Raw genomic sequence first — 44972 nt, 5'->3', positions numbered from 1 at the left:
ATCTAATATTTTAGAAGATATCGTCTCTGCGAGTGCCCACACAGATTGTCTGATAATTTGTTAAAGAGCAGTGCAACTGTCGCTGCCGTTTCCGGTCTTCTGCGTTGTTGCGAGGAGGCGTATATTACGTTATTCCTCTGAAGAGTCAAGAGTTTTTTCAAACTTTTTTCTTTTCTCTTCGCTGTCCTTCGTGGCTGTTGTCAGCTCATCGTCGGTCAGTGGATGCGCATTATAGGGAGTTCTCGGATTAGCGCAAGTATTTATTTCAACTTTTTTTCTGTTCGCTTTTTTTTTCAACAAAATGAAGAAAAACGCTCTAATTTTATGCTGATAGCGTAAAATCCGAACAGCTTTCTCTAGCTGACTCACGTAAGATAGAAGACAAATTATGGTATAGGTAACCTTTATTATGCAATTTAGCGAACAACGTTCAGCTTCTCAAAAGAATCTTTCTTATATAGTTGCTGAAAAATTAGGTAAACAAATTCTTTCTGGTCACTATGAACCTGAATCTTTGTTACCAGGAGAAATAGAATTAGCAGAATTACTCTCCGTCAGCAGGACTGTTATTAGAGAAGCAATAAAAATGCTTGCTGCTAAAGGAATGCTTTTACCTAGACCAAGAATCGGTACTCGTGTCACTCCAATGCAAAATTGGAATCTATTAGATAATGATCTTCTTAATTGGTGGATAGACAGTGGTGAATTTAATAAAGTCAGCCATTATTTCCATCATGTCCGTTTAGCAATAGAACCTCAAGCCTGTTATTTAGCCGCATTTAATGCAACCGAAAGCCAAAAACAGTCTCTTGCTTTATTTGGTAGAGAAATGCAGTTGCTTGATGAGAATTTTGATAGACAACATTGGCTAGATATCGATACTCAATTTCACTATCTCATTTATCAAGCAAGTGGCAATCCGTTCTTTGCTTCTTTTGGCTCATTATTTCTTTCTGCTTATAAAAAGTATTTTGACCTTATTGTGGGTAATGAAACGGTTCAACCGGAAACACATAATCAAATTGTTCAGGCAATTATTGATAAGGATGGAAATAAGGCGCGTGATCTCTGTTTAATCTTATTAACGAGTGATTGAATAGTTTTAATACAAATTTTATAGGTTTTCTGTTTATAATGAAGCGATAATCAAAATATAGAACAAAGACGGTATATGCTTCATGTTGAAATCCGCCAAAAATATGTCTGGGTTGCCTTGGATTGCTGCAATGGCTTTCTTTATGCAGGCTCTCGATGCAACCATTCTTAATACGGCATTACCAGACATAGCAAAAAGCCTTAATCATTCTCCTCTCGCGATGCAATCAGCTGTTATCAGCTATACATTAACTGTTGCATTATTAATCCCCGTCAGTGGATGGTTAGCCGATAGATTCGGAACACGTAAAATTTTTATTATTGCGGTTTCTTTATTTTCTGGTGGCTCTTTATTATGTGCACTTTCTCCTAACCTCACTTTTCTTGTTATTTCACGAATTATACAAGGTATAGGTGGTGCAATGATGATGCCGGTTGCACGCCTTGCGTTATTAAGAGCTTATCCACGCAGCGAATTACTGCCCATTCTCAACTTTGTCACAATGCCAGGATTAGTAGGTCCCATAGCAGGACCTCTTTTAGGAGGGGTATTGGTGACTTATGCCTCTTGGCATTGGATATTCATTATAAATATTCCTATTGGACTATTAGGTATTTTCTATGCCATCAAACATATGCCTAATTTCACCATGCCAAAACGCAAGTTTGATTTACTTGGCTTTATTTTCTTTGGTTTTGGCTTAGTCATGCTTTCTGTCAGTCTTGATCTTTTTGGTGATAAAAATATCTCTCGCTATATTCCTATTGCCATTATTTTAGGTGGATTTTCGTTACTAGGGTTATACGTCAATCATGCAAGACGCCACCAACAACCACTAATCCCTCTCAATATATTTAAAACACGAACATTCTCTGTCGGTATTGCAGGAAATATTGCAACAAGATTAGGAACAGGGTGTATTCCTTTCTTAATGCCACTTATGTTGCAAGTGGGTTTTGGTTACCCGGCAATAATTTCCGGTATGATGATGGCACCAATGGCTTTAGGTTCTATTTTAGCAAAATCATTTGTCACAAAGATCTTAGTGAAATTTAGCTATCGTCGAACACTCTTTGCTATCACAATTATTATTGGTTTGATGATAGCTCAGTTCTCACTTCAATCACCGGATATGTCTATTTACTATCTTGTCATTCCACTCTTTTTATTAGGAGTGGTCATGTCTATACAATTTACATCAATGAATACAATTTCATTGGCTGATTTAACAGACAACAATGCAAGCTCAGGAAATAGTGTTTTGGCTGTCACCCAACAATTGGCAATTAGTTTTGGTATTGCAGTGAGTGCATCTATTTTAGGATATTTTGATACAGAGAATGTGGGTACTACGGTTGATAACTTCCATTATACTTTTATTACTGTTGGTATCATTACATTGCTGTCTTCCTTTGTATTCTTACTCCTTGATAAACATGATGGCGATAACCTAACTAATAAAAAGAAAAAAGCCTAATAGCTTTATTCAAACTAAAAAAGAGAGCTTATGCTCTCTTTTTCTTTATATATAGAAGAAACACGCTACAAGGATGAAGCTAAAAAAGCATCCACTTCATGACGCCATGGTACTGATGGTTGAGCTCCTGCTCGGGTAACGGCAATGGCTGCCGCCGCATGAGCAAACTTAATTGCTGGCATCATAGATTGCCCCTCTAATAAAGCGGTGATTAATGCACCATTAAATGTATCACCAGCCGCAATGGTATCTACCGCTTTCACTTTAAATGCAGGAACAATACAACCTTTACTATTTGGTTCGCTTACCCAAACACCACGGCTTCCTAATGTAATAAGAACCGTTTTAATACCTTTATTATGTAGAACATCCGCTGCTTGTTGAGCGCTTTCATCATCTATAACTTTAATTCCAGTCAGATATTCAGTCTCTGTTTCGTTTGGAGTAATAATATCGACAAGAGATAACAGCTCATCAGGTAATGCTTGAGCTGGTGCTGGATTTAATATTACTTGCACATTTTCTTGTTTAGCTATTTCAGCGGCTTTCAAAACAGAATCAAGAGGCGATTCTAATTGCATTAACAGCGCATCAGCCTCTTTTATTATATTCCCATGGCGCTGAACATAACTTGTATCTAATCGTCCATTAGCACCTGCATGAATACCAATAACATTCTCACCTTGCTGATTAACAAAAATCAGCGCAACACCCGTTGCTACATCATCAATTAACTCAATGCTATTAGTATCAATGTTATCTGTTATTAATTGAGCTTTAGCTTTTTTACCAATATCGTCATTTCCTAAACAAGCAAGAAATGAAATATTCGCACCACAACGCCCAGCGGCAACCGCCTGATTAGCACCTTTACCGCCAAAGACCATTTGAAATTGGTTACCTGAAATAGTTTCACCAGGAAGCGGAAAATGGGCAACATTAAGAATATGATCAGCATTAACACTACCTAAAATCACAAGTTTCTTCGCTTCCATGATTTTTCCTTACTCTCAGTAATAAATTCTAGATGTATTGCATAAATGACATTCAATATTTTAAACCGATCATCTCAGCAACATTAATGAAAAAACGTGATCACCATCGAAACGTTTCGCTAGTAAAACAAAAAAGAACCAAAAATAAGCAGTAGGAAGCTGAATCGATTTTTGTTATAAACAATTTGTGTGCTAATAGAATGTTTGACTATATGTCAGCAATCCTTTTCTGATATTTTCAGGGTGATGACGAAAATAAGTACCCATTATTAGGAGTGTTTATGCAACTTGCAGAGCGGATTTCACAACTTAGCCAATATCTTGAAACTGGGCTTTATGAGCGACAGTCAGCTATCCGTCTTTGTCTACTTGCAGCACTAAGTGGTGAAAGTGTTTTCTTACTTGGTCCTCCTGGTATTGCTAAAAGTTTAATAGCCAGAAGAATGAAAGAAGCCTTTAAAGAGGCTAAAGCTTTTGAATACTTAATGACGCGTTTTTCAACCCCTGAAGAAATTTTTGGCCCTTTATCTATTCAAGCTTTAAAAGATGAAGGTAAATATCAGCGTTTGGTTGAAGGATATTTACCTGATGCTGAAGTTGTTTTTCTTGATGAAATATGGAAAGCAGGGCCTGCTATTCTTAATACGTTATTAACGGCGATTAATGAGCGTAAATTTAGAAATGGAGAAGCTGAGGTTGCTATTCCAATGCGTTTATTAGTATCCGCCTCTAATGAACTACCTGATTCAGACAGTAGTCTTGAAGCACTATATGACCGAATGCTTATTCGTATTTGGTTAACCAAAGTACAAGATAAGAAAAACTTTCGTGCATTACTAATTAATAAAGAAGTAGGCTCTTTTCATATTCCAGAACATATTCAAATTACCGCAGAAGAGTTCTCACGTTGGCAATCAGAATTAGAAAAGATCACTTTAGATGACCACTTATTTGATTTAATTTATCAACTTCGTGAGTCTTTAGATAAAAGTGATGCAGCACCTTATGTTTCAGATAGACGCTGGAAAAAAGCGGTACGCCTTTTACAAGCCAGTGCCTTTTTTAATGGTCGTAGTGCTATTTCACCGTTAGATCTTATTTTATTAAAAGATTGCCTGTGGCATGACCAAGCATCATTTGCGTTATTAGATAAACTATTACAAAGCCTTTTAACAGAGCAAGCCTACCACCAGCTAGAGTTAATTAGAAAAACAGAAAGTTTATGGGCTGAGTGGATGCAATCAACAAGAAGTAAACAAGATCAACAGGCCTTTCGTTTTGAAAAACAAAGTGGAATGTTTGGGCGAAATGCACATTTTAGCCTATCAGAAAAAATGCAGGCTGATAAATTCACGTTGTTTTTACACATCCCTCTGCATATCCATAGTATTCAAGTTAACTTTATTACTATCGAGCAAAAAGCATTAGAAAACTTTTTAGCTAAAGGGGATGAATTATTAGCGCGTTTAAATGGTATTGGTTTCCCACAATCAATTAATGCGCAAATACGCCAAGATGGTGTATTAGAAATTTTAGATGTGAGTCGTCGAACAACATCTCTTTATCAGCAAAAAGAGACAGCGCCTGCTGCTCCTATTGAAGATAACAAAGAGTGGCTAGATAAATTAAAAGATCTGACTCAAGAAATTTATGGTGAGCAGGAAAAATTTAATCATCATCAACCAAATTTATTTATTGATAATGATTGGCTTATTTCCATCGAGCAAAGTTTTGTTCAGCTTAATGAAAAATTATCGCAATTAAAAAGCCAAATAAAGTAATGATATTATGCTGACACTTTCAACATTAGATATGCTTTTAGCCATAAATGAAGGGCAGCTTATTGAGGAAGTTATTATTGCTGTACTTGCATCGCCTCAATTAGCGGTATTTTTTGAAAAACACCCAAGACTCAAAAAAGCCTTACTTAAAGATATCCACCAATGGAAAAAAAGCTTACAGCAAAGAGTAAAAGAAACCTTAGTACCTACCATGATTGCTGATGAATTTGCCCTTTATCAACAAACACAGTCATTAGGTAACGCCATATTTAATCAGCAAGTAGAGCAAATACTGGCTGAATTAAACAAGCTAGATTCCTCTTTTATTGAAGAAGCATCGCAGCTGATCAAAACCAATAAGCCTTTTTCACCAGCTCAACAAGCTTTGTTTATTCAACATTGGCGGATAAGTTTAATTTTCCAAGTCACTGCATTACACAAAGCCCTATTTGACCAAGAGCAAGAGCAACTCCTTGCTGAATTACAAGAACGTTTAGCGTTAAGTGGAAGCTTAAGTAATACATTCTCAGAAAATGAGCGTGCAGCAGGGCGTTTATGGGATATGAGCAAAGGCGTTTTAACAAAAACACCTTTCGATGAGAAAATTATTCAACGTTATAGCGACTTTCTCGATCAACAACCTGAGTTACATAAACTCGCAAGTTTGCTTGGGCGTAGCAAAACAGCCAAATCACTTCCTGAAGAGAGTGTGATTTTTGAACCTGTGACTATTGTTGAGAAAGCACCCGATACAACACCTGAGCAAGTCAATGGAATAGGGCTCAGTGATGATATCTTGCGCTTACTTCCTGCTGAACTCGCTTTGTTAGGTATTAATGAAATCGAATATGAGTTTTATAGAAAGCTGGTAGAAAAAAAACTCAATACTTATCGGTTGCAAGGAGACAATTGGCAAGAGCGTACTGTATTGCGTCCAGTAACTCATCATCATGATGAAGAAAGACCGAGAGGACCTTTTATTGTATGTATTGATACATCAGGTTCGATGGGAGGATTTAACGAGCAATGTGCTAAAGCTTTTGGGCTAGCATTGATGAAAATAGCACTAGCAGATAATCGTTCATGCCATGTAATGTTATTTTCAACTGAAACTGTACATTATCAGTTGTCATCGTCTAATGGCCTGCAAGATCTTATCAAGTTTTTGAATCAGTCATTTAGAGGGGGGACGGACTTAAGTGCTTGTTTAGATAATGTCGCAGAAAAACTCAATAGCCCAGCATGGAAAGATGCTGATGCTGTTGTTATTTCTGACTTTGTCGCCCAAAGGTTACCCGAAAACCTAATCAACAAAATCAAAAAAAGCCAACAGCAACAGCACAATCGCTTCCATGCGGTTACCCTATCCAATTACGGTAAACCCAGCATCATGAAAATCTTTGACCATATATGGCGTTTTGATACTGGATTAAAAAGTCGTTTACTTCGACGCTGGCGCCAATAATTACAACATATCGGCGAAAGCTAAACGGGTGTCTTTTTCCCACACGCCGCATTGTACTTGTCCAATGTGCTCTTTTTGTAACAGTAGCATCACTAAACGAGATTGGCCGATACCGCCACCGATAGTTTGTGGCATATCACCATGCATTAATGCTTTGTGCCAATCCAACTCAAGACGCTTAGTATCATCTGTTAATGTTAACTGACGCATTAATGTTTCAGGATCGACACGGATACCCATTGATGACAATTCGAATGCATCTTGTAGAACAGGGTTCCAGACAAGAATGTCACCGTTTAAACCTTCAAATCCATCTTCGTTTGGTGTCGTCCAGTCATCATAATCAGGTGCTCTCACATCATGAGATTCACCACTAGAAAGCTTACCGCCAATACCAATTAAGAAAACAGCGCCATATTCTTTTGCAATCGCTTTTTCACGGCCTTTAGCATCAAGGTCAGGATAACGACGCAGTAACTCTTCAGTGTGGATAAATTGAATTTGATCTGGCAGGAACGGTACCAGACCAAATTCTTCGCTGACGGCTTTTTCAGTTTCTTTTATTGCCTGATAAATTTTACCCACTGTCTGTTTAAGATAAGGAACTGTACGCTCTTTATCTTCCATCACTTTTTCCCAATCCCACTGATCAACATAAACTGAGTGGATTTGAGTTAAGCGATCTTCGTCTGGTCGCAAAGCTTTCATATGAGTATAAAGACCTTGCCCAGAACTAAATCCAAAACGACCTAATGTTTTACGTTTCCATTTAGCTAATGAATGGACAACCTCAAAAGTAGAATCTGGTAAAGATTTGACTTTAACTTGTACAGCCTTCTCATGACCAGATAAGTTATCTTGAGTTCCATCACCAAGGCGACTTAAGATCGGTCCTTGAACTTCAATCAGTCCTAATTCTTTTTCCAGCAGTCGTGAAAAATAAGATTTAACAAAGCTAATTTGCTGTTGAGTCTGGATGAATGATTTTTCCATTTTTGTATCCCTAGTGGTGATGTCGTGTTTCGCTGATATAGATTAAGCAACAAAATGGGTACTAAATTCAATATACTTCATTAAAAATAGCCTTGCTTGTTTTAAATCGTTAAAAATAACGCTATAAAAATGTATTATCGTTAAAAACAGAGGGAATTTATGGACAATATTTATCAGATCGATAATCTCGATCGTGACATACTTCACGCATTAATGGCGAATGCGAGAACACCTTACGCTGAATTGGCCAAAAAATTCGAAGTTAGCCCAGGCACAATTCATGTTCGAGTTGAGAAAATGAAGCAGGCGGGAATTATTACAGGAACTCGAGTTGATATTAGTGAAAAGCAACTCGGTTTTGATGTCTGCTGCTTTATTGGCATTATTCTTAAGAGCGCAAAAGACTATCACACTGCATTAGATAAACTAGATAAGTTAGATGAAGTTGTAGAGGTGTACTACACAACAGGGCAATACAGTATTTTTACGAAGGTTATGTGTAAAAGTATAGAAGCCTTACAAGACGTACTTATCAACAAAATCCAGACAATCGATGAAATTCAGTCAACAGAAACCCTGATCTCTCTGCAAAACCCGATAATAAGGACGATCAAGCCATAAGGGTAAATTCTTATTTTTTTTTATAACCACATTATCCACAGGTAGATCCCAAGTGATTCACAGCGTACAATAGCGCGTCTTGAATATAAGGAGATCATTAATGAAAAAAGTCACTCTTATTAGTGGCAGTACCATGGGTAGTGCTGAATATGTCGCAGAACACCTTGCAGAGATCTTATCTGATGAAGGATTTGAGACAGATCTGCACCATGGACCTTCTCTTAATGATCTTCCAAATGAAGGGATCTGGCTGGTGGTCACATCAACGCATGGTGCGGGTGATATTCCTGACAACCTACTGCCTTTTGCTAATGAGATATCTGCTGATTCCGTTGATCTTAGTAATGTCACCTTTGGTGCGATCGGCATAGGAAGTAGTGAATATGACACTTTCTGCGGTGCGATCAGAACATTGGATCAAAAATTGGTGGAAAAAGGGGCAACTCGCCTTGGCGATCGTCTCGAAATTGATATTCAAAAGTACGACATTCCGGAAGATCCAGCAGAAGAATGGATAGCATCTTGGAAAAATTTACTTTAATTTGCACAAAAAAGCAGCAAACGAATGTGGATAACTCTGCTTAAAAGCAGGGGTTAACCCGTAGTTATCCATTGTATAAGGCTATATCAAGAAATGACCTGTGTATAAGTCGTCATTTTGATCCCAGCTTATCAGCAGATAGATCACGGATCATTCACAGTATATGATCCTTTACACTTTTATGATCTTTAAATAGAAAATCCACTTATCCACAGAGGATCGCTTCCCTAATAAAAGATCTAATAAAGAGATCTTTAAATAAAAAGATCTTTAAATAATTACCTGCGGATCTGCTCGCTTGTATCTGTCAAAAAGTTGAGTAGAATTCGTTTTCCCAATGCAACACATTCAGCATTCGTAACATTTAAGGTTCACACATGTTTTATCCAGAACACTTTGACGTCATTGTCATCGGTGGTGGTCACGCCGGTACAGAAGCCGCTATGGCTGCAGCTCGTATGGGGCGTCAAACCCTATTACTGACCCACAATATTGATACTTTGGGCCAAATGTCTTGTAACCCAGCTATTGGTGGGATTGGTAAAGGGCATCTGGTAAAAGAGATCGATGCCATGGGTGGATTAATGGCAACCGCTATTGACCATGCAGGGATCCAATTCAGAACCCTTAACGCAAGTAAGGGCCCAGCTGTAAGAGCAACAAGAGCACAAGCTGACCGTGTTCTTTATCGCCAAGCTGTTCGTACTACTCTTGAAAATCAACCTAATTTAATGATCTTCCAACAACCTGTTGAAGATCTCATTGTTGAAAACGACCAAGTGACAGGTGCTGTCACTCGCATGGGCTTAAAATTCCGAGCTAAATCTGTTGTTTTAACCGTTGGTACTTTCCTTGATGGAAAAATCCATATTGGTTTAGAAAATTACAGTGGTGGTCGTGCTGGTGATCCTCCATCAGTTTCGTTATCACACCGACTACGCGAATTACCTCTACGTGTAGGTCGTTTAAAAACAGGTACACCACCCCGTATTGATGCGAGAACTATCGATTTCAGCCAATTAGCTGTTCAATTGGGTGATACTCCAATGCCTGTTTTCTCGTTTTTAGGTAATGTGGATCAGCATCCTGAACAAATGCCTTGCCATATCACATACACAAACGAAAAAACGCACGATGTTATTCGTAATAACCTCGATCGTAGCCCAATGTATGCCGGTGTCATCGAAGGAATAGGGCCTCGTTATTGCCCATCTATTGAAGATAAAGTGATGAGATTTGCTGATCGTAACTCACATCAAATCTTTTTAGAGCCAGAAGGTTTAACAAGTAACGAAATTTACCCAAATGGGATTTCAACGAGCTTACCTTTTGATGTTCAAATGCAAATCGTAAATTCCATGAAAGGTATGGAAAATGCGAAGATCATTAGACCTGGCTATGCTATTGAATATGACTTCTTCGATCCTAGAGATCTAAAACAAACTCTAGAAAGCAAATTTATCAACGGGTTATTCTTTGCTGGCCAAATTAACGGTACAACCGGTTATGAAGAAGCTGCTGCTCAAGGTATGCTTGCAGGTCTTAATGCGGCACGTTATGCCTTCGATCAAGAAGGTTGGTTCCCACGTCGTGATCAAGCATACATTGGTGTGTTAGTTGACGATCTTTGTACTCTTGGTACAAAAGAGCCATACCGCATGTTTACTTCTCGTGCTGAATATCGCTTGATGTTACGTGAAGATAATGCTGATTTACGTCTAACTGAAATTGGTCGTGAATTAGGTATGGTTGATGACAACCGTTGGGCACAATTTAGTGAAAAAGTTGAGCTTGTCGAAAAAGAACGTCAACGTTTAAGAAATATTTGGGTTCATCCACAAGCTGATAATCTTTCAGAAATCAATGAATTGCTGAATACGCCATTATCTAAAGAAGCTAATGGTGAAGATTTATTACGCCGCCCAGAAATGACTTACGACATACTGAAAAACATCACTCGTTTTGCACCGGGTATTGATGATTCAAAACCGCAAGCTGCTGAACAAGTTGAGATCCAAGTTAAGTACGAAGGCTACATTAATCGCCAGCAAGAAGAGATCGAAAAGCAGCTACGCAATGAAAATGCCGCGTTACCGATTGATCTGGACTATAAACAAGTTAGCGGATTATCTAACGAAGTTATTGCAAAACTTAACGATCACAAACCGACATCGATCGGACAAGCATCGCGGATCTCAGGAGTCACGCCTGCTGCTATTTCCATTTTATTAGTTTGGTTGAAAAAACAAGGTCTATTACGCAGGAGTGCATCATGAGTGACTTACTTAATCGGCTAAAAAAGCTGGCTAAGCAAGCCAATATTGAGCTTACAGATATTCAAGCTGATAAACTTACGGGTTATGTCGCGATGCTTGATAAATGGAATAAAGCTTACAACCTCACCTCTGTAAGAGATCCACAGCAAATGCTTATCCGTCATATTTTGGATAGCATTGTTGTGAGTCAATATCTTGAAGGTGAAAGATTTATTGATGTGGGAACAGGCCCTGGATTGCCCGGTATTCCACTGGCGATAATGCGTCCCGATCACCACTTTGTATTATTGGATAGCTTAGGTAAACGCGTTCGCTTTATGAAGCAAGTTCAACACGAACTAGGACTTGATAATATCGAACCTGTTCAATATCGCGTTGAAGAATACCAAACAGAGAAGCCTTTTGATGGCGTTATCAGTCGAGCATTTGCCTCTATGAACGATATGCTCTCTTGGTGCTCTCATTTAGTGACTGAAGAACATGGTCGTTTTTATGCATTGAAAGGACAAATTCATCAAGAAGAGTTAGATGAACTTGCTGATAATGGATTAAAAATGCCTAAAAAAGTGATTAGCTTATCGATACCTGAATTGAATGAACAAAGACACTTGGTGATTATTTAATCAAATATCTTGAGTCTCACAGATCCTTTTTTCATTTTTTGTGCTCTGGCGATAATATTTACAATGTTATCGCCATTTGTTTTATGGGGATTTATGAGAGTCATTAAAATTCACCTCAATAAAACAATAAATTAACAATTTATTATCTTTTACTTTAATTCTCTTTGTAACCTCAGTTTTTCTCTTTTTATTTCCAAAATAAATTAATAATTCTGTGCATTATAAAAATATTGAATTTATTTAATTGAAAATTGGCTAATTATTTTTCAATTGCCACTAAATTGTTCATAAAAGGGAGTTTAATTGTTAACTCTGTTATATATTTTATGAAATAAGCTTTATTTATACTTTTATATTTGTGATGTATGTCACGCTATTTATTTTCTTCAGCACTATTATTTTTACTCTTTTTGTTCTTAATCATTTTTCATAAATGGAACCTTGGTAAGAAATTTAAATTAATCTTCACTTTTTCGCTACTTATTGATTGAATTCATTGCCACGCCCCGTATAATTTGCTCGTTTTTGTCACTTGACACTTTATAGCAAAGACAGTTTGATACATCATTCAGTAATACCTTTTACGATAGCTAGTCTGGAGAATACAAACGTCATGTCTGTCTCTCTCTACAACGGGAAAGTTGCACTGAAACTGTTATTTTTGCAGTTTATGACTTTTGTTATTCTCAGTGCGAGTTTCTACTTAAAGAGTACAGACTGGAGTTTTTCGGCTTTTTTAGGCGGATTGGCATGTTGGTTACCCAATATTGCTTTTCTTTTGTTAATGCGCTTACAAAAAGTCAACGAAGAAGAAGCTCCAGTTCGCATAAACTGGCTTTTTGCTTTCAGTGAAGGGTTGAAGGTTATATTATCAATAGCCTTGCTGATTGTTGCTTTAGGAGTGTTTAAAGCGGCATTTGCACCACTGGTCATGACCTACTTAGCGGTGCTTGTTATGCAGGTCGTTGCACCAGCCGTCATTAACGGTTAGCGTTTTTAACAACAAAAGGGTAATTGGCATCATGTCTGCATCAGGAGAAGCATTAACCACTAGAGACTACATAGGTCACCACCTGAATAACCTTCAGTTGGACCTGCGTACTTTCGAGTTGGTCAATCCCCATGCTGAAAATGCGCCATCATTCTGGGTGTTAAATATTGACTCACTTTTCTTTTCAGTACTGATGGGAGCACTATTCCTATGGCTGTTTAGAAAAGTAGCAGTAAGAGCAACCAGTGGCGTACCGGGAAAATTCCAGACTGCAGTAGAAATGATCATCGGTTTCGTTGATAGCAGCGTCCGTGATATGTATCACGGAAAGAGCAAGGTCATTGCACCTTTGGCATTGACTGTGTTCGTTTGGGTGCTGTTAATGAATGCCCTGGATTTATTACCAATCGACTTCATCCCTTATATCGGTGAACACATCTTAGGGTTACCAGCGTTACGCATCGTTCCGACTGCGGACGTGAGTATTACTCTATCGATGGCAATTGGTGTATTTATCCTGATCCTTTTCTATAGCATTAAGATGAAAGGCATAAAAGGGTTTACAAAAGAGCTGACTTTACAGCCTTTTAATCACCCAATTTTTATTCCTGTCAACTTAATCTTGGAAGGGGTAAGCCTGCTATCAAAACCTGTTTCCCTCGGTCTTCGACTGTTTGGTAACATGTATGCAGGTGAACTGATCTTTATTCTTATTGCTGGTCTGTTACCGTGGTGGTCACAGTGGTTATTAAGCCTTCCTTGGGCAATATTCCACATACTGATTATTACGTTACAAGCATTTATTTTCATGGTTCTAACGATTGTCTATCTGTCGATGGCATCTGAAGAACATTAATTATTAACTCTTTGAAGAAATAACTGAAACAAACTGGAGACTGTCATGGAAAACCTGAGTATGGATCTGCTGTACATGGCTGCCGCTATTATGATGGGTTTAGCTGCAATCGGTGCTGCAATCGGTATCGGAATCCTCGGAGGCAAATTTTTAGAAGGTGCTGCTCGTCAGCCTGATCTGATCCCTCTTCTGCGTACACAGTTCTTTATCGTTATGGGTCTGGTTGACGCCATCCCAATGATTGCTGTGGGTCTGGGCCTTTACGTGATGTTTGCTGTTGCCTAATGATGGCAATGAGCAGTAAAAGCATCAAGTTAGTTAATAACCAAGAAAGAGGTATTGTGCTGTGAATTTAAATGCAACAATCCTCGGCCAGGCCGTCGCATTTGTCCTGTTTGTTTTGTTCTGTATGAAATTCGTATGGCCACCAATTATGGCGGCCATTGAAAAACGTCAAAAAGAAATTGCTGACGGTTTATCATCTGCAGAACGTGCTAAAAAGGACTTAGATTTAGCGAAAGCCGATGCAGGCGATCAGCTAGCGAAAGCAAAAGCAGAAGCTCAAGCAATCATTGAATCCGCGAATAAACAACGCACTCAAATGATTGAAGATGCTAAAGCAGAAGCAGAGCAAGAACGTAGTAAGATCGTTGCACAAGCTCAATCCGAATTGGATGCAGAGCGTAAACGTGCTCGTGAAGAACTTCGTAAACAAGTCGCAATGCTGGCTATCGCAGGTGCCGAGAAAATTATTGAACGTTCCGTGGATGAAGCTGCTAATAGCGACATCGTTGATAAACTGGTCGCTGAACTGTAAGGAGGGAGGGGCATGTCTGAAATAGCAACGGTAGCTCGCCCCTACGCCAAAGCAGCTTTTGACTTTGCTGTGGAAAACCAGGCTGTCGATAAATGGCAGGTTATGCTGGCGTTCACCGCTGAAGTAGCACGCAATGAGCAGGTAACCGAATTACTTTCTGGTTCTTTAGCATCAGAAAAACTGGCTGACATCTTTGTCGACCTTTGTGGCGAACAATTAGATGGTCATGCTCAGAATTTAATTCGTGTTATGGCTGATAATGGCCGTTTATCAACGTTGCCTGAAGTATTGAGCCAATTTATTCAATTGCGCGCAGTACTAGAGTCAACGGTTGACGTTGAAGTAACTTCTGCCATTGAGCTAACTAAACAGCAGCTAGCTAACATTTCTGCAGCGATGGAAAAACGTCTATCACGCAAAGTGAAGCTGAATTGCAAAATTGATAAGTCTGTTATCGCAGGCATGATTATACGCGCCGGTGACCTCGTCATCGATGGCAGTATTCGTGGCCGTTTAGAGCGATTAACGGACGTCTTGCAGTCTTAAGGGGACTGGAGCATATGCAACTGAATTCCACTGAAATCAGCGAACTGATCAAGCAGCGCATTGCTCAGTTCAATGTAGTGAGTGAAGCTCACAATGAAGGTACGATTGTATCCGTTAGTGACGGTATCATTCGTATCCACGGTTTAGCCGAAGTTATGCAGGGTGAGATGATCGCACTGCCGGGTAACCGTTTCGCTATCGCACTGAACTTAGAGCGCGACTCTGTTGGTGCGGTTGTGATGGGTCCTTATGCTGACTTAGCAGAAGGCATGAAAGTTAAATGTACAGGTCGTATTCTGGAAGTACCTGTAGGGCGTGGTCTGCTTGGCCGTGTGGTAAACACACTGGGTGAGCCGATTGATGGTAAGGGTGCAGTAGAGCATGATGGATTCTCACCTGTTGAGATGATTGCTCCTGGTGTTATCGACCGTCAATCAGTTGATCAGCCTGTACAAACAGGTTACAAATCCGTCGATGCCATGATCCCAATCGGTCGTGGTCAGCGTGAATTGATCATTGGTGACCGTCAAACAGGTAAAACTGCTCTGGCTGTCGATGCGATCATCAACCAACGCGACTCTGGCATTAAATGTATCTATGTCGCTATCGGTCAGAAAGCCTCTACTATTTCGAACGTTGTTCGTAAATTAGAAGAACATGGCGCGTTAGAAAACACCATTGTTGTTGTTGCTTCTGCATCAGAATCAGCAGCGCTGCAATACCTAGCACCTTATTCAGGTTGCGCAATGGGTGAATACTTCCGTGACCGTGGTGAAGATGCCCTGATTATTTATGATGACCTGTCTAAACAGGCTGTCGCATACCGTCAAATTTCACTGTTACTTCGTCGTCCACCTGGACGTGAAGCATACCCTGGTGACGTTTTCTATCTGCACTCCCGTTTACTGGAGCGTGCTGCTCGCGTTAATGCTGAGTACGTAGAAGCTTTCACTAATGGTGAAGTTAAAGGTAAAACCGGCTCTCTGACTGCGTTACCAATTATCGAAACGCAAGCAGGGGACGTTTCTGCATTCGTTCCTACGAACGTAATCTCTATTACCGATGGTCAGATCTTCTTAGAATCTAACCTGTTTAACGCAGGTATCCGTCCAGCTGTTAACCCAGGGATCTCCGTATCTCGTGTGGGTGGTGCAGCTCAGACTAAGATCATGAAGAAACTTTCTGGTGGTATCCGTACTGCACTTGCGCAGTATCGTGAGCTGGCAGCATTCTCACAGTTCGCTTCAGATCTGGATGATGCTACCCGTAAACAATTGAACCACGGTCAGAAAGTGACTGAATTGCTGAAACAGAAACAGTACGAACCAATGTCTGTCGCACAACAGTCTTTATCACTGTTTGCAGCAGAACGTGGTTATCTGGAAGATGTTGAAATTTCAAAAGTTGTGCCATTTGAAGCGGCTTTATTAGCTTATGCCTCTCGTGAACATGCTGATTTATTGAAAGAAATCAACCAGACTGGTACTTATAACGAAGAAATCGAAGCGAAGCTGAAAGGCGTGCTAGAAAACTTCAAAGCGACTCAGTCCTGGTAATAACTATTCGGCCTAATAGTTAAACATTAGGCCGTCTGGTTCATGAGGAGAAGCAGAAATGGCCGGCGCAAAAGAGATACGTTCGAAGATCGCCAGTGTGCAAAACACACAGAAGATCACTAAAGCGATGGAGATGGTCGCCGCGTCGAAAATGCGTAAAACGCAGGAACGCATGGCAGCCAGCCGTCCTTATGCAGAAACCATGCGCAGTGTGATTGGTCACCTTGCGTTAGGGAATCTGGAATACAAACATCCATACCTCGAAGAGCGTGAAGTTAAACGTGTCGGGTACCTGGTTGTTTCGACCGACCGTGGTTTGTGTGGTGGTTTGAACATTAACTTGTTCAAAAAACTGCTGGCAGACATGAAAGAGTGGTCTGAAAAAGGTGTGCAGGTAGATTTAGCACTAATCGGTTCTAAAGCCGCTTCATTCTTTGGCTCAGTAGGCGGGAATGTTGTTGGTCAAGTAACTGGTATGGGTGATGATCCAAAACTGTCAGACCTTATCGGTCCAGTCAATATCATGTTGCAGGCTTATGACGAAGGTCGTTTAGATAAACTGTATGTGGTGGCAAATAAGTTCATCAATACCATGGCTCAAGAGCCTAAAATTCTTCAGGTTTTACCATTACCACCAGGTGATGACGAAGAGCTGAAAGAAAAATCTTGGGATTATCTGTACGAACCTGATCCTAAGGCGTTACTGGATACTTTACTGCGTCGTTATATCGAATCGCAAGTTTACCAGAGCGTCGTAGAGAACTTAGCGAGTGAGCAGGCCGCCCGAATGGTCGCGATGAAAGCCGCTACAGATAACGGTGGTAACCTGATTAAAGAACTGCAATTGGTGTACAACAAAGCACGCCAAGCAAGCATTACTCAGGAACTTACAGAAATTGTGTCTGGTGCAGCCGCGGTATAACAGCTAGGTTTACGAATTACGTAGAGGATTCAAGATGGCTACTGGAAAGATTGTCCAGGTAATCGGCGCCGTAGTGGACGCCGAGTTCCCTCAGGATAGCGTCCCTAAAGTATACGACGCTCTTGAGGTTATGAATGGTAAAGAAAAACTGGTGCTGGAAGTTCAGCAACAGTTAGGCGGTGGTATCGTTCGTTGTATCGCAATGGGTACATCAGACGGTTTAAGCCGTGGCTTAAAAGTTGAAAACTTGGGCCACCCAATTGAAGTACCAGTAGGTAAAGCAACACTAGGACGTATCATGAACGTTCTGGGTACACCTATCGATATGAAAGGTGATATTGCAACTGAAGAACGTTGGTCTATCCACCGTGAAGCACCAACCTACGAAGAGTTATCAAACTCACAAGAACTGCTTGAAACCGGTATCAAAGTAATGGACTTAATCTGTCCGTTTGCTAAAGGTGGTAAAGTAGGTCTGTTCGGTGGTGCGGGTGTTGGTAAAACAGTTAACATGATGGAATTGATCCGTAACATCGCGATCGAGCACTCAGGTTACTCTGTATTTGCCGGTGTTGGTGAGCGTACTCGTGAGGGTAACGACTTCTATCATGAAATGACAGATTCTAACGTTCTTGACAAAGTATCGTTAGTTTATGGTCAGATGAATGAGCCACCAGGAAACCGTCTGCGTGTAGCACTGACTGGTCTGACTATGGCTGAAAAATTCCGTGATGAAGGCCGTGACGTACTGTTATTCGTCGATAACATCTATCGTTACACCTTAGCAGGTACTGAAGTATCAGCACTGTTAGGTCGTATGCCATCAGCGGTAGGTTACCAGCCAACATTGGCTGAAGAGATGGGTGTTCTACAAGAACGTATCACTTCAACCAAAACGGGTTCAATCACCTCTGTACAGGCTGTATACGTACCTGCGGATGACTTAACTGACCCATCACCAGCAACAACGTTTGCTCACTTAGATGCGACCGTTGTACTGAGCCGTCAAATTGCTTCATTAGGTATCTACCCTGCGGTTGACCCACTGGATTCAACCAGTCGTCAGTTAGACCCACTGGTAGTTGGCCAAGAGCACTATGATGTCGCTCGTGGTGTTCAGTCTATCCTGCAACGTTATCAGGAACTGAAAGACATCATCGCTATCTTAGGTATGGATGAACTGTCAGAAGAAGATAAACTGGTTGTTGCGCGTGCGCGTAAGATCCAGCGCTTCCTGTCTCAGCCATTCTTCGTTGCTGAAGTATTTACCGGTTCACCAGGTAAGTTCGTTTCCCTGAAAGACACTATCCGTGGCTTTAAAGGTATTCTGAACGGTGATTATGACCACCTGCCAGAGCAGGCGTTCTACATGGTTGGTACTATCGAAGAAGCAGTAGAAAAAGCTAAGAAGCTTTAATACGGCTGACGGGAGGTTGATATGGCCGATACATCGTTCCACCTGAAAGTTGTCAGCGCTGAAAAGCAGTTATATGACGGCGAAGTCAAACGAATTCAGGTAACTGGTAGCGAAGGTGAGCTCGGTATTTATCCGCAGCATACCCCGTTATTAACTGCCATAAAACCGGGCATGGTACGTGTCGTTAAAACATCGGGCGAAGAAGAGGTTATCTACCTTTCAGGTGGTATTCTCGAAGTTCAGCCGACTGGCGTCATTGTACTGGCAGATACAGCTATCCGTGGTCGTGATTTGGATGAAGCGAAAGCGTTGGAATCTAAGCGTAAAGCTGAAGAACACATTCAATCCTCTCATGGTGATGTTGATTATGCTCAAGCATCAGCAGAATTAGCCAAAGCGATTGCAAAACTACGTGTAATCGAATTGACTCGTCGTTGATGTAAATAGGCAGTCTATGAATAAAAAAGCCAGTTGGTTCTTAGCTAACTGGCTTTTTTGCGTCATGAAATATTTTGTGTGACGAAATATGTAGTATTATTTGGCATAAACAGGTTTACTTGCCATTCTTTACGGGAGTTATCGGGTTAATTATGTCTAATTCAGCTAAAAGCGTTGTTATTCTTGCTGCGGGAAAAGGCACCCGCATGTATTCACAGTTACCTAAAGTTCTTCATAAACTTGCAGGTAAATCCATGGTTCAACATGTGATTGATACTGCCAAGTCATTAGGTGCTCAACAAACACACCTTGTCTATGGACATGGTGGTGAACTAATGAAAGAAAAATTAGGTTCACAACCTGTTAATTGGGTACTACAAGCAGAGCAACTAGGAACAGGTCACGCAATGCAACAAGCTGCGCCTTTCTTTGCTGATGATGAAGATATCCTGATGCTTTATGGTGATGTTCCACTTATCACTAAAGAAACGTTAGAACGTTTAATTGAAGTAAAACCAGAAGGCGGTATTGGCTTATTAACGGTTATTTTAGATAACCCAACGGGCTATGGTCGTATTGTTCGTGAAAATGGCGAAGTGACTGGCATTATCGAACAAAAAGATGCTTCTGAAGAACAACTCAAAATTACTGAAATCAACACGGGTATTTTAGTAGCAAACGGTGGTGATTTAAAACGTTGGTTAGGTAAACTCAATAATAATAATGCACAAAAAGAGTATTACATTACTGACATTATCGCGTTAGCGTATAAAGAAGGTCGTAAAATTGAAACGGCTCATCCTCGTCGTCATAGTGAAATGGAAGGCGTGAATAACCGTTTACAACTGGCTGCATTAGAACGTATTTACCAAACAGAACAAGCAGAACGCTTATTATTAGAAGGCGTTATGTTACTTGATCCTGCACGTTTTGATTTACGTGGCACATTAACTCACGGTAAAGATGTCGTGATTGATACTAACGTTATTATTGAAGGTGATGTAACTTTAGGAAATAACGTTGAAATTGGTACAGGTTGTGTTCTGAAAAACTGTGTGATTGGTGATAACTCGATTATTAGCCCATATACGGTGATCGAGGATGCAAACTTAGCACAAGAGTGTACTGTTGGACCATTTGCACGTCTTCGCCCAGGTAGTGAATTAGCGGATAAAGCTCACGTTGGTAACTTTGTTGAGATGAAAAAAGCAAGTTTAGGTGTTGGCTCTAAAGCTGGTCATCTGACTTATTTAGGCGATACTGAAGTAGGCGCTAACGTTAATATTGGTGCAGGTACTATCACTTGTAACTACGATGGTGCGAATAAATTCAAAACAGTTATTGGTGATGATGTCTTTATCGGTTCTGATACCCAATTAGTAGCGCCAGTGACGGTTGCTAATGGAGCAACCATTGGTGCAGGAACAACGCTCACTAAAAACGTGAATGAAAACGAATTAGTGATCAGTCGAGTTAAGCAAACTCATATCAGCGGATGGAAACGTCCAGTGAAGAAAAAACAATAATTTTAAGATAAGGGCGTATATTTAATTAGCGCCCTTTTCTTGTACGCTATTATTCTAAAAACAAAAAATATCCCCGCTTTCTACAATGGCTTGGGGAATAAACCAATCAGGTATAAGACATCCAAGTGCGAATAAACGCACAGTTTTAGGAATAACACAATGTGTGGAATAGTAGGTGCAGTTGCACAACGCGATATCGCTGAAATCTTAATTGAAGGCTTACGTCGTTTAGAATACCGCGGTTATGATTCTGCGGGTTTAGCGGTTGTGGATAATGACTGTAAAATGACACGTCTGCGTGAAGCTGGCAAAGTACAAATGCTGGCAGAAGAAGCAGAAAAGACACAAGTGATTGGTGGGACAGGTATTGCTCATACACGTTGGGCAACACATGGTGAACCTTGTGAAGATAATGCGCATCCTCATGTATCTGGCACTATTGCCGTGGTACACAATGGTATTATCGAAAACTACCAAGAACTGAAAGCAGAATTAATTAAAAAAGGGTATCAGTTTGCATCTCAAACTGACACTGAAGTGATTGCTCACCTTGTTAACTGGGAACAGCGTCAAGGTGGTACATTACGTGAAGTTGTACAACGCGTTATTCCTCAATTACGCGGTGCTTACGGTACTGTGATTATGGATAGCCGTACACCAGAGTTATTAGTCGCTGCTCGCTCTGGTAGTCCGCTGGTGGTAGGTCTTGGCGTAGGTGAAAACTTCCTTGCTTCTGACCAATTGGCATTATTACCTGTTACCCGTCGCTTTATCTACCTTGAAGAAGGGGATATTGTTGAAATTACTCGTCGCCATGTTCATGTTTTTGATGTGAATGGCAATGAAGTTAATCGTGATACGATTGAATCAAATGTTCAATACGATGCGGGTGATAAAGGTGTTTATCGCCACTACATGCAAAAAGAGATCTACGAACAGCCTCTGGCGATTAAAAATACCCTTGAAGGTCGTTTAAAATCAGAAACTATCGATCTCAGTGAGTTAGGGTCTAAAGCTGAAGAGATCTTATCTAAAGTTGAACATATTCAAATTGTAGCTTGCGGGACTTCTTATAACGCAGGTATGGTTTCTCGTTATTGGTTTGAATCTTTAGCTGGTATTCCTTGTGATGTTGAAATTGCATCAGAATATCGCTACCGCAAACCAGCAACTCGCCGTAATAGCTTACTGATCACATTATCTCAATCAGGTGAAACAGCAGATACATTAGCTGCTTTACGTTTATCTAAAGAGCTAGGTTATTTATCTTCTTTAGCAATTTGTAACGTCGCGGGCTCTTCTTTAGTTCGTGAGTCTGAATTTGTTTTAATGACTAAAGCAGGTGCTGAAATTGGTGTTGCATCAACCAAAGCATTTACAACACAGTTAACCGTTCTATTAATGCTGGTGGCATATATGGGACGTATTAAAGGTGTTGCGACATTAGAACAGGAAGTTTCAACAGCATTACATGCATTGCCAAGCCGCATTGAAAGTATGTTATCGAAAGATAAAGTGATTGAAGCGTTGGCTGAAGACTTCTCAGAAAAAAGCCATGCTTTATTCTTAGGTCGTGGCGACCAATACCCAATTGCGGTAGAAGGTGCATTAAAGCTAAAAGAGATCTCTTATATTCATGCTGAAGCATATGCTGCTGGTGAATTAAAACATGGTCCATTAGCTTTAATTGATGCAGATATGCCGGTTATTATCATTGCGCCAAACAATGAGTTATTAGAGAAATTAAAATCTAATATCGAAGAAGTTCGGGCTCGTGGTGGTTTACTGTATGTGTTTGCAGATCAAGATGCAGGCTTTGAAGAAAACGAAACGATGAAGTTAATTTCACTGCCTCACGTTGAAGAGCTTATCGCGCCGATTTTCTATACCGTACCATTACAGTTGTTGTCTTATCATGTTGCTTTAATTAAAGGCACAGACGTAGACCAACCTCGTAACTTAGCAAAATCGGTTACAGTTGAATAAAAATTAGCTTTTTATAAATAATTTATTGTTATTTATACTTAAACCCAGTGAAATCTTAATTAGATCACTGGGTTTTTTATTATATTTATAGTGTTTTTCGCCTTTAGTTATAAATAATATTTATTAAATAAGGCTAGCGTTGCGAATTAACAATAATCTTAGTAATAATAATGTTTAATAATTATTGATGAAGAGGGCTTAACTTATAGAATAAATCACTAAAGTTAAACCGCTTATTCAATAGGAGTGTTTATTTACCTTTTCTAGGAATAGAATATTAAATAGTAAAATCTAAAATATATTTTATATTTTAAAAATAAATAAAGGTATGTATTGTAATGTATTGTTTTTTAATGGTATTTATTTTTTTTATTAAAATAATTTTTTATAAATATTATGCTTTAATTTAAATTTTTATTATATTTGTGTTTTATTCTTTCTGTATTAATTTGATTTAGAGAAGTATTAATTTATGTTTTATTTGTCTAATTTCTTATTTAAATAGTCAAGTAATATTCAGGTTAATTCTCTTATCTCATCCGATCTCTTATTCAATAGTCATATTTCTTCAAATTACGGTTTATCGCTAGTTTAATTAATTGTTGTTATGATTTTAAAAAATAGATGCAATCATATTAAATATATGTAAAGTTTAAGGTTGTTTTATTTATTAATAAATAATGAAAATTACAAATTAGCGCTAATGATCGTTCTTTAGCGTTTTATTGCAGTTTATAAGCGAGTTCTTTCAGGAGAAATAAAGCTCAAAAGTAAGCTAAGAAAAACTGCAAATTATAATTACAAGAGGTAAGAGAAATGCAAAACACAATTAATTCACAATACAATGAAATGGTTGAATTTTTAAAAGAATTAGTGAACACAGAAAGCGGATCTTATGATAAAGAGGGCGTTGATGCCGTTGCTAATTTACTGATTCAACGTTATGAGCAATTAGGCTTTATTGTTGAGGTTTTTAATAATGAAAAACTGGGCAATAATTATCGCTTAGTTCATAAAGAAGCCAAAGATCCACAGATTTTCATTGCTGCCCATCTTGATACTGTTTTTCCTAAAGGAACAGTGGCAGAACGCCCATTTAGTATCGAAGATACTCGTGCTTATGGTCCTGGTGTTATTGATATGAAAGCCAGCCATGTTCTGACTTATTATGCTATCAATGCACTTATGCAATCAGGTAATAATGCTTATAAAAATGTTGAAATCTTCTTAAATTGTGATGAAGAAATTGGCTCAAAAACTTCTCGTGGTCTGATTGAACAGTATGCCAAAAATAAATCCTATGCCTTAGTGATGGAGCCAGCTCGTGCTAATGGAGCGATTGTGAGTGCGCGTCGAGGTGTGGGAACTTATGAGCTTTTAATTGAAGGTAAAGCATCTCACTCTGGTATTGCACCAGAAGCGGGAATTAGTGCTATTCAAGAGCTCTCTTATAAAATCCAAGCATTACACGCACTTTCTCGTCATGATAACGGCCTTTCTGTCAACGTAGGATTGATTTCTGGTGGTACATCCGTTAATACCGTCGCACCTAATGCACGTGCTGAGATTGACGTTCGTATTTCAACCGATGAGCAAGGTGTTGAAATTGATAAACTTGTAAGAGAAGTATGCAGCAAACCTGTATTAGAAGGAATTAAGCTTACACTTAATGGTGGTATTAATCGCCCTCCTATGGTTAAAACACCTGAAAGTAGTGCATTAATTGACATCATCAAAGAGCAAGCTCGTCTGCTTGGTCTTGATATTGAAGATATTTCAACAGGTGGTGGCTCTGATGCTTCGTTTACAGCAGGGGTTGGCACACCTAGTGTAGATGGTTTAGGCCCTATTGGGGGATATCAACACAGCGATAAAGAATATATTGATTTGCCTTCATTAACCGAAAGAACGGTGCTATTTGCCAATATTTTAAAGCGCTTGTCTCAATAAGGTGAATGTATGGATAAGAATAAAAAAATAAAATGGGCTATGCCTGATGCTTTTATTATTATTTTTGGCATCGTTATCTTAGCCGCTATTGCAACTTATTTAATTCCTGCAGGCACTTACGAACGCGAAACAGTAAATGGACTAAATCGAGTTGTACCGGGTAGTTTTGGTTATGTTGACCAAAACCCTGCATCATTAATGGATGTTTTTTATGCCATTCCTGTGGGATTAAAGCAGTCAGCGAGTATTATTTTTCTGATTTTTATGATTGGTGGTGCGATTGCTATTTATGATAGAACTCGCGCTATTGATTCAGGGATCAATGCGTTAATTGTCAAAACAAAAGGTAATTATCAAGCACTGATTATTACCGTTGCGTTTATATTTGGAATGCTTTCATCATTAGGATTAGCTGCAAATGCGGTTATTGCTTTTATTCCAATAGGAATAGCCCTTTCGCGTTCAATGAAATTAGATGCCATAACGGGAGTTGCTGTTGTTTACCTAGGATATTATGCAGGAAATGCAGTTGGTGTTTTAGATCCTACTATTTTGGGTACAGCACAAACCTTAGCTGAAGTGCCTTTATTTTCAGGTGTGATTTTTAGAATTGTATTATTCTCAGTTCTGATTGTGGTCACTATTGCTTATATTGTTTGGTATGCAAGACGTATCGCGAATAATCCAGCTAAAAGTTATATGTATGGACTAGCAACAGATGATCCTGATTATGATGCTAACAAAGATCAAACTGTGGACGGTACTTTCTCTTTAATGCAGAAATTGAGTCTTGTGGTCTTTATTGCATTTATTGGATTGTTTTTATACGGTGCATTTGAATATAAATGGGGAATTGAGCACTTATCTGCCATCTTTATTATGATGAGTGTTGTGGTTGCAGCGATGTTTAAAATTGGCCCTAATGACTATATAAAAACCTTTATGAAAGGCGCTCAATCCTTAGTTTATGGTGCATTAGTCGTCGGTATTGCAAGAGCTGTGATTGTTATTTTAGATGAAGGTCGTGTACTGGATTCTATTGTTCAAGCCACACTCGTTCCATTACAGCAAACCTCTCATTTTTGGGGAGCGCAGTTACTTTATTTCTTTAATTTATTATTTAATTTATTGGTAACATCAGGAACCGGACAAGCTTCTATTGTGATGCCAATTATGGTACCTATCTTAGATATCTTGGATCTCACTCGCCAAACTGGTGTATTGATCCTTAAATTAGGCGATGGATTTACTAACATAATTACACCAACATCTGGCGTATTAATGGCAGTATTGGCCGTAGGAAAAGTGCCTTGGACTCGTTGGGTTAAATTTGTTTTCCCAATCTTGATGGTTTGGACCGTGATTGGTATGGCGGCGATTGGTATCGCAACCGCTATTAGCTATGGTCCTGTCTGATTTATAAAATAAGAAAATAAAATAGCCGCTTATTATAAGCGGCTATTTTTTCAATTCTAATTAATTTGATGCTGAAAACCGAGCAATAATTGCTCTAATCCAAATTCGAAGCGACTTGTAAAATCATCAGCAAAAAGAACCTCTCTTGCTTGCCAAGTTTGAGGAAATTTATCTTGGACTAATTGCTCAAATGCCTCTCTTTTATCCATTAATTCTGCTTTTTCAATGAGCATGACGGATTGTTGTTCTATACAACATCCTAAAATAAAATAGAGTAACGCCATTGTCATTTTGCTGGCTAATTGAGCTGAAGTACCTGACTGCATAATTGCATTAATAAAAGTATTATTTATACGTAATACATTTTCAGAAATGACATAAGTACCTGCAAATACTCTGGCACCGTCCCTATGACGTAAAAATGCGTTTCTTAAATCATAAGAAAGGCGTGTTATATCTTTTTTCCAATCATTATGAAATTCAAAATTTACGGCAACATCGCTGACTATTCTATCCGCGATCCCTTCAATTAACGTCTGTTTGTTATCAAAGTGCCAATAGAGGGAGGCTGCTTTTATCTGTAAAGCATCCGCTAGTTTACGCATTGTTAAGCCTTCAATACCTTCCGTCTCTAGTAATGCAAGGGCGGTATCTACTACTTTCAGCCGTTCAATTTTAGGTGTTTTCATAAATAATTCTCATTTCCCTCTTTTATATCTAACAATGTTAGTTTACCATATTTATACAACCTAACAATGTTAGATTGCGGGTTAAGTGAGTGGAAATATCGTTATTTAGGAATGAAATATGAAAAACATGCCATCAAGAAAAGAAAAAATAACAGAATTTATAATGACTTATACTCCTTGGATTGCTGTCATTTTAGTTATTGTATTGATTACAACTGCAACGTTAGATTGGGATAAATGGTGGAGTGATGCACGATATCAATCCACTGATAATGCCTACATAAAAACAGACCCTACAATATTAAAATCAAGAATGACGGGATTTATTTCTGAAATAAAAAAGGAGGATTATCAGTTTGTTAAACAAGGAGATGTTATTGCTATTATTAATGATAACGAACAGTTACTTAGTAAAGAGACCGCTATTGCCGAGTTTAAAAAGGCACAATTACAGTTTAATAATTTAAAAGAAGAGATAAAAGCGTCTGAACTTAATATCGAAACTTTACATAATCGCTATGAAGCGACAGTTATTGATGTCGCTCAAGCGAAAAGAAATCCTTTATTACGAAAAGATTTGATTCGAAGTGGGGCTATAACTCAACAAAATTACCTTGACGCTCAATCTGATTTACAACGTTTAATAAAATTACAAAGCGCAGCTAAAAATGAATGGGAGCAAGCTAAACAATCATTGGTATTACTTAAAGCTCAAGAAGAAATACGTCTAACAGAAAAAAATATTGCTCAAACACGTTATCAACAAACAGAAACAGAACTTACTTATACAAGAATAGAAGCCCCTTTTGATGCTCAGTTAAATAAAATAAAAGTCAATCTTGGTAGTTTAGTTACTCCTGGCACAGAAATCGTCACACTGACTCCTCTAAATCATATTTACATCATTGCGAATTTAAAAGAGACACAGATAAAAAAAATTCTTCCTGAACAAACTGTTTCTATCAATATAGATGCTTTTCCTAATGAAATATATCAAGGAAAAGTTCGTTATATTGGTGCGCAAAGTAGTGGCGAATCGGCATTAATTCCTGCCGATAATGCGAGTGGCAATTTCACTAAAGTTGTTCAACGTATCCCTGTTTACATCACTTTTGATAGTAATAATAAATTATTAGCTAAATTGCGTGCTGGCATGTCTGTCGAGGTAAAAATAGACACAGAAAGTTTATCTATAGAGGAGGTTGATGGTGACGCTTAATTTCTTGTCTGGCGCACAAGAAAATAGACCTTTATTTATCGTATTTTCTGTTTTTCTTGGTGCTATTTTATCTACGTTATTTATTCGTATGTTTTCTATTTCTTTGGCTGATCTACGAGGCATTTTTGCTCTAGATGTAGTCCAAGGAGCTTGGTTAAACGTGGCAATTAATTCTGCTCAGTTAATCAGTATGACATTAGTACCTTGGTTTATGGTGATTTATGGTGCTGAGAAAATATTAATTAGTTCAAGCTTATTACTTTTTGTCTGTTGTATTTTTGTCTCTAGTTATGGCGATTTTATTGGGCTACCTTTTTTATTAATACTGCATTTTTTGATTGGTTTTTGTTTGGGTGTCTATTTGCCAATGACAATTTCTTTGGCATTAAGAAGTTTAAACCCTAATGTTTGGTTAATCGTTATGGCGGCTTATAGCCTACGTGTTTCAGTAGGAATGGATGCAGGAATAGGAATTTCAGGTTCAATATTTGAGATCTTAAATTGGCGCTGGCTCTATTGGGTTTCAATGTTATTTTCGTTAGCTATTATGTTTTTTGCTTGGCGTGGAATGCCAATTACACCTATCAATAAAGAGCAACTTGCACAAAGTGATTGGGGAGGAATGACATTAAAATGCCTAGGTTTAACTCTATTATATATTAGTGTTGTTCAAGGTGAATTACTTGGATGGTGGGACTCTGGGCTAATTATTTCTTGTTTACTTGGTAGTGCTATTTTAATACTGACTTTTATTATTAGAGCGGTAACTTATAGCAAAAGTTTTGGATATCTAAATTGGCTGACAAATTATAATTTAAGGGTCTGTTTTGTCATTGCTTGTTTATACGGTTTTTTAATGTTGCCCAACTCATTATTTGTGCCTTCTTTTTTGAGTATTGTTGCAGGTTTAAAAGCACAACAAATAGGAGAAATAAGCAATGTTGGTTTTATTACCTATCTTCTTTGTAGTCCTTTAGCCATTATTATCGCACGTCGGCTAGAGCCTCGTTTAGTGATGATGATCGGAATGACTATTATTGGTGCTTCTTGTTTACTTGGTCATCAAATTAATTATCAGTGGAGATCGGATGATTTCTTTTTGCTTATTGTGGTACAAGCTATTGGAGAATGTATTTTATTAATTGGTTTAATTGCTTCATTTGTGACCAATATTAAACCCAGTGAAGCGTTGCACCTTGGGGCTTATATTTCAATAGCAAGAGTATTAATGCCAGCACTAGCTGGAGCCTTAATGAATACGTATTTAAGAATATCTTATGATACACACCAAGGATCACTAAGGGGTTATGTACAAACAGGGGAACAAAAATTATTAGGAAAGGGGCTTGATAACGTTCAAGATGTTATGGCTTTAATAACAAGGGAGTCTCATGTCGCATCCTTTATAGATGGATTTCATTTAATAACATGGTTTGTTGTTTTAGGATTGATTTGTCTATTTTTTTTAAAACCTTCACCCGCTAATCCTATTGTGCCAACATTATTTACTATTCAAAAATAAAACTCTGCCTGTAAACGGAATACAGGCAGAGGAAAATAGCACTATCGGAGAGATATATCGCTATTAAAACAACACTACAGTAAGAATAAAACTAACTAAGAAAAACCTAGTTGTAAGCCTTAAATAGAGATTGATTACCTGACTTATCAAAAGCAATAACTTGGTAAGGCTCTTTATAATCACCGGCATACATACCTAAACTTCCTGCAGGCATTCCCCCAACCGCAATACCCGATTTAGATTTATCCACTAAGTCGATATTTTTTAAGCTATCAACTGGGATATGTCCGACTAAGTCTTTACCTTGATAAGTCGCAAAGTGACAACTTAATAAATTATTGGGTACACCTGCTTGTTGGTACTTTTCCATTAATTGTGTTTCTGAAACGATATTCACTTTAACGTTAAAGCCAGCTTCTTTTACACCATCAGCCCATAAAGTACAGCATCCACAACTCTCTGTTTTATAAACTTCAACAACATTATGATTAGAAGCATAAGCTGTACTTGTAAAAGCAGAGATTGCAATGATAGAAGGCAGTAATAACTTTTTCATTGTTCATTCCTTTCATTAAGTTGATAGACGAAACAATAATCTTTCCCCCTACTGGAAGGTCAATTTAATTAAGGTATAAACGCGTAGAGTTTTGTAAAAAAATATTTATAGAAAACAAAGGTATAAATAATACTTTGCTTAGCCTTTTTTGATGTTTTGCGAGAGTATTACTTGATATAAGTAGAAAAAAAGCCTGCATAGCAGGCTTAAAATGGAGAAAACAGGGTAAACGTAGAGTAGTTAGGATGTAAACGACTATGAGGGTATCTCATGAGTTAAAGCACCTCTTGCGAAGAGTGGTTGTGCTTTAACTGGTAATAACTATAAACCTAAACTTAGCCTGAGGTTAAAGCGGAGAAATTTGTATAAAGGATCCAATTTTATTGATTAAACTAAAATATAAAAAAGTGAAAAATAAAAAGCTAATATATTTCAATATATTAGCTTTTATAATAATCAGGCTATATTTAATTTAAAGACAAATTATTTGATGGTAATTATTTGATAATGGTAATTTGTTTTACATCGATCTCTGTACTTGTCCACTCTTTATCAACTTTACCTTCAATTCTGACAGTATTCTCTGGTGTGACTGTTTGTCCGCGCCATCTTTTATTATCAATATCTACATTGATACCGCCAGTGCTATCTTCAAAAACATACAGTTCATCACCAATTTTTTTGGTAATTTTTCCCGTTAAGATAACCCAAGTGTCATCAGAAAGATCTTTTGCTTTAGCTACTGTTGTTTCACTAATAGAAGGGCCTTTGAATCCACCTTGTTCAATTGTGGATGCTTGAATAGAGCCTTGAAAGCCACCTTCATGTGTTGTACTTGCTTGAGATGCAAAAGCCAAAGTACTACCGATTAATAATACAAGTATTTTTTTCATAACAAGCTCGCCTATAGGTTAATAATTCAACTAATTAATATGTTAGATTTTATTTCATTTCTATGTATAAAACCGCATTTTAAGGTAAATTTAAGTATTAATATATCAACTGATTAATATTAACCTTTAAATTATAGACCTTTATTTTTCATTGTTCTTTTTAGTGATATAAGCATCTATCACTAAATACTTCTTTTCTCTAAGTTAAATCCACTAGTTATTTACCCTTGGGATCGGTGCCAGCGGTTATTCAAAAATATACCCTTTGGGATCATTGTTTTTAGATGTGTTACCTCTTATCATCCAGCGCCTTCAAATTTTTTTTAATTTTCCCCTATTATTTTTAGAGGTTTTAGGTTTTATGACTAACGAACGCATTGCCAATCCGGGTCCATTAGGTTTAATGGGTTTTGGTATGACAACGATTTTGTTGAACATACATAATGCCGGTTTTTTCCCAGTAGTCTCAGTCATTATGAGTATGGGAATTTTTTATGGTGGGATAGCTCAGGTTATTGCTGGAATTTTTGAGTTCAAAAAAGGCAATACTTTTGGCGCCACTGCATTTACCTCTTACGGTTTCTTTTGGGTGACATTGGTAGGAATTTGGTTATTACCAGTGATGGGCTTAAGTGAGCCAACAACACCTCTCTTTTTAGGTGTGTTTTTAGCGCTGTGGGGGATCTTTACCTTTTTCATGTTTATTGGCACGTTAAAAGCCAATAGAGCGCTACAGTTTGTCTTTTTAAGTCTGACAATTTTATTTGCTTTATTGGCGATTGGAAATATCACTGGTAATGCACTGATTTTAAAAATTGCCGGTTTTGAAGGTATTATTTGTGGTGCCAGTGCTTTTTATCTTGCAATGGCTGAAGTATTAAATGAGATGTATGGCAGAACAATACTGCCAATTGGTCATAAGTAACCGTTTTATAGAGAAGTGGCTATTTAGCCACTTCTACTACTTGGCTTTTACGGCGAATTAGCTTTCTTGCGCACCATGCATAAAGTAACCCTGCAACAACACCTGAAATATGTGATTCTGTTGATACACCTAATTGTCCCGGAATTAAGCCATAGGCCATTGATCCATAATAGAATAAAACAAAGAGTGCGATCACGATATCGATAATTTTATGGCGAGTAAAAGCGTGAGCAATAAGCAAAGACCATAATCCAAAAATCCATCCACTTGCACCAACATGAATGGCATTTCGCCCAAAAATCCAAACTAATAAACCACTTACGATAATAATAAATATACTTGATAAGACATATTCTCGTAGAGATTGCGTCATGGATAAAAAGCTAAGAATAAGAAGTGGGAGTAGATTACTAAATAGATGAGACCAAGATCCATGAATAAAAGGCGCGATAAAAATACCAATTAAACCTTCTCCTGTTCTTGGAATAATACCCCACTGAAGAAGAGAGATGGAGAGTAGTGAGTTAATAAGTTGAAGTAAGACTAATGTGATAGTTAATCCACCAAGAAAGGTTAGTCTTTTTTTAAACCAAATCTTATCCATAACGATAGCCTTAATAATGTGATGACGCTGGTAAAACACTATAAGCCATAAATAGAAGAGCCTTTAATAAAAGAAGAAAGGCTCTTTTTTATTTATTAGTCTAATAAATTAAGGCAAGCAGCCCCACGAGCGCCACCTGCATCACCATGGCGTGCTTTTTCTATTAATGGGATTTGTGCATTTCCGTAAACACAGCGTGAAAGATATTCAGGCAATAGCTCATACAGCGCGTTAAATTGAGATAATCCACCACCAATAACAATTAAATGCGGGTCAAGCACAGTAAGAATATTGCTAAGGTAAATCGCAAGTACTTTCATATAGCGATCAACATGTTCTTGTGTTTTTGCATCCCCTGCATAATATTGTTCAACAATATCAACAGCTCTTTGTGGGGCATCATTGAAGGCTTTATACATACGCTCAAAGCCACGACCAGATAAATAGGTTTCAAAACACGCTTTTTTACCACAACCACAAATAATTTTTGGCATCGTTTCACCGATCACATTATCTGCATCCACATTCAGATTCATATGACCGATTTCACCAGCAATCCCATTCTTGCCAGACAATACTTTGCCATCAATAACAAAACCACCACCCACACCCGTTCCTAATATAAGACCTAATACCGAAGGGTGATGACGAAACTCAGGGTCCCAAGCTTCTGATAAAGCAAAGCAGTTAGCATCATTTTCAACTTTAACGGGTCTATTGAGTATATGTGCGAGATCGTGAACCATTGGTTTGTATTTAGCTGCTGGAACATTAGTAGTAAATACCGTTCCTTCTTTAGAATTCACAATACCGGGAACACCTACACCCACTTTTCCCTTACAACCTAGTTCATTGTCAGCTTCTAAAGTTAGGTCCTTAAAAACATTCAATAATGCCTGATAGTCATTTTTAGGTGTAGGAACTCGTTTTTGCCATACTTGAGTCAGATCTTTATCAAAAACGGCAAGCTCAATTTTTGTGCCGCCCATATCAAAACCATAATACATATCAGTCTCTTAATTATTCTGTAAATATTATTTATAGCAACGACAAGGTTGTCGTTACGTGGCCATTTCTATTTCAGTCAATACTTAAGTTATCTCTACTGCTTATATACACTAGGTTAAAGAAGAACAGTGATTGGTGACAGTTGAGTTTTCTTTATCTATTGATTACTACCTTCAATCAAAACACTACGTACTTTCATTAGAGCAAAGCCTAATAAATTTAATCCATTCCAAAGAAGAGGGTTGTTAATCTCGTTATCTTGCTCACTTAATCCGACGCCCCATATTTTATCAACGGGGCTTGCCTCAACAAGCACACGATTGCCTGTTGAAATCAGAAATTTACCAAGTTCTTCATTTTGGGAAAACTTAGCGACATTGGCACGGATAACAATATCCATGCGGTGTTGTTCCCAAATGTTTTGGTCAAATCCTTTTACTTCTCTACCTAATGCTTTTGCTGAACCTGGATTAGAGGTGGTAATTATGCGTTCTCTGACTTCTATATCATTAAATAACCTTGCTTTTTCAGCCATCATATAGTGCTCAGCGCTGGCATAACGTACTTCATCTAATATAAAAGGTGCTGGATACCATTGGCTAAAGCAACTTTTTGCTATGTCATTACCTTTACTTTTGTGTCCCCAAAAGTAAATGAACTTTATTTTCTTGCCTGTACGAAATTCTTTTTTTAATTGTTCTAAATCCATCTTTTTTCCAGTTATCTCGAATACTCCTAATTCATTTAATAAAGATAGCATAGAAGTAAACAAGGATAGAGTGCCTTTTTGCTATTCTGTGAGTAGGTGAAGCGATTCCGCTATTTTAAATTATTTTTATTAAATCAGTCTTAATTTGATTGGTTTTTGCTGAATAATAAAAAAAATAGAACTTAGTTTCTTAGGATTACTCTTAAAAGAATTCATCTAAAGAATATCTTTATTTATATAGTTACATAAAAAGATAATCTTAAAACGATACTGCTTACTTAGTAGAAAGGTGTAGTTAATTAAGTATTTTTAATATAAAAAAGCGTAAATATCGGTATTTGTACTAATTGTTAGTATTTATAACTAATATAATGCTTATTATATGATTAATTCAATAACTTAGGGTGATTGGTATGCTAATTTTCATCGTTACATTTATTATTTGAACTACGTCACGATTGTGTGTTTGTTAAGCTAAATTAACAATATCATTTTATAGGTAAAATATCGCTTAAGTTAATTATTCTGGAATACAGGTTATTCTTAGCGGTATTTACTATAAGTAAAGAATAAAATACATCATAGATTGATAATCTATTTTTGTTTTTTATTTGGAGGTTTTTTTCTAAAACTTAACCAACGCTGATGTATTTTATTTTATTTCAATAAAATAAAACGGTCGTAATATGATAAAAAGCAATAAAGTCACCTTTTAGGTGTAAAAAAGAAACCTGTTTTGATGATGATCAATATGGATAAATAATCCTTTATGTTTTTAATTGTTATTTTTTTAGTCTTTTTTAGAATGAAAAAATGAAGGGATATTAAAATTGATCTTGATGGGTTCTTTGATTTTTAGAAGAAATAATATCAATAAATAATTATTTTAGAATTTTATTTTTATAAAATTTATACAAATTGTTATTAGTTAACTCTAGTTATTATCTGGTTTTAAAACCCATTTTTTTAGGTAAAAAAGACGCTATTTTTGATAGTGATAATAAATATTAAATTAAGTAAAAATACTCATTTTTATAAAGTGAAAATGAGTACCGTTTTACTTTTTACACTTTTTTTGATGTTGTCTTTTTCATTAAAATAATTATACAATTTAATTTAAATAATCATTACTCCTAATCGGATGATGCTTATTTGTAATTAAATAAATCAGTATTTATAAGATTATTTTACCCTACATAGTTGATGTTCATTAATTGATGATTTAATGAGAGTTTAAATATGAATTTATAAAGATATATTTTTAACTTATTGTGAAAATTATCTATAAGGTTCTCTCTTCCTTATTTTGGATGAGCATCAAATTATTGAACAAGGTTTAGAGTACTGTTATTAAAGGGGCCACACTATGTATGATGATATTAGTAACCTAAAAGATAAGTTTCAGGAAGATGCCTTTGCTTTTCAGGATTTTTCTTCCTCTACAATACAAGATGTTGATAACAAAATAGAACCAGTAGTTATAAATAAAGAAGATAATAATAAAATTAGTAATTTAAGTAATAATACGTTTTCTGAAACTTCACTTGTTGTGAAAAACGAACCAAAACAGCCTGTTACTTCATCGTCTATTCCTTCTTATCACCAGGATGCTTTAGTTGTTAAAGCAAAGAAAGACAATTTAATTAAGAGTAAGCAAAATTTGTTAGCAGATAATAAAATATTTGATAGCAAAGAAACGGATAGAGTTCATGCTCATGAAAATATATCATTAAAAGATATATTGTCATTTATTGCCTCTGTCTAATCTAAATAAGCAAAACTCTTTGTGTAAATAAATAATATTGACTGGTGTCAATCTTTAGCCATTGTTATTTTATTTTTTAAGATGGGTTTATTTCTTTTCGATATTTATTAATGTCGATGGGGTGCCTTTGTCTTAAGAAAAGATCTATGGCGATGACAAAGGTATGGGTTTATGAATAAAATATTTAAAACATTAATTACGGCTTTTCTATTGATAACAATGTTTTCACTCATTGTTATGCCAATGAGTGCCGAACAACAATATATATTCGGTATTATCAATATATTGCTGTTATTTGTTATCGGTTTTAAAAAATCAAAAAAACGATTATTAACAATGGTTTTTATTTCATTGTTGATGTCAACGCGTTATCTCTACTGGCGTGCAACAAATACCTTAAATTTTAATACAACTATTGAAGCTGTTTTAGGTAGCGGTTTATTTATGGCTGAAATTTATTCTTGGATAATATTAGTCCTAGGATATTTCCAAACATCATGGCCATTAAATAGAAAAATAGCACCTTTACCTAAAGATATTTCTCAATGGCCTACTGTTGATATTTATATTCCAACATATAACGAAAGCTTAGATGTAGTACGTGATACCGTCTTAGCTGCACAAGCTATCGATTATCCACAAGATAAAATGAAAGTTTATATATTGGATGATGGTAGCCGTGAAGAATTTAAACAATTCGCTGGTGATGTTGGTGTAACTTACATTGAACGTGAAGTCCATGATCACGCAAAAGCGGGTAACTTAAATCATGCGATGGGATTAACAGACGGTGAGCTCATTTGCGTTTTTGACTGTGACCACATCTCAACACGTATTTTCTTGCAGGCAACGGTAGGAAGCTTCCTTGAAGATCCAAAATTAGCGCTGATCCAAACACCACACTATTTCTACTCGTCAGACCCATTTGAACGTAACTTAAGTGCGGCTAAAGATGCACCGCATGAAGGCGCACTTTTCTATGGTCCTGTTCAACGTGGTAATGATAACTGGAATGCGACATTCTTCTGTGGTTCATGTGCTGTTATGCGTCGTAGTGCCCTTGAAGAAATCGGTGGTATCGCTGTTGAAACGGTAACTGAAGATGCTCACACTGCGCTTAAATTACAACGTTTAGGTTGGAACTCTGCATTTATTGATATTCCTTTAGCTGCTGGTCTTGCAACAGAACGTTTAGCATTACACGTTAACCAACGTATTCGTTGGGCTAGAGGGATGACGCAAATATTCCGCGTCGATAATCCAATGTTAGGTCGTGGTTTAACATTCCCTCAGCGTTTATGTTATCTCAATGCCATGCTCCACTTTCAGTACGGTTTGCCTCGTATCATCTTCTTGACTGCTCCGTTACTGTTTATGTTATTTAACCTCAATATTATCGCTTCATCTGCCAGCATGATATTTGCCTATGCATTACCACACTTAATCATGTCGGTTTATGTAAACTCGAAAAATATCGGTAAATACCGTTACTCTTTCTGGGGTGAAATTTATGAAACCGTTATGGCATTTAGTTTGGTATTACCTACTTTACTGAGCTTAGTTTCACCAAAATTAGGTAAATTTAACGTAACAGATAAAGGTGATTTGCTTGATAAAAGCTATATGGATTACCTCACTGTGCGTCCATTAATTATTACTGCACTTCTTCTTATCACTGGGATTTCATGGGTTGTTGTTCGTTATCTATTAAATGACTTCCAAGGTATTGACCCACTGGTTATTGTTTTAAACCTTACTTGGGCGACTTACAGTTTATTTATCATTCTTGCCTCTATTGCGGTTGGTAAAGAGACTCGACAAATTCGTAAGAATACACGTATCAACGCATCTCTACCGATCACATTACATTTTGATGATGGTGCTGAGTTAACGACGACCACTGAAGATATTTCTATGGGTGGCGTTCGCATCGCCGTAAATAAGATGTCTGAACTTCGCCAACGTAATGTCACTTCAATCACTCTGAATGTACAACGAGATGAAGTTACTGTTCCTGTTGATATGGTGAGTTTAGAAAGCAATCAACTACGCCTTGAATTCTTACCTATTGATTTAAATCTTCGCCGTAAATTAGTGCGCATTATCTTTGGTCGTGCTGATGCATGGATCCATCAAGCAGATTATAAAGACAAACCATTTAAAGAATTGGCAGGCATTACGCGTTGTATTTTTGAATTGTTCTTTGGTCGTCGCCAAAAAGTGAAAGCACCAGCAGCAAGAACAAAAGCAAAAGCTTCACTCTCTGTGCAATCTATTAACGGGGATGACTAAGCATGAAAAAGAAACTGACATTAATGCTAAGCCTAACGGCGATAGCTATCGCAAGTATTAATCTTTCCCAAGCAGATACCGGAATGTTAGAGCTAGGAGGGGAGCTTTTACCTGATCCAACTTCTTATACACATTCGCCTGTGCAACAAAATGCGAATAACCCGATCCAACTTGAAGAGGGTGTATTGTCTGAAGCGCGTAATATCGAAGAGCAATTAACATTGGCACAGATGGGAAATCCATCACCTATTGTGTTATCAGGAAGAAAATTACTTTCTGGTGTGACGTTTAATATGGCGAATGATTTATTTATTGATAACGCCACATTAACGATGAAAGTGAAAGCGTCTCAAGGATTAATTCAATCCGATCAAACACTTCACTTAATGCTAAATGGTCAACCTATGGGATTTCTACCTTTAGAAGAAGGTGGGCAAGAGCATGAATATGTTTTAGAAATCCCTGAAATGATGTTGACGAATGTGAATAACCTCAGCTTTCGTTTAGCCAATCGTGATGCGTTGGATGAAAACCAATGTATTCCTCCATTGGCTGAAGGATTAAGTCTGGTTATCTCACCTGATTCATCATTAGATTATCGAGGTCGCTGGATTAATGGCGGGTATAGTCTGGAACGATTGCCCCTACCGTTCTTTGACCCTGACAGAATGACAGCGACCTCGTTACCTATCATATTGTCAGATAAACCTGACCATGCAGAGGTAACAACAGCAGCTATTGCTGCATCATGGTTTGGCAGTTTTAGCCATGATATTAAGCAAGTTGATTTACCTGTCTTAATGAATCAGTTACCTGAAAGTGATGGTATTTTAGTCGGCTATTCAGGACAAACTATTGCGGGTATTACATTACCTTCAGGAAATAGTGGGCAATTAACCATTGTTGATAACCCGGTCGATCCAGTTTTCAAATTATTACTGATCAGTGGTGATAATGAGAAATCTCTTCGCCAAGCTGTATGGGCGTTAAACAACGGTAAGTTGCCACAAAACGATCACTTAGTGGTGCCTTCTCAAACGCTTGCTATGCGTAAAGATTATGATGCACCTCGTTGGTTAAATACCAATAAACCTGTTTCGTTAAGTCAAATTGCTAATGGTAGTGATGACTTCTCACGTCAAGGTATTAACCATGCACCGAATCAGTTTTCGTTTCGTGTTTCTCCCGACCTCTTTTGGTGGGATGGTGATGCGCTGCCTTTAGATTTGAAATATGTTTTCCCTCATTCGGATAAACTAAATAGTCGTCGTTCTTCATTGATTGCTTCTTTGAATAACCAATTCTTAGGTGCATTGTATCCGGCGCGTTCAGAACCTTTAGGTATGTTAAGACAATGGCTAGGAATGGAGAGTGAGCAGCAAAATAGCACGCTCTATTTAAATCCTCGTCAGATCTACAGTCAAAATCAATTGCAGTTTTATTTTGATTTACGCGAACCTGAGGATGCTCCTTGTATTTTAACGGATGGCAGCAGCTTAATTAGCCAAATTGATCCGCAATCAACGCTGCAATTTAAAAATACTTGGCACTACTCAAGAATGCCGAACTTGGCTTATTTTTCAGGGGCATCATTCCCATTTAGCCGTCGTGCGGATTTTTCACAAACCACACTGCTATTACCTGAAAATCCAACAATCGAAGAACTTTATACCTTAGTGAACTTAATGGCGAGATCGGGTTATGCCACAGGTACACCGGTTTCTCATGCATCAGTTTTCTTAGGTGCTAAAGAGCTTGAGAAAAATAATCTCTCTCAACAGGATGTGTTAGCGATTGGTTCATTAAGTAGTGAAGGATTTTTACCCGCTCGTTTTTCACAACAAGCTTTCTCATTTTTAAATAAAAACGTCGAAATTAAACCTCAATCATTGATTGATAAAGCAAAAGGTTGGATGGCTGGCGATTATTTATCTCAAAGTGGTGATGCTGCAAGTTACTTATCTTCAGTGAAAGACTGGCGTGGCATGATGAGTTTTATCTCCCCTTGGGCAAGCGATAGGGTTGTCGTATTAGTTACAGCTAAAGGTAATGATTCGATAAAAACCATTATCAATGACTTAAATTTAGCCCAAATAAATGCGGCGATTAAAGGTGACATCACACTTATTAGTGGCAAAGACACCGTAAAAAGTTTCCATTTAGGTGAACACTTCTCGCAAGGTGACTTACCTTTCTTACAACAATTCCTTTGGTATAGCTCTAGACACGTCTATTTGCTGGGTCTTTTAGCTGTTGGTTTTTGTGCGTTGACGGGCCTCGTGACTTATTACTGGTTACAACGTCGTTCAACTCGTCGTTTACATCAGATATCACAGCATCGTTCAGACAAATAAGGGGGGATATAAGATGAAAAATCACGCACTTAATATCATCGTTAAAGTCATCTACGCAGGTTGCATTTTAGGGGCTTCAAGCCAAGTACAAGCAACGGCGGTTGAGGCAAATATAGCAGCAACTGATCCAAATATTGTCAGTTCTCTTATTGAACAAGCTAACTATTGGCATGGTAGAGCGCACGATGAGCGTGCAGTAGAAGCACTGCAAAAAGTACTGATTATGGAAAGCAATAATCAGGATGCGCTGTATTTAATGGCGTTCTTTACTGCACAACAAGGTAATGAAAAACAAGCAACTTATTGGCGAGAAAAACTTGCGCAAATTGCACCGCAAGATCCACGAATTGATGGATTAAAAAACATCCGATCATCACAATTTAGTGAACAGCAATTAGGATATGCCAGAGAGTTAGCGAAAAAAGGCCAACACGAAGAAGCGATAAAAGCGTACCAACGTTTATTTGTGAGCAGTGAGCCACCTGAAACACTGGCGTTAGAATATTATCAAACAATGGCAGGTGTACCTGCAATGTTGCCTCAAGCCATTACGGGATTAAAACAACGTGCTGCATTGATGCCTGATAATAAAGAAACGCAAAAAGCATTAGGATTAACATTAACTTATAACGAAGAGACTCGTCGTGAAGGGATAACTATTTTAGGTAATATCTCAGGTGATGAGTCAGCCAAAAAAGGTATGCGTCAAGCTTTGTTATGGTTGAATGTCCGTCCTGATGATGACGTGTTATATAAAACCTATTTGCAAGCAAACCCGAACGATAAAGCGGTTGCAGAGCATTACCAAGGTGCTATTCAAGGTAATGCACGCCAAGCAGGTTATACCGCATTAAACAAAGGTAAATTGAAAGAAGCCGAAGGCTATTTCAAACAAGCTTTAGCGTCAGATAACAATGATGCGCAAGCCTTAGCGGGTTTAGGTTATATCGCATTACGTTCAGGTGATTTAACCACAGGTCAGCGTTTATTAAATCAAGCTGCGCAATCGGGTGGCGAACAAGGCAGTAAATGGAAGCAACAAGCGGAAGATGCGGGTTTTTATGCGCAATTACGCAGCGCACAACAACGCGCTAAACAAGGAAATATTCAACAAGCTATTGAACAATTAGCCCCATTAACCAGTGCTTCAGGTGAAAAGGGGTTATCTGCCAATTTATTACAAGCTGACTTATTACGTAAGCAAGGTAATTTACCGGCTGCCCACCAATTGTTGTCAGGGCTTTATCAGCAAAATAGCCGTAATGAAAAAGTGATTTCTGCTTATTACTATTTATTAGTTCAGGAAGGACAGAATACGAAAGCAGAACAATTACTGGCTCAACAATCTGCCTCTTTGCGTCAAAAACTAACAGCGAATACCGATCCTTCTGAGAAATTACGCCGTGAAGCGCAAAAAGCGTTAGAAAATGGTAATCGTGTTCAAGCAAGGCAATTGCTTTTACAAGCACAGCGTAAAAACCCGCAAAATAACTGGGTTTACCTTGATTTAGCACGCTTAATGGCAGCTGATGGCGACAGTGTTGGCGCAAAAAATACTATTTCGCAGCTACAAAACCGTAGAACAAGAGATTCTGATTATGTGGCATCTCTGTTTTATGTTGAGCAAAAAGAGTGGGATAAAGTTTTTAACTTACTAAGTAGCCATAATCAACAAACTGAAGCTGAAAAAGAGTTATTACAGCGTGCTCGTTTTCATCGCCAACTTGCGCAAGCTGACCATTATCGTCAGGCTGGAAACCTTGTAGCAATGCGTAATATTTTACGTCCATTAATTAATCAAGTCGCTGATTATCCAAATGATGTGGGTGAATTAGCAGAGAAATTGGTTAACAGTGGATTAAACGATGAAGCGTTGCAATTAGTTGAAAGTGATATTGCAAAAGGCACTAAAGGCTCGGTAGGTAATTACGCAGGTCATATCAACGTTCTCAATGAGTTAGGTCATTATACACAAGCATCTAGCTTGATTAACGATCCCGCTTTACAACAAGAAACACCGATTGTTGAGAAAAAACGTTTAGAAGTTGCGACTAAAGTTGCGCAAGCCGATAGTTTACGTGAAAAAGGCGAAATTAAAGCAGCTTATGACACGTTAGTTGTTGCTTTAAAAGCATCACCAAATGATCCTGATTTATTAATGGCATTAAGTCGTGTTTATTTAGCGCAATCAATGCCTGAACAATCAAACAAAATTCTTTCTTACTTAGAAAAAGAGCAAGGAAAAGATAGCAAATTAATCCAAGCTCAAATTGAAGTGGCATTAGCTCAGAAAGATGGAAGAAAAGCACAGCAGTTGTTGCAGCAAATTCCTTCATCCTCGCAACCGGCTTATTTATTACAAGCCGCGCAAATTGCGCAATTAAATGGTGAGAATCGTAAAGCATTAACGTTACTGCGCAGTGCGCAGTGGCAAAACAGTGGTAGCACACTGAACACTTCTGCCGGTCAATTAAGTGCATTAGGGGGCAGTGATAATTCTGCTATTGCGGGTTCTATCTATGAACGTAAAGAGATGGCATCGGTTCAACGCACTATTCGTGAGCTAGAAGAAAAAGTCTCACCTTGGGTACAAGGTGGTGTAGCTATACGTCATCGTAATGGTGATAAAGGATTATCTAACGTCACCGAAATTTCAGCACCAATGAGCATTTCAAGTGTACCTGGTGAAGAGTTCCGTTGGGAATTTAGTGTTAATCCAGTTTCGATGACAAGTGGTTCGGTTTCAGGAGAAAGAGCTAACCGCTTTGGTTCTGGTCAGCTTCAACATGCTGAACGCTTTGCTAAGAATAGCGATAACCATGATGAGAAAAACAAAATTAATGCCGATGAAGCAGGTAGCCAACGTGCTTCTGGTGTTGAATTAGGACTGCGTTTATCAGACAAGGATATCAGCTTTGATGTGGGTTCAACGCCATTAGGTAAAGATACAGCAACGGTTGTCGGTGGCCTCACATATTCACCTCAAATTAGCCAAAATGGGCAATTAACACTGACCGCAGAGCGCAGAGCCATAAAAGATAGTCTACTTTCTTATATGGGGCGTACTGATCCAATGACTGGCGAAAGTTGGGGGCGTGTAACTCGTAACGGCGCTAAAGTTCAATATGCTTGGGATGATGGAAAAATTGGGGCTTATGCTGGTGGTGGTTTCTATAACTACGAAGGTAAAAGTGTTGCGAGTAATGATGAAGTGAAAGCGTGGATTGGCTCTTATGCTAAGTTCTATAAAGACGATCAACAAGAAGTAAAAGCAGGTGTGCATGTTGATTATATGAACTTTAGAAATAACCAGAACTACTTCTCACTAGGACATGGTGGTTACTTTAGTCCACAAGATTATGTGTCTGTTTCATTGCCTGTTGCTTATACCCGCCGTTTTGAAAAAGGTGAAGTTTCATTAAATGGTGCAATAGGGATACAAAGTTACAAACAAAAAGGTAGCGATTATTTCCCAACGCATGGTTATATGCAAAACGCATTAAATAAAAAGAATGCGAGCGATCCTCGTATTAAATCTCAGTACGCAGAAGAAGACGAAACGAATTTTACTTACAGATTAGGTTTAGACGCGAAATATTATTTAAACAAAGAAACCGAGTTAGGTGTCAGCTTATCGCATGATACATCGGGTGATTATGCTGAAGATAATATGTGGTTACACTTAAAATATACCCCAGACTTCCTGTCTAAATAATTAAGGAGACAAATAATGAATAAGCATGACAGTGATATCTTACAATTACCTTTTGAAAGTGGCTGGCAAGATCTAACTCAATTATTATTTTTTCAAATCTTAAATGACAATGATATTTCTACTGCTGGAAATAAATTAAGAAATATAGGTAAGGATATTGCCTTACGTTATCCTTTACCTGAAAGCGAAAATATTCAATTACTTGAATCACATATTAATCGCGTATTAACACTATTTAAATGGGGTTTTGTCACGATATCTCCTGCAATGAGCGAACTTTTACTGGTTCATTGTGCATGGCCTCATTTTACGCAAAGCCAAGATGATGCTCAGTGGCGTGTTGCAAGTGCCAGTGTTTTAGAAGGGTTGTATGAAGGCTGGTTAACGAATCAAGGTGGTAATGCCAAAATGCAAGTGCATCGTCAATCTACT

37 protein-coding genes (1 of these 37 cut by a window edge) are annotated in these 44972 nt (G+C 37.9%); 29 read left to right on the top strand and 8 right to left on the bottom strand.

What is annotated here, in order from left to right:
- Positions 1-409 precede the first annotated feature (409 nt).
- Both ABN236_RS17500 and mdtD read left to right on the top strand, forming a co-directional pair.
- Positions 410-1096 (top strand): FadR/GntR family transcriptional regulator, encoded by a 687-nt coding sequence (locus ABN236_RS17500; protein WP_023583311.1) that lies wholly within the window; start codon positions 410-412, stop codon positions 1094-1096.
- Positions 1097-1178: 82 nt separating this feature from the next.
- Positions 1179-2573 (top strand): multidrug transporter subunit MdtD, encoded by a 1395-nt coding sequence (gene mdtD, locus ABN236_RS17495; RefSeq protein ID WP_088494191.1) that lies wholly within the window; start codon positions 1179-1181, stop codon positions 2571-2573.
- 65 nt (positions 2574-2638) lie between these two features.
- On the opposite strand, the gene rbsK is transcribed toward mdtD, so the two are convergent.
- Positions 2639-3568: a ribokinase gene (gene rbsK / locus ABN236_RS17490; RefSeq protein ID WP_349474504.1), complete on the bottom strand. Its 930-nt coding sequence runs from the start codon at positions 3566-3568 to the stop codon at positions 2639-2641.
- Positions 3569-3849: 281 nt separating this feature from the next.
- Here rbsK and ravA point away from each other — a divergent pair, with 281 nt between their 5' ends.
- Both ravA and viaA read left to right on the top strand, forming a co-directional pair.
- Positions 3850-5349, top strand: a complete 1500-nt coding sequence (ravA, locus tag ABN236_RS17485; protein WP_194951502.1) for an ATPase RavA — start codon at positions 3850-3852, stop codon at positions 5347-5349.
- Between the two features lie 7 nt (positions 5350-5356).
- Entirely contained in the window at positions 5357-6814 is a 1458-nt protein-coding gene (gene viaA / locus ABN236_RS17480) for an ATPase RavA stimulator ViaA (protein ID WP_349474503.1), read from the top strand.
- On the opposite strand, the gene asnA is transcribed toward viaA, so the two are convergent.
- The gene (gene asnA, locus ABN236_RS17475; protein ID WP_349474502.1) at positions 6815-7807 is read right to left on the bottom strand and encodes an aspartate--ammonia ligase; all 993 of its coding nucleotides are present in this window, start codon (positions 7805-7807) and stop codon (positions 6815-6817) included.
- A 159-nt stretch (positions 7808-7966) separates the two neighbouring features.
- Between asnA and asnC the strand changes: the two genes are divergently transcribed.
- The 17 genes from asnC to ABN236_RS17390 all read left to right on the top strand — a co-directional run bounded on the left by asnC (position 7967) and on the right by ABN236_RS17390 (position 26289).
- Positions 7967-8428 carry a transcriptional regulator AsnC gene (asnC, locus tag ABN236_RS17470; protein WP_023583317.1) on the top strand — a complete coding sequence of 154 codons (462 nt, stop codon included), beginning with the start codon at positions 7967-7969 and terminating at the stop codon, positions 8426-8428.
- A 100-nt stretch (positions 8429-8528) separates the two neighbouring features.
- Positions 8529-8969, top strand: coding sequence for an FMN-binding protein MioC (gene mioC / locus ABN236_RS17465; protein WP_088494186.1), 441 nt, complete (start codon positions 8529-8531; stop codon positions 8967-8969).
- Between the two features lie 377 nt (positions 8970-9346).
- Positions 9347-11245, top strand: coding sequence for a tRNA uridine-5-carboxymethylaminomethyl(34) synthesis enzyme MnmG (gene mnmG / locus ABN236_RS17460; protein ID WP_088494185.1), 1899 nt, complete (start codon positions 9347-9349; stop codon positions 11243-11245).
- A complete protein-coding gene (gene rsmG / locus ABN236_RS17455; RefSeq protein ID WP_349474501.1) occupies positions 11242-11868 on the top strand; it encodes a 16S rRNA (guanine(527)-N(7))-methyltransferase RsmG in 627 nt (208 codons plus the stop codon). Before mnmG ends, rsmG begins: the two co-directional genes overlap by 4 nt.
- A gap of 613 nt (positions 11869-12481) precedes the next feature.
- Positions 12482-12859, top strand: coding sequence for a F0F1 ATP synthase subunit I (atpI, locus tag ABN236_RS17450; protein ID WP_098941545.1), 378 nt, complete (start codon positions 12482-12484; stop codon positions 12857-12859).
- 31 nt (positions 12860-12890) lie between these two features.
- Positions 12891-13715: a F0F1 ATP synthase subunit A gene (atpB, locus tag ABN236_RS17445; protein WP_072071088.1), complete on the top strand. Its 825-nt coding sequence runs from the start codon at positions 12891-12893 to the stop codon at positions 13713-13715.
- 45 nt (positions 13716-13760) lie between these two features.
- The gene (gene atpE / locus ABN236_RS17440) at positions 13761-14000 is read left to right on the top strand and encodes a F0F1 ATP synthase subunit C (RefSeq protein ID WP_004246596.1); all 240 of its coding nucleotides are present in this window, start codon (positions 13761-13763) and stop codon (positions 13998-14000) included.
- Positions 14001-14061: 61 nt separating this feature from the next.
- Positions 14062-14532: a F0F1 ATP synthase subunit B gene (gene atpF, locus ABN236_RS17435; protein ID WP_036914499.1), complete on the top strand. Its 471-nt coding sequence runs from the start codon at positions 14062-14064 to the stop codon at positions 14530-14532.
- A gap of 12 nt (positions 14533-14544) precedes the next feature.
- Complete coding sequence (gene atpH / locus ABN236_RS17430) at positions 14545-15078, top strand: F0F1 ATP synthase subunit delta (protein ID WP_006534344.1); 534 nt, start codon at positions 14545-14547, stop codon at positions 15076-15078.
- Between the two features lie 14 nt (positions 15079-15092).
- The gene (gene atpA, locus ABN236_RS17425) at positions 15093-16634 is read left to right on the top strand and encodes a F0F1 ATP synthase subunit alpha (protein ID WP_006534343.1); all 1542 of its coding nucleotides are present in this window, start codon (positions 15093-15095) and stop codon (positions 16632-16634) included.
- Between the two features lie 58 nt (positions 16635-16692).
- Complete coding sequence (gene atpG / locus ABN236_RS17420) at positions 16693-17556, top strand: F0F1 ATP synthase subunit gamma (protein WP_006534342.1); 864 nt, start codon at positions 16693-16695, stop codon at positions 17554-17556.
- Positions 17557-17590: 34 nt separating this feature from the next.
- The gene (gene atpD / locus ABN236_RS17415; protein ID WP_023583323.1) at positions 17591-18973 is read left to right on the top strand and encodes a F0F1 ATP synthase subunit beta; all 1383 of its coding nucleotides are present in this window, start codon (positions 17591-17593) and stop codon (positions 18971-18973) included.
- 21 nt (positions 18974-18994) lie between these two features.
- Positions 18995-19411, top strand: coding sequence for a F0F1 ATP synthase subunit epsilon (locus ABN236_RS17410; protein WP_006534340.1), 417 nt, complete (start codon positions 18995-18997; stop codon positions 19409-19411).
- A 152-nt stretch (positions 19412-19563) separates the two neighbouring features.
- Complete coding sequence (gene glmU / locus ABN236_RS17405) at positions 19564-20937, top strand: bifunctional UDP-N-acetylglucosamine diphosphorylase/glucosamine-1-phosphate N-acetyltransferase GlmU (protein ID WP_098941544.1); 1374 nt, start codon at positions 19564-19566, stop codon at positions 20935-20937.
- A 159-nt stretch (positions 20938-21096) separates the two neighbouring features.
- The gene (gene glmS, locus ABN236_RS17400) at positions 21097-22923 is read left to right on the top strand and encodes a glutamine--fructose-6-phosphate transaminase (isomerizing) (protein ID WP_349474500.1); all 1827 of its coding nucleotides are present in this window, start codon (positions 21097-21099) and stop codon (positions 22921-22923) included.
- Positions 22924-23739: 816 nt separating this feature from the next.
- On the top strand, positions 23740-24873 hold the full coding sequence (locus ABN236_RS17395) for a M20 family metallopeptidase (protein ID WP_349474499.1): 1134 nt from the start codon (positions 23740-23742) through the stop codon (positions 24871-24873).
- A gap of 9 nt (positions 24874-24882) precedes the next feature.
- Positions 24883-26289 carry a YfcC family protein gene (locus ABN236_RS17390; RefSeq protein ID WP_102949440.1) on the top strand — a complete coding sequence of 469 codons (1407 nt, stop codon included), beginning with the start codon at positions 24883-24885 and terminating at the stop codon, positions 26287-26289.
- A 56-nt stretch (positions 26290-26345) separates the two neighbouring features.
- Here ABN236_RS17390 and ABN236_RS17385 read toward each other — a convergent pair whose 3' ends face one another.
- Positions 26346-26978: a TetR/AcrR family transcriptional regulator C-terminal domain-containing protein gene (locus tag ABN236_RS17385; protein WP_075674273.1), complete on the bottom strand. Its 633-nt coding sequence runs from the start codon at positions 26976-26978 to the stop codon at positions 26346-26348.
- A 118-nt stretch (positions 26979-27096) separates the two neighbouring features.
- Here ABN236_RS17385 and ABN236_RS17380 point away from each other — a divergent pair, with 118 nt between their 5' ends.
- Both ABN236_RS17380 and ABN236_RS17375 read left to right on the top strand, forming a co-directional pair.
- Positions 27097-28197 carry an HlyD family secretion protein gene (locus tag ABN236_RS17380; RefSeq protein ID WP_349474498.1) on the top strand — a complete coding sequence of 367 codons (1101 nt, stop codon included), beginning with the start codon at positions 27097-27099 and terminating at the stop codon, positions 28195-28197.
- Positions 28184-29719, top strand: coding sequence for an MFS transporter (locus ABN236_RS17375; RefSeq protein WP_349474497.1), 1536 nt, complete (start codon positions 28184-28186; stop codon positions 29717-29719). The genes ABN236_RS17380 and ABN236_RS17375 overlap by 14 nt, the downstream gene beginning before the upstream one ends.
- A 106-nt stretch (positions 29720-29825) precedes the next feature.
- Here ABN236_RS17375 and ABN236_RS17370 read toward each other — a convergent pair whose 3' ends face one another.
- A complete protein-coding gene (locus ABN236_RS17370) occupies positions 29826-30275 on the bottom strand; it encodes a DUF411 domain-containing protein (RefSeq protein WP_194951509.1) in 450 nt (149 codons plus the stop codon).
- Positions 30276-30772: 497 nt separating this feature from the next.
- Positions 30773-31168 (bottom strand): YgiW/YdeI family stress tolerance OB fold protein, encoded by a 396-nt coding sequence (locus tag ABN236_RS17365; RefSeq protein ID WP_194951510.1) that lies wholly within the window; start codon positions 31166-31168, stop codon positions 30773-30775.
- Between the two features lie 361 nt (positions 31169-31529).
- On the opposite strand from ABN236_RS17365, the gene satP reads away from it, so the two are divergent.
- Positions 31530-32093 carry an acetate uptake transporter gene (gene satP, locus ABN236_RS17360; RefSeq protein WP_072065220.1) on the top strand — a complete coding sequence of 188 codons (564 nt, stop codon included), beginning with the start codon at positions 31530-31532 and terminating at the stop codon, positions 32091-32093.
- 19 nt (positions 32094-32112) lie between these two features.
- Here satP and ABN236_RS17355 read toward each other — a convergent pair whose 3' ends face one another.
- The 3 genes from ABN236_RS17355 to ybiA form a co-directional block, all read right to left on the bottom strand.
- Positions 32113-32697 carry a rhomboid family intramembrane serine protease gene (locus ABN236_RS17355; protein WP_088494174.1) on the bottom strand — a complete coding sequence of 195 codons (585 nt, stop codon included), beginning with the start codon at positions 32695-32697 and terminating at the stop codon, positions 32113-32115.
- A gap of 95 nt (positions 32698-32792) precedes the next feature.
- Positions 32793-33704, bottom strand: coding sequence for an N-acetylglucosamine kinase (gene nagK / locus ABN236_RS17350; RefSeq protein WP_088494173.1), 912 nt, complete (start codon positions 33702-33704; stop codon positions 32793-32795).
- 158 nt (positions 33705-33862) lie between these two features.
- Entirely contained in the window at positions 33863-34414 is a 552-nt protein-coding gene (ybiA, locus tag ABN236_RS17345) for a riboflavin biosynthesis intermediates N-glycosidase (RefSeq protein WP_194951513.1), read from the bottom strand.
- Between the two features lie 1366 nt (positions 34415-35780).
- Here ybiA and ABN236_RS17340 point away from each other — a divergent pair.
- The 5 genes from ABN236_RS17340 to bcsD all read left to right on the top strand — a co-directional run.
- A complete protein-coding gene (locus ABN236_RS17340; RefSeq protein ID WP_194951514.1) occupies positions 35781-36179 on the top strand; it encodes a hypothetical protein in 399 nt (132 codons plus the stop codon).
- Positions 36180-36350: 171 nt separating this feature from the next.
- Positions 36351-38471 (top strand): UDP-forming cellulose synthase catalytic subunit, encoded by a 2121-nt coding sequence (gene bcsA / locus ABN236_RS17335; RefSeq protein WP_194951515.1) that lies wholly within the window; start codon positions 36351-36353, stop codon positions 38469-38471.
- 2 nt (positions 38472-38473) lie between these two features.
- Positions 38474-40825: a cellulose biosynthesis cyclic di-GMP-binding regulatory protein BcsB gene (gene bcsB, locus ABN236_RS17330; protein WP_194951516.1), complete on the top strand. Its 2352-nt coding sequence runs from the start codon at positions 38474-38476 to the stop codon at positions 40823-40825.
- A gap of 13 nt (positions 40826-40838) precedes the next feature.
- Complete coding sequence (locus ABN236_RS17325) at positions 40839-44540, top strand: cellulose biosynthesis protein BcsC (RefSeq protein WP_349474496.1); 3702 nt, start codon at positions 40839-40841, stop codon at positions 44538-44540.
- A gap of 15 nt (positions 44541-44555) precedes the next feature.
- A protein-coding gene (gene bcsD / locus ABN236_RS17320; RefSeq protein WP_088494167.1) for a cellulose biosynthesis protein BcsD crosses the window boundary here: on the top strand, positions 44556-44972 show its 5' portion. Its footprint extends 54 nt past the window's final position; only the first 417 of its 471 coding nucleotides appear in the window; it begins with the start codon at positions 44556-44558; its stop codon lies off the right edge, out of view.

The sequence above is a fragment of the Proteus sp. fly-1013 genome (assembly GCF_040140245.1).
In the GTDB taxonomy this organism is placed as follows: Bacteria; Pseudomonadota; Gammaproteobacteria; order Enterobacterales; family Enterobacteriaceae; genus Proteus; species Proteus mirabilis_B.
The sequence above is the reverse complement of the archived record's forward strand: the minus strand, read 5'-3'. Positions and strand labels throughout refer to the sequence as shown.

Bases quoted from the DNA above. Each gene is read 5' to 3' on its own strand.
- ABN236_RS17355 (WP_088494174.1), bottom strand. From the start codon at position 32,697: ATGGATAAGATTTGGTTTAAAAAAAGACTAACCTTTCTTGGTGGATTA.
- ABN236_RS17380 (WP_349474498.1), top strand. From the start codon at position 27,097: ATGAAAAACATGCCATCAAGAAAAGAAAAAATAACAGAATTTATAATG.
- atpE (WP_004246596.1), top strand. From the start codon at position 13,761: ATGGAAAACCTGAGTATGGATCTGCTGTACATGGCTGCCGCTATTATG.
- ABN236_RS17370 (WP_194951509.1), bottom strand. From the start codon at position 30,275: ATGAAAAAGTTATTACTGCCTTCTATCATTGCAATCTCTGCTTTTACA.
- ABN236_RS17395 (WP_349474499.1), top strand. From the start codon at position 23,740: ATGCAAAACACAATTAATTCACAATACAATGAAATGGTTGAATTTTTA.
- atpB (WP_072071088.1), top strand. From the start codon at position 12,891: ATGTCTGCATCAGGAGAAGCATTAACCACTAGAGACTACATAGGTCAC.
- ABN236_RS17410 (WP_006534340.1), top strand. From the start codon at position 18,995: ATGGCCGATACATCGTTCCACCTGAAAGTTGTCAGCGCTGAAAAGCAG.
- glmS (WP_349474500.1), top strand. From the start codon at position 21,097: ATGTGTGGAATAGTAGGTGCAGTTGCACAACGCGATATCGCTGAAATC.
- rsmG (WP_349474501.1), top strand. From the start codon at position 11,242: ATGAGTGACTTACTTAATCGGCTAAAAAAGCTGGCTAAGCAAGCCAAT.
- asnC (WP_023583317.1), top strand. From the start codon at position 7,967: ATGGACAATATTTATCAGATCGATAATCTCGATCGTGACATACTTCAC.
- viaA (WP_349474503.1), top strand. From the start codon at position 5,357: ATGCTGACACTTTCAACATTAGATATGCTTTTAGCCATAAATGAAGGG.
- ABN236_RS17390 (WP_102949440.1), top strand. From the start codon at position 24,883: ATGGATAAGAATAAAAAAATAAAATGGGCTATGCCTGATGCTTTTATT.
- ABN236_RS17500 (WP_023583311.1), top strand. From the start codon at position 410: ATGCAATTTAGCGAACAACGTTCAGCTTCTCAAAAGAATCTTTCTTAT.
- rbsK (WP_349474504.1), bottom strand. From the start codon at position 3,568: ATGGAAGCGAAGAAACTTGTGATTTTAGGTAGTGTTAATGCTGATCAT.
- ravA (WP_194951502.1), top strand. From the start codon at position 3,850: ATGCAACTTGCAGAGCGGATTTCACAACTTAGCCAATATCTTGAAACT.
- atpD (WP_023583323.1), top strand. From the start codon at position 17,591: ATGGCTACTGGAAAGATTGTCCAGGTAATCGGCGCCGTAGTGGACGCC.
- mioC (WP_088494186.1), top strand. From the start codon at position 8,529: ATGAAAAAAGTCACTCTTATTAGTGGCAGTACCATGGGTAGTGCTGAA.
- mnmG (WP_088494185.1), top strand. From the start codon at position 9,347: ATGTTTTATCCAGAACACTTTGACGTCATTGTCATCGGTGGTGGTCAC.
- atpI (WP_098941545.1), top strand. From the start codon at position 12,482: ATGTCTGTCTCTCTCTACAACGGGAAAGTTGCACTGAAACTGTTATTT.
- atpH (WP_006534344.1), top strand. From the start codon at position 14,545: ATGTCTGAAATAGCAACGGTAGCTCGCCCCTACGCCAAAGCAGCTTTT.
- glmU (WP_098941544.1), top strand. From the start codon at position 19,564: ATGTCTAATTCAGCTAAAAGCGTTGTTATTCTTGCTGCGGGAAAAGGC.
- ABN236_RS17365 (WP_194951510.1), bottom strand. From the start codon at position 31,168: ATGAAAAAAATACTTGTATTATTAATCGGTAGTACTTTGGCTTTTGCA.
- bcsB (WP_194951516.1), top strand. From the start codon at position 38,474: ATGAAAAAGAAACTGACATTAATGCTAAGCCTAACGGCGATAGCTATC.
- ABN236_RS17375 (WP_349474497.1), top strand. From the start codon at position 28,184: ATGGTGACGCTTAATTTCTTGTCTGGCGCACAAGAAAATAGACCTTTA.
- mdtD (WP_088494191.1), top strand. From the start codon at position 1,179: ATGTTGAAATCCGCCAAAAATATGTCTGGGTTGCCTTGGATTGCTGCA.
- ABN236_RS17385 (WP_075674273.1), bottom strand. From the start codon at position 26,978: ATGAAAACACCTAAAATTGAACGGCTGAAAGTAGTAGATACCGCCCTT.
- atpA (WP_006534343.1), top strand. From the start codon at position 15,093: ATGCAACTGAATTCCACTGAAATCAGCGAACTGATCAAGCAGCGCATT.
- bcsA (WP_194951515.1), top strand. From the start codon at position 36,351: ATGAATAAAATATTTAAAACATTAATTACGGCTTTTCTATTGATAACA.
- nagK (WP_088494173.1), bottom strand. From the start codon at position 33,704: ATGTATTATGGTTTTGATATGGGCGGCACAAAAATTGAGCTTGCCGTT.
- ABN236_RS17325 (WP_349474496.1), top strand. From the start codon at position 40,839: ATGAAAAATCACGCACTTAATATCATCGTTAAAGTCATCTACGCAGGT.
- asnA (WP_349474502.1), bottom strand. From the start codon at position 7,807: ATGGAAAAATCATTCATCCAGACTCAACAGCAAATTAGCTTTGTTAAA.
- ABN236_RS17340 (WP_194951514.1), top strand. From the start codon at position 35,781: ATGTATGATGATATTAGTAACCTAAAAGATAAGTTTCAGGAAGATGCC.
- satP (WP_072065220.1), top strand. From the start codon at position 31,530: ATGACTAACGAACGCATTGCCAATCCGGGTCCATTAGGTTTAATGGGT.
- ybiA (WP_194951513.1), bottom strand. From the start codon at position 34,414: ATGGATTTAGAACAATTAAAAAAAGAATTTCGTACAGGCAAGAAAATA.
- atpG (WP_006534342.1), top strand. From the start codon at position 16,693: ATGGCCGGCGCAAAAGAGATACGTTCGAAGATCGCCAGTGTGCAAAAC.